The organism is Rubritalea tangerina, from assembly GCF_042683245.1.
GTDB lineage: Bacteria > Verrucomicrobiota > Verrucomicrobiia > Verrucomicrobiales > Akkermansiaceae > Rubritalea > Rubritalea tangerina.
In genome coordinates this window covers 1-57671 of record NZ_JBHUJB010000021.1, presented here as the reverse complement: position 1 = coordinate 57671, position 57671 = coordinate 1, and the positions used below count along the sequence as shown (strand labels likewise).

Sequence of the window (57671 nt, the reverse complement as noted above, 5' to 3'; positions counted from 1 at the left end):
CCGGCAGGTCAGCAATGGTCTCCATCGCCCCCCACGTCTTACCATTGTCCTTGGAACGCTTGAACGTGATATCAATCGAGCGTTGGTGAATCAAATCTGCTGCATTCTTCCGCCGCGCATCAATCACAGCCAACAAATCACCATTCTGAGCCGTGATGATCGCAGGAATGCGGTAAATCTTTGTATCATCCTCACCAGAAACAAACACATCATTGTGCTCAAGCAACTCCAATGGTTCGCTAGGCTTCACAAAGGGCTTCGGTGCCTTGCTCGGGTTTTCAGGAGCGCTCTTGAGCAACTTAAAATCGTCGATTAACACCCCTGACTTCTCCGGCGTGTTCGAACTGAAACGCAATGCACTCACCTCCCCACCTTCAGGAAAAGCCAAACGCACAGAACTCGGAAAACCACGCCCCACATTGACAAGCTGATCGAGCGGGGTCAACGCGACCCACTTACCACCTTGCTTCGCTTCCACCCTAAAAGTAAATGGACTCTTACTCGTCCACCGCTCCGCAACAAATGACACACCCTTCGCCTGTGACAAATCACCACGAAGGTGGAGTACCAACTCTGACTTGCCACCCAACAAATGAAGCGCCTGCTTCCCCGACTTCGCGTGATCACGGCTAATCCCAAATGGGGTGTCGGACTTCCACACCGCGTCCTCATTGTCCTGGTACTGCTTCACCTTGGCGTCAGAACGCCCTTCAAAAGAAGTCTCATAAAGCGCCGAGGCACTCAACACGCCTGACATTCCCACCATCATTGCTACGGATAATTGCTGCATAGACCTTACTCTACGCCACCCCCCACCAATTCCCAACACCCATTCAACTGGTAGAAACCCACAACCACTCATACCATTGAGCGAAACGGAATGGACGAATCGTCGGAATGAGCTTGCAGAATATCAAGGCGGAGTGAAGACCTCCCGCACGCGCGGGACAACTGAATGACAACGATGACATTCTGTAAGATAGTCCGACTTACTCTAAAATCGCGCAGCGCAAACTTCACAAGACTCCCCCACTCCATTCGTCTATTCCGAGTCGAGAGATGGTATTATTCCCTCTCCAAAAAACAAAAAGCAGAGGAGGGAGCCCATTACTGAACTCCCCCCATGTGTGTGTCGTTTTGCTTATATTGCCTCAAGGTGGCACACGAAAATTGCACACATTTCTCACCTGTAAACCCATCCCTCAAAAAAATACCCACATTCCTTTTCGGAGTGCTCAAGCTTGCTTGCGCTTTAGCGGTTCGCTGATGCTTGCTTCAGGCGGCAGCCACTACTCCCAATAAAAAAAGAGGCGCGGCACCGTGCCACGCCTCACTAAGGAATACCTTTCCCATATTTAATGGTTTAAGTTACGCCCTTAAATTCCTCCCCATTAGCTCATTACGCAAATAATCTGTTAGTTCAAATGATCGATTAGATAGCAAACTCCCTCCCTAACCGTCGCCTCACACAGCGACGCCGCCCACACGCAAACCGCCATAACACATGGCAAAAAGCAGCCCCATCACACAATCCAACCTCCCCCTAAACCTCCCTGAACGCACGAGAAATAATTCGACACTCAAACGATCGTCACACCCAACAACCACAAGAATCCCCACCTCCGATTTCCCGCACCCTCGCCCACCATATGTCTCACCCCGCGAACTACGGTTCACGTATGACAGAACAAGAACTCCACTCCATCATCAATCAACTCGGTGGCCCAGTAGGCTTCATAGACACACTCACCCAAATCACGCGCTTCTCCCACTGCCCCCTAACACGTAAATTAAGCAACAAACTCAAAAACTTCGAATCCATCTACCACTTCTTCACCGCCCCTAGCAAAACTTCCTTCTATCTTGAAATCAAACAACCTAACGATGCTTGGGCTACCCCATTCGATCGTATCGACATCCACTACGGCGCCATCTCCCAATGCGGAAAATCCCTCGAACACCACTTCCCATTCATCAAATGCGCCGACTCCCGCTACGTACTCCTCGCCACCCAATCACAAATCACAAATCACAAATCACAAATCACAAATCACCAACCACCCCTCTAACTCACTAACCTTATAAGCATTAGAGCAAAAAACAAAACACCCCAATATTCAAGCTTCACGCTTAACACAGAACTTGCTACACCCCCTCATCGTTAGTTTCTCCCATGTCGTTCCACACACTCCAAGATCACGCCCAGAAATCTGAAAACTCCCCCTCTCATTCATCACTCAACATTGAACATTCAACACTGAAGCCAACGGCTTCCCCACTCCTCAACCAAATCCCACTTGATCATTTAGAAACCTACGACTAATGTCCAACTATGGAAACAGCACAGAAACTCCGGGAATCTCGCTCCCAACACTTGTTGCACAGCTCAGAAACAGCTGTGAAGCAGCTGCGCGTTTTCAAGCAGGTTCTACCTGTTACGCAGAAGAAATCGGTATCTTCCGCCGCACCGCAGAAGAGCTCCGCCTCTTCCTCGACACCCCGCCGCCAGAGCTAGCACGTTCCCCTGACGACGAAGGTAACGAACACCAAGTCTGGTTCCGCCCTGACTCCGCCTCCTTCCTGAAAGCCACTTGGCCTGACCACTTCGGCATGCTCGTCGTCCACCGCGCCGACGAAGAACCTGCCGCTTCACCCATTGCCTACCTTGAGCGTTGGCTCTTGCACAACGAAATATTCGGCGACTCCGTCGAGTTCCTCGGTGCACTAGATACTGACCAAGGCATGCGCTTACTCATCAGCCAGCCCGCCATCCTCGGCCAACCCGCCACCGATGCGCAAATCAAAGATTTCTTCACCTCCTCTGGCTGGAAGCGCTTCCAGATTGCGAATGACATCGCCTACTTCGAACCACAGCGCCAGATTGTGGTCTCAGACACCCATCGAGGCAACCTCATCCTCATGGGCGATGGCCTACTCGCCCCCATCGACCTCCGCGTCCAGCCACTCACCCCCAGCCTCCTAGATATCGTCACCAAACTCACCCAATAAAACCAAAAGGCCTCACTTCACACTTAGACTTTATCCTTTTTACTTTATCCTTACTTCTTTCTTATGCACTGGACTGAACCTGCTGACACCTCTGACTCCTCCGCTGAACTCGAGCGCCGCCTATGGAGCACCGCGAACACCCTCTGGGCAGACGCTGACCTCAAACCATCCGAGTTCTCACCCATCGTCCTCGGCCTGATCTTCCTCCGCTTTGCCGATGTAAAATTCTCCGCAGCGCAGGCAGACATCCAGCCAGCAGAAGGCTCACGCCGCCGTCGTAGCATCGGCGCTACTGACTACCATGCGAAGGGCGTCCTCTTTCTCCCGGACAATGCACGCTTCCAGCTCCTGCTAGAAATGCCTGAGAGCGAAGCCATCGGTCAGGCAATCAATGAAGCCATGCGCGGTATCGAGGAGCACAACACCGACCTCGCAGACGTCCTCCCCAAGACCTACCACATCCTCGACAACCGTACCCTCGCCTCCCTGCTCAAGGACATCGGCTCCATCCCACTCAGCGAGGACGGCGAGCCAGGGTCTGGCGGTGATGTTTTCGGCCTCATCTACGAATACTTCCTCGGCAAGTTCGCCATGAGCGAGGGTCAGAAAGGTGGCGAGTTCTACACACCTACCTCCATGGTTAAGCTCATCGTCGAAATCTTAGAGCCCTACCACGGCCGCATCCTCGACCCCGCTTGTGGTTCCGGCGGTATGTTCGTTCAGTCCGCCCGCTTCGTTACTGAACACCAGAAGAACCCCACCTCTGAGATCTCGGTCTACGGTCAGGAGAAAACCACCGCCACCGCTAAGCTCTCCCGCCTCAACCTCACCGTCCACAATCTCTCTGGAGACATCCGCATCGGCAACACCTTCTACGAGGACCTGCACGACTGCCCCGGCCGCTTCGACTACGTCATGGCCAACCCTCCCTTCAACGTCTCTAACGTCGACAAGGAGCGCCTCGCTGACGACCCACGCTACCCCTTCGGTCTCCCCCGCACTGACAATGCGAACTACCTCTGGATCCAGCAGTTCTACTCTTCCTTAAACGAAAACGGCAGAGCTGGTTTCGTCATGGCGAACTCCGCCTCAGATGCCCGCTCCTCTGAGCAAGACATCCGCCAGAAGCTCATCGAGTCAGGTGCGGTCGACTGCATGCTCTCCGCTCCCTCGAACATGTTCTACACAGTCACCCTCCCAGCCACCCTCTGGTTCTTTGACAAAGGAAAAATAGGCACCCCGCGAGAAGACACTGTCCTCTTCATCGATGCCCGCCACATCTACCGCCAGATTGACCGCGCCCACCGCGACTTCACTCCAGCTCAGGTCGAATTCATCGCCAACATCGCCCGCCTCTACCGTGGCGAGACACTCGAACTCGTCCACGGCTCCGAAACCAAGCTCCTTGAGGTCTTCGGCGACGAAGGGTGCACAGACGTCCAGCAACTCAGCTTCAAGGACGTTCCGGGACTCTGTAAAGCGGCAGACCGCGCCGCGATCGAAGAACAAGGATGGTCGTTGAACCCAGGACGCTACGTTGGCGTCGCCCCCGGTGAAGAAATCAGCGACGAAGACTTCATCGAGAAACTCACTTCTCTCAACGAAGAACTCGAAGTGCTCAACGCCGAAGCGAGTGAACTCGAACAGACTATTGCCTCTAACATCACAGAGATTCTTGAAGCATGAGTGAGTGGAGAACAGTCCCAATAAAAGAGCTGTATCATGGCCTGTATGACGGTCCTCACGCTACACCTAAACCTGCAGAAGAAGGCCCCATCTTTTTGGGCATTAAAAATGTGACTGATGAAGGTTCACTGGACTTAAAGACCATACGTCACATTCACGACTCAGAGTTCGCGCGATGGACTAAAAGAGTCGAACCCACAGAAGGTGACATCGTGTTTACATATGAGGCTACTCTAAACCGTTACGCCATAATACCCAAGAACTTCAAAGGGTGCTTAGGTCGACGAATGGCTTTAATTCGGCCAAACACAGAGGTTGTAGATACGCGGTTCTTACATTTTTACTTTTTCAGCAAGCAATGGAGAGATGTGATCGAATCTAATAAGCTAACTGGTGCTACGGTCGACCGTATCCCTCTGACTACATTTCCTAATTACCCAGTCTCACTTCCCCCACTACCCGAACAAAAGCGCATCGCAGGCATCCTCTCCGCCTACGATGACCTCATCGAGAACAACCTGCGCCGTATCCAGATCCTTGAGGACATGGCTCAGTCCCTCTACCGCGAGTGGTTCGTCCACTTCCGCATCCCCGCAGACATCCTCACCAAAGCAGGTCTCCCCCCACAACTCACCCTAACAAACGACTCCCCCCTAGGCCCCATCCCCGAAGACTGGGAAGTGAAGAAGCTAGGAGAAATCGCCACCGTAAAATGGGGAGATACCTCCACTACAAAAAAAGCGTACACAGAAGAGGGATTTGTAGCATATAGCGCAGCTGGTCAAGATGGCCTCCTCGACCATTTTGATAATGAGCGTACAGGTATAGTGCTCAGTGCTATTGGAGCGAACTGTGGTCGCACATGGTTAGCTGCAGGTAAGTGGTCTTCAATTAAGAATACAATGCAGTTATGGTCCGATTCACCTCGGCTATCCACTGAGCTCCTCTATTTATCAACGCTTGGAAAGGATAAATGGCCTAAAAGAGGTGCGGCTCAACCGTTCATATCTCAAGGTGACGCAAAAGGTATGCAGACTGTTGTTCCTACCGCTCAAATCAATGGGATGGCGACATCGAGGATACGGCCTCTATTTGAATCAATACGCTTGTTAGAGAAAAAGAACAAAAACCTTCGCGAAACACGCGACCTCCTCCTCCCGAAACTCCTCACTCCAGCTAGCTAGATGTCTTCGCTCAACAGTATCGATAGAAAGCTGCTAGAAGACACTCTAGAGATGTCCAGCGGCTATGTACTTAACTTCAGTGCCCGCCGTGAATTTGCCGGATTCATGAGCGATATCGACGATTGCGACATTTATGCAAACATCTACGGTTTCAATGGAGACTCCATGGCTAAACGTATGCGAGCCTACTGGACTGTAGAAGAGGACCCAGTCGTCAGCCGCGCTATCACACACCTCCTCGACTATGCCGAAGCATTTGACCTAGCCAACGCTGAAAGCATCTCAAAGTGCCGTAAGATCATCACCCGGCTGAATGGCGAAACATCGCCTAACAATACAACTACAAGCAAGGAAGCCTTCCTCTCTCAAGAGTTCCCTCCACTCGACTTCCAGAAGCTCCCGATCGAAGGAGTACTCATTCCGATACTAGAACAACGTTGGGAAGAAGCGAAACGCTGTGCTGATAGCGAAGCTTATCTCTCAACCGTAATCCAGCTAGGAAGCATGCTAGAAGCTGTTCTCTTCGGAATGACACGAAACAACCCCAAGGAATTTAACCAAGCAAGATCGGCCCCTAGGAAAGAAGGGAAAGCACTCCCCTTCCACGATTGGTCACTAGCCAACCTCATCGACAGCGCACGAGAAGTTGGCCTCCTCAACGAGGACGTTAAACAATACAGTCACTCCCTGCGAGACTTCCGAAACTACGTTCACCCCTACAAGCAACTCGCCTCACAGTTTACACCAGACAAAGACACTGCAACTATTTCACTACACGTCTTCAGAGCTGCCATGAATCAGATAATAGGAAAATAGCTATGAAACTCACTTTATTTAAGACTCTTAAATAAACGTAAACACACCACATGTATTCAATCTCATAGAGCCAACTATTAATCATTTGACAAAAAGGTATTAATTCATACCTTAACTACATGTCATGCCAAAGCCCAAGCAAAACACTGAGCAACCAATCCCTCCCGAATGGCGCACGAAAGTCTGCTCTATTTTACGAACTGGACGTGATGATAAAGAAGTCATTTACGATCCAAGGGCTTCACGCGAGTGGTCTGCCACATTCCCTCTCGCTTGGTCATACAATCTAAAGGATGCTCAGCGACAGGCGCTTGAAGTCTCCGGAGATGTAATAGGAAAAAAAGTTCATCTCGACTGGCAACCTGAAGGCTCAGAAACATGGGCTTTCTGGTTTTATCACGATGGAAAGAAACTCTATGGGAAGGTCACCCTACTACCTGATAACAAAGTAATCGTCATCGTTTCCGCTCATCTACCTAACAAAGGTGATGATCACCTCTAAAAAATACATCGTTATGGAAAATACTACGTATCTCATCGACTACGACGTTCACGTCCCAAATCCACGAGATCCTGAAAAGGTAGAAGTTAGAACAATCAAAGTTCCAGCTCGACTCCTTTTCGAAGATGGCCCTGAAGTCCTCGCTGAAGGCGCTACTGAACTAATAGAAGCAACAAAAGCCCGTTTCATGGGTCTTATGCAGCCAGGGGAAATTAAGGCTCTACGCACTTCACTGCTGCAGGTAAAGCAAAGTCGCTTCTCTGAATTACTCGGCCTAGGAGCGAAGACTCCCAGCACATGGGAGAATGGCAGAGAACGCCCATCACGCTCACTCAACTTATTGCTTCGCCTCATTGAACATTATAAACCGTCTGAAGATATTCTGGAAGAACTGCACTGCGGATTTATCAAGCCTGCAGAAGAGAATGTCATCCCATTCATTACTGCTGACTCAGAAAACCGTTGGGTTGGTGATGACGTAGCATGCAATGAACTTGAATACTCACTTTAGACTGCCATGAAACTCTCAGCACTACAGCTTGACCATTATTTTATCCAATCACAGGGGTTTGAAATGGACCCCAACTTTAATCCCGAAGAGGACATAGTCCATTCAACCAAAAGCCTCGACGTTAATGTCATATTCGACACCTTCACTCAAGAAGACGACGGAGGCAATGACGTACAAGCTTGTTTCCTCGAAGTTCAACACGAGGCCCCTGATGACATCAATGCCCCCTACTTGTTTCACCTTCGCATTGTAGGCTATTTTTCATGGCTCCCAAATACAAAAGTAGAGAACAAAAATCGAGTTTTCCGGGTCAACGCCCCGTCCATGCTCTACGGCATGGCGAGAGACATGATCAAGACTGACACGTCCAAAGGTCCTTATTCTCCAGTCCATCTCCCATCTGTAAGTTTCCTTTACCTTGCTGACGAACTAGACGAGAAAGCAGATGGCGATTCGATCACGCCTACAGAGTAGTGACCTCCCACGCCAAGACCATCCAGATCTTCCTTCCTGACGGCAACCCTCGCGGTTTAAAGATCGCAGAGTTCACCAGCCGCACGATCAAGACGATCCTCGTGCCACGCACTCAGTTAGATCTCGCCCTCAAACGCGAGGAGTTGGGTAATGTGGGCGTCTACTTTCTCTTCGGCGACACGACTCCCGGCAAGCTCACTCAGCTCTATATCGGTGAAGCTGAGGACTGTAGCACACGCCTGAAGCAGCACAACAAGCAGAAGGACTGGTGGAACGTAGCTGTCGTTTGCATCTCCAAGACGCAAGAGTTCACCAAGGCGCACGTAAAGTACCTAGAGTGGTACTGTCATCAGCAAGCTGAAGCGAGCGGTCGCTACAAGTTAGAGAACGGCAATATCCCGCCGAAGGCACACGTCTCCGAACCTGTCATTGCCGACCTCATGGACCACTTCGAGTCTATCAGCACCCTGACCTCCACCCTCGGCTACCCACTCTTCGATAAACCAACGAAACCGAAGCGCAGCGAGAAGCTCACCTGCAAGGGCAAGAAAGCCCTCGCCCACGGCGAATACACCGACGATGGCCTCACCGTCTTCGCAGGCTCCACCACCAACAAGAACTTCACTAAGTCGAGCCACAACTACATCCAAGTCTACCGCGACGGTCTGCTAGAGGACGGCATCCTCATCCCCGGAGAAAATCCAGACACCTATCAGTTCACCAAGAACCACACCTTCAACTCTCCGAGTTTAGCGGCAGCAGTACTCCTTGCCAGCAACTCTAACGGCTGGGTAGAATGGAAATACCCAGACGGTAAGACCCTTGATGAAGTAAAACGTAAGAACAGCTAACAAAATAACTGTTTGACCCCTATTTTTTAAACTTTAGCTTGATCTTGTCGTACATCGTCTATGCCTTACACTCGCCCATGGTTAAACCGTTCTGATCAGCTCTCCCTCCTCAAGAGTAGAGGACTAGTCGTCACAGATGACCAAGCAGCGGAAGAGTACCTCGCGCGTATCGGCTACTACCGTCTCAGTGGCTATTGGTATCCCTATCGTCATAAAATATCCTCTGGAAACACAACGAAGACCTACGATCAATTCATACCAGACGCCCGCTTCATTGACGCAGTATACCTCTACGTCTTTGATAAGAAATTACGGCTACTAGCGATGGACGCGCTGGAGCGTATCGAAATTGCAATCCGCGTCGAGATCGCGCATGTCTTAGGTGAGCACGATAAGTTCGCTCACATCAATGGAACATTACTGGATAAAAGCTTTCTCAAGCCCACAAAGAGAAGAGTTCCCAGCCATAAAGGCTGGGTAGACCGCTACAACAAGCTGATCAAACGCTCTAAAGAAGACTTCATCCATCATTACAAGAAAAGGCACGGACTTCCCCTTCCGATATGGGTGGCTATCGAAATCTGGGATTTCGGAACTCTTTCATTCTTTTATGCTGGAATGAAAGGTCGCGACAGAGACGCCATTGCAAGGAAGTTCAACGCAGTCGATGGACGCTACCTCAGCTCTTGGCTTCGCTCTCTCAACTACCTACGGAACCTCTGTGCTCATCACTCACGCCTGTGGAATAGGAACATTATTGATCAGCCCATCTTCCCTACTGGTACTGCCGCAGGTGACCTCCAGCATGTCTCAGGAGCAGCCCACAAGGCGCGTCCATTTGCTCTCTTTTGTATTCTCCAGCGCCTCATGAAAGAGATCTGTCCGAACAGCAGCTGGCATACACGCTTCAAAGAACACATGAGCCATTTCCCCCAAGATCTCAACGGGCATTGTACAACAAAGCAAATGGGGTGCCCTCAAAACTGGGAAGGGTGGAGTCTATGGCAATAGCAGCTCCCCTGAAAAATGAAAACCCCCGCGTTTCCGAAGAAAGAGGCGGAGGCCGTGTTGAGTATTTATTCGCACAGATATCCCGCCCCGTCAACTTATTACTTCCGATCTGTCAAGCTTCCTTAGCGGGCCCCGGTCATATTTTTCCACAAACCTAAACTACTCCGCAACTTCCTATGTCCTCCTACACCGAAGATCATCTCGTAGAACAACCAGCCATTCAGATCCTGAAAGATCAGCTCGGCTGGGAGTACTTGAATTGCTACAGCGAAAGCTTCGGTGAGTCTGGCACCTTAGGACGCAAGTCTCGCCACGAGGTAGTTCTCACCTCCCGGCTCAAAGCAGCTCTGACTAGACTCAATCCTGACGTTCCTGCTGACGGCATCAATCAAGCGATCGATGATCTGGTACTCGACCGCTCAGCACTCAGCCTAGTCGAAGCGAATCGGGAGATCTACACGCTGCTGAAGAACGGGATCAAAGTGAAGGTAACGAACCTCAAGACTCAACAGCAGGAAGAGAAGATTGTCACCGTTATCGATTGGAAGAACCCAGATAACAACGACTTCTTCCTTACCTCTCAGTTCTGGGTGGAGGGCGAACACTACACACGCCGCACTGATTGCATAGGCTTCGTCAACGGACTCCCCCTGGCGCTCATGGAGTTCAAGAAACCAAGCGTCCACATCAAGGAGGCCTACGACAAGAACCTAAGCGATTACAAATCCACTATCCCTCGGCTCTTCCACTTCAACGCCCTCATCCTTGTTTCGAACGGCATAGAGAATAAGGTAGCCAGTGTCACTGCCCCATGGGAACACTACAACGACTGGAAGAAAGCAGCCAGTGAGAGCGAGACACCAGAAACTACTCTCGACAACCTCCTCCTAGGCACCTGCGAAGCCAGCCGCTTACTCGACCTCATAGAAAACTTCACTCTCTTCTCTGAGAACAAAGGTTCCGTCCACAAACTGGTAGCGCGTAACCACCAATTCCTCGGAATCAACAGAACTGTCGAAGCTCTAGAGAAAGCCGAGGATCACCGAGTCGGTGTCTTCTGGCACACCCAAGGTTCGGGCAAGAGTTACTCCATGGTCTTCTTTGCTGAGAAGGTCTTCCGCCGCATTCGTGGTAACTGGACATTTGTCGTCATCACTGACCGCACAGAGCTAGACACCCAACTCTACCGAACCTTCGCCACCTGTGGTGCAGCAAAGGGAAAAGAATGCCACGCGAGCAGCTCCACTCATCTACGAGAGCTGCTAAGCCAAGACCACCGCTACGTCTTCACCCTCATCCATAAGTTCCGTACGGAGCCAGGTACCACTCACCCGATCCTCTCAGAGCGCAATGATATCATCGTCCTGACCGACGAAGCCCACCGAAGCCAGTACGACACCATGGCGATGAACATGCGTACAGCATTGCCTAACGCGAAGTTTGTGGCCTTCACAGGGACGCCACTTATCTCTGGAGAAGAGCGCACGAAAGAAGTCTTCGGTGACTACGTGAGTATCTACGACTTCAAGCAATCCGTGGATGATGGAGCGACAGTTCCCCTCTTCTACGAGAACCGCACTCCAGAGCTTGGGATCACCAACCCAGACCTCAACGAAGAAATCTACGAGGTAATCGAGGATGCGAACCTTGACGATGATCAAGAGCAAAAGCTCGAGCGTGTGTTAGGGAAGAAATACCACCTCATCACTCGCGAGGATCGACTCGACACTATTGCCAAGGACATCGTTCACCACTACCTCAACCGTGGTTATCAAGGCAAAGCAATGGTCGTATCCATCGATAAGCCGACTACTCTAAAAATGTACGAAAAGGTACATAGCGAGTGGGTAACAGAACGTGAGCGCGTCCGCGAGAGGCTGATCAAGCTCAGCCCCCAGTCGAAGGACTACGCCCCGCTCCATGAACGCCTCTGCATCCTCAATGACACCGACATGGCTGTGGTGGTTTCCCCGGGTCAGAATGAAGTCGAGGAGATGAAGACCAAGCACGGCATCGACATTCTACCACACCGCGAGCGAATGAATAACGAGGATCTCGAGACCAAGTTCAAAGATCCAGATGACCCCTTCAGCCTCGCCTTCGTCTGCGCGATGTGGCTCACAGGTTTCGACTCACCTAACTGCTCCACCCTTTATCTCGATAAGCCGATGAAGGGGCACACGCTCATGCAGACGATTGCCCGGGCGAACCGGACATATGGTGACAAGGTCAATGGCCTGATCGTCGATTACGCCAACGTCTTCCAAGCTCTCGAACAAGCTCTAGCCATCTATGGCTCTGGTTCAACAGGTGGCGAACTTCCTGTGAAGGACAAGAGCGAACTCGTGGAAGCGCTTAAGATTGCGCTGACTCAGACAGACGACTACTGCAAGAAATACAGTATCGTACTCGATCACGTCATGGCTGATCCCCAGAAGCATTTCATGCCTGCTGTGAACGCTTTGCTAAAGAACGATGAGATCAAGGACAACTACCTAGCTCATGCAGCAGATGTTACCAAGCTCTATAAGGCGGTGATGCCTGACCCGATCATTCCTGATCTCGCACCCAAGTGCCAAGTCGCACGTGAAATCGCGAAAGCTATCCAAGCGACGAAAGCACCCGCTGACATCACACAGGTGCTTCAAGAGATCGGTAACAAGCTCGACACTAACATCGTGTCTGAAGCAGGCTTAGAGCCAGGTGAAGCGGCTCAAACCATTGACCTCAGCTCTATCGACTTCGAGGCGCTAGAGAAGAAGTTCGCCAAGACGAACACCAAGAACACCGAAGCCCAGAAACTCCGGACCCTTATCGAACAGAAGCTCAATAAGCTGATTCGCTTGAACAGCTCTCGCTATGACTATCTCGAACGCTTCGAGCGGATGATCGAAGAATACAACAGTGGAGCGCACAACATAGAGGAACTCTTCAAAGAACTGGTAGCTCTCTCCATGGAGCTCACAGAGGAAGAAGAACGCCACATCCGTGAAGGCCTATCCGAGGAAGAGCTCGCAGTCTTCGACATCCTCACTCGCCCGGGACCAGACCTAACCGACAAAGAAACAACCGAAATCAAGAGGGTGTGCCGTGACATGTTAGCTATCCTCAAAACTGAGAAGCTCGTTCTCTCATGGAGACAGAAGCGCACTGCTAGAGCCGCAGTACGTATTGCGATCGAAGAAATGCTCGATGCAGGACTGCCAGAGGCATACACCATCGACCTCTTCGAGGCGAAATGCGGAGCCCTCTATCAACACGTCCTTCAAAAATACCCTGACAACGGAGAGAGTATTTACAATGGGAGTGTAGCATAGCGGTCCCACCACAAACCAACAATAGATGCGGGGCCGACTCTAAATTATCATCGGAACGCCCCAACTATTGGCGAACACGATGCCCACTTCGTAAAGTGGACAACGCAGTGTGACACAGAAATATCCTCCAGAACTGATCTTCATCCCTCCCTGCAAAAAAGGCAGCCTCACAGGCTGCCACAATTTAGAAAATTAGAGGCGGGATGATTCTCGCTCCACTCGTGACCTACAGTGAGCAAAATGCACCTCAGCATTTCGTATAAGCCGCCGCGTGCCACACGCTCCGTAGTCGAACTGCGTTCTCACCCCGCACCGCCAACAAAAAAAAGGCCACCGATTGGTGACCATTATTTGAACAATTGGAGGCGGAGGCGGGATTCGAACCCGCGAATATCGGTTTTGCAAACTGACGCCTTAGACCACTTGGCCACTCCGCCTTCTGATTTGTTGACACCTTAAGCTGAACGCTTGCGGCGCGGGCAGTTGTTAACCTCTACCCCAGTCACTGTCAATCACTCAATTGCTTAAATCTGGCGACTCCTGGCCCAAAACAGCACTAATACCTTGAGCAATAGCCACCAAGGCCAAATCAATTTCTTCTTCTGTAATCGACAAAGGTGGCAAGAAAACAAGGGTGTCCAAGATAGGGCGCGTCAAAAGACCATAGCGCCTCGCCGCCACGCACACTTGCTCACCCACGCGGCGAGCTGGCGCGAAAGCCTTCCCCTCAGCATCGCGCAGTTCAATCCCAACAACCACACCACATTGCCTCACCTCCGAAACATAGGGGCTCTCTTCTGCCAGACGCTGCAATCTTCCAGCAAGATAGTCCACCTTGGCGGGCAACTTTTCCAATGTACTCTCAGATTCAAAAATATCTAAATTAGCCAATGCCGCAGCACACCCGAGCGGGTTAGCCGTATAACTATGGCCGTAGTAAAAGGCCTTGCTCGCATCCCCTAAAAACGCCTCATAAATCTCCTCGCGCACCAAAGTCGCCGCCATCGGCAAATATCCCCCAGTAAGCCCCTTCGCGAGACACAAAAAATCAGGAACCACATTTTCTCGCTGGCAAGCAAACATCGTTCCGGTCCGCCCAAAACCAGTCATGACTTCATCTAGGATAAGATGAATCCCCTGCGCCTCAGTAAAGGCGCGCAAGTCACGCAACATCCCCTCAGGCCAGACGTGAATCTGATTCACCCCCTGGACGAGAGGTTCAATCACCACACCAGCCACCGAATCAAGCCCCTCCAATTCCTGCAGTTCAGCCAAGGAACTGACGAAACGCACCGGAAAACCAAATTTACGAAAGCGCTCAAAAAAGGCATTCACTCCACCTAACGAAGCAGCCCCCATAGTGTCACCATGGTAGCCATTAGCAAATGCCACAAACTCTGTACGCCCCTCCTCCCCACTCTGTAAACGGTATTGAATCGCCATCTTCAAAGCACACTCAAGAGCCGTCGAGCCGTCGTCCGAAAAGAACACCCTCTGCAGAGTAGTCTCCGGAAAGAACCGCACCAAGCGCTCAGAGAGCTCCGCCGCCAATGGATGCGAATATCCAAGAAAAGACGTGTGCGCCACCCGCGAAAGTTGCTCCGAGATAGCAGCGTTAATAACGGGATGAGCGTGACCGTGAATATTTGTCCATATCGATGCATTACCATCAATGTAGCGCTGCCCCTTAGCATCTTCTAACCAAACTCCCTCCCCGCGCACCAACATCAACGGCTTGCTCTCTTCCGAAGTCCACTCAGCTTGCCGAGTGAATGGGTGCCAACAATGCGCTTTATCCAATGCAATCCAGTCCGTCATCTCACCCGAGAGGTACTGATCCTCCTGCCTCTAAGCAACCCCCAATCAGAATTAATTCAAGGTGACCGTGTATAGATTCACACGGCCCTTCTCACGCGGAGTAAGAATCACATAGGCTTTCTTTTGCGGCATATGAAACCAACGCCCCTGAGTAACCATCTTCCACTCACCATCAAGCTCTTGCTCAACCACCACAGGCATCGCTGCAAAATGAACCAATTTCCTCTCGAAGGTCGGCACTTTTAGCACCCCCACACTCTCACATTCCGCCAGAAAATTATCCTCCGCCCCACGCTCCATTGGCAACACCGGCGACAATTCTACCTGTATTTTGTTTGGTAATCTATTCACCACCATCCTCTCACCACCTTGTAAGTCATCTTTCTCAAGATCCCTCACCACGCTCACCATCATCTCTGCTGGTAATGGCACTAAGGCCACCATGAAATGCTTCCCTCCCTCAGGCAAACTCACTTCAGCAATAGGCTCACGCGCATCCTCAGATTCAAAAACCAAAAAGCTGGACTCCCCCTCATAATGAACTTCTCCTCCTAATCCCGACCTCTGGATCGGCACCTTCTGCTTCTGCTGCGCAGTGCCAATATACACCACACCATCAGTAAACCTCTGAGGGCTACTCAATTGAATGCGACATTCCATCGCACCCAAACGCATCACACTCATAGCTAACAAGATAATACCCAATAATCGCATCCCTAACCACTATCGTAGATGCATGACGAGTGAAAGCATCGATTCTACCTAACACAGTCACATCCCCCCAAATACTAAGACTAACAAAATTCTCGACGTAAACCTCCGCACTTTCGTAGTTTAACATCATGATCCTACGTGTCCTCGCCTCACTCTCATTGCTCACAGCACACTCACTCCGTGCTGAATTCCAGACACCCATTGATGAACAATGGATTCTTAGCGAAGACAAAAAAACGTTCCTCCAATCACTCACTCCAGGAACCGACGACTACCACTTCTTTCACGCACTTTATTTCCAACAAAATGGCGAAACTGAGAACTTCCTCAAAACGATGCAGATGTGGAAACGCATCTACAAAAACTCCCCGCCAACCCGCGCCACCCAATTGCTCAATCGACAAACCATCCTCGATTATGAAGCCAATAAAGCAGGATCCGCTGAGGCTCTCATGAGAATCCTGGAACTAGATCAGGTGCACCTCAAACAAAACCCCAATAACCAAATGGACAAAACTCCAAGCACTCTGGATCCCAATAAAGTAAATCGAAAAGCCTTCCTTGATTCACTAGGCACACTCACCCCAAACAAATTACTTAACGCAACCACAAAGGACTATTGGAGAGAGCTCATTTCAAATGGTCACAACTGGACCAAACAAGAACGCATCACCATCCTCAAGAAAATCACAAGGCCTGACACCCCTGGCATCCTCCCCCTCATCGTCGAAAACTTCAAAGAACCCGGAGGGATCGAGCTCAATCAAATCGCCTGCGCAAATCAACTCTCGCTCAAACAACTTGATACGATTGCCACACAAATCCCAAAAATCCGCCATTCAAACCACTTCATCGCACTACGCATCTCCGCGATGCGCCCGATAGACACAAAAAACTTTGCCCGATTCCCCGAAAGAGAACTCGAATGGCTCGAACAACTCGACTCCTACGTCTCCAAACTACCCGCCGCGTATGATTCACTAAAAGCAAACGTTCTTTACCACCGCCTCCAAGCATCCGCCAACCAGGACACCTACACAAAGGACCTCTTTCTTCGCTACCTCAACCTCCCTCGCACTCATTCCCCAGTATGGCGAAAAAGAACCTCCAAATTCGCCCCCATCAACACCAGCAAATCATTCCATGACTGGACAAAGCTCACTCCCATCGGACCCGAACTCCCACTCATTGAGCGCTACCTAGATCACCTACTCGCGGACTCTAACAATCATGAATCCATCGCCCCCTTCTTTAACGACAAATATTTTAAGAAACGCGCCACTATTGCCCAACTTCTGTCAGGTGAACCTAGCAACAAAACCCAACAAGGCCTGAGCGCCGAAGAGTTTGAAACTCTCAGAGACAGCCGTGAGCTAAACATCGCTGATTCCACCCCCAACCATTGGAAGCAAGACGATACTGTTAAGCTTAAACTCGACCTCAAAAACATTCAGCAAATAACTGTCTCGATCTACGCTCTCGATAGCCTCCATTACACTAAAGAAACCAACAAGGAAATAACCAACTCGTTAGACCTAAGCAGCCTATCACCCAATTCCACACAAGTTATTGAAATTGATAAGCCTAAGTTTTTGCGCCATCGCACCGACTTAGAACTCCCAGAGTTGAAAGGCATAGGTAGCTGGATGGTTGAAATTTTTGCCAATGGCAAACGCTGCAGCGCACTCATCCATAAAGGTGAAGTCCACCACGCAATAAGAGACACGGGCAATGGCCTCGAGATGCTACTTAGTGATTACGACGGCACCCCACTCAAGGGTGCTGAAGTAATCCTCAGAAATAAGACCTACCTCAGTGATGAACGTGGGCAAATCAAACTCCCCTACTCGCCCATCCACACCAACACCCCAGCTATTCTCCACCTTCCTAGTAAAGACCGGAAAAATGGAATCACAAAAATCATCAACATCGAACGTAGTAAGCTCAATCAGTCGCTCCAAGTCTCAACAATCAGCCACCCAGAGCAATGGCTCGCAGACCACCCAGCCAGCTTACACTTCAAACCTAACTTTTTAGTCAATGGCAAATTGGGCGACCTCTCACGCATCAATTCTAGCCACGCCACCATCACCGGAGAACTCATCGACGGCCAAACGATTGAACTCGCCCGCTCTGAAATCAAAATTTCACCTAACGACTTCCTTAAACTTGGATTCACTGTCCCCAAAGGGCTCAAGACACTCACGCTAGAGCTTCGCTGCGTGCTCAAACCGAGTTCACCACGTACTCAAGCTCTTACCCTAAAGACAAAGAAGAACATCCCCGTCACTGCTGAGCCGAATACTGAAGAAATTGCTCACCATTATTTTTACAAAAATCAAAATAACGATTGGCTACTCCAATGTCTTGGCCGCAACGGCGAACCCTGGCCTAACCAAAACCTTGCAATCTCATTCACTCATAATCAATTCCACTCCCCCATCACCCTCTACTTAAAGACCGATCAAGATGGCCAAATTAATCTAGGACAACTCCATCAAATAAAATCACTCAAAGTCTCCACCTCAGAGGGAATTGCTGCATCCACTCTCACACTCACCCCTCAAAAATCCCTCACGCCACTTTCTTCTCATTTCTTAACTGACACACCAATCAAACTCCAACTCAGATCCCCACATAAGCTCTCTAACACAACCTTCTCTCTGCGCCAAATCGATGGAGCAAAAACCAACCACTTCAACAAACTCTCACTCACCAACAAGCAGCTAGAAATTGCACAGCTACCCGCAGGAAATTACTCCCTCATAGTTCCAGGCTACCTCCCTCATAAGTTTGAAGTCCTTCAGGCAACCCCACAAAATCAATGGTGGACACAAGCTGGTCGAGCACTTGCCACCCCCCTCCCAAACTCCCCACAAATCATCGATCTCAACACCACGGAGTCCAAATTAACTGTCCAACTCAGTGACTCAAATCAACACACTCGTATCCATCTACTCGCCTACCATTATTCCACTAATACAACACCCTACCTCCCAGAGCCCCCACGCATCAGCTCACCAACAGATTTCCACTTTGGATTCACCCCATCCATCTATAACAATGGCGGCAACCTCTCCGAAGAATACCAATACATCCTCAATCGTAGATCACACGGAGATAAACTCGGTAATATGCTCGAACGTCCAGCCTGGCACATTTACCCATGGCAAACCCAAAATTCAGCATCCTACTTAAGTGAGTTAGAAGAAGGGGGCTTCGGATCTGGAGGTAGACGCGGTTTTGGATCAGTCGCCAAAAAATCAGCAAAAAAATATGCCCCCCATAGCCACCCCAGAACGAGCAGCCCAATCCACTTCCTCTCTGAACCTGCAAAGGTGATCGCAAACCTAACACCAAACCAACAAGGAAAACTTGAGATCAATTTAGACAAATTCCAAGGCTTCCAGCGTATCGATGCCATCCTAACACAAGGCCCTCAGTTCGACGCACAACAGCTTACTCTAGGCTCGCAAGATATCAAAAAAATCGATCTCAGACTTGCAAAATCCCTCGAACCAAAAACCTCCTTCAAGGCGACCGAGACATACGCTATACTCAAACCCAAAGCGTCGGTCACAATCGAAAACATCGTCGATGCCGAGTGGAAATCATACACAACCCTCGATAACCTCTTTAGTTACTTCCATACCCACGCCTCAACATCCGAGTTCAGAGACAAGCTCAACCAGTTCGCGCCACTTCTGCAGTGGCCAACACTCAATCAACAAGAACGCCTCCAACTTGTTTCAAAAATTCATTCCCATGAATGCCACCTCTTCATTCATCAACACGATAATGATTGGTTCAACACCCACATCAAACCCACACTAGTCAATAAACGTCGCAAAGACTTCATCGACCACTACCTCCTTGGCCACGACCTCAGCCATTACGCCAAACCACGCTACTTCCACAACCTAAACACAATCGAAAAGGCCATACTCGCACAACAGCTCAAGTCTAACGCGATCAAAGCACACTTGGAGGCCGAATATGAACGTGTAAAGCCTGACTCAGAAGCTGAGACTATACTTTTCACCTCCCTCCTCAAACAAGGCTTCGAGAGCGACTTGGACTTCATGAAACTCAGCCTAGCCCCAGACGCCTCATCCATCTACATTAGAAGAAAACTCCAGAACATCATACTCCCATCGGTTAATTTTCAAAATATCTCACTCGCCCAAGCCATCGACATCCTATATTCACGCGCGCGAGAACTAGACACCCTGGAGTTAGATCCACAAAAGAAAGGCGTCCACTTCTCATTAAGCACCACATTATCTCCCCATTCAAACAACAGTGAGTTCGGTGGCTCCAAGCCCCCCCTCATTCGCTCACTGCAGCTTAAAAACGTTCCTCTGGAAATAGTCCTCCAGCAGCTGTGCGATATGACTCAGACCCGCTACAAAGTCGAAAATGGCGCCATCTCTATTCTGCCTGCCACGGACTTCGACAACACTGACTTCTACACCAGAAACGTCCAAGTCCCACCGGATTTCATGACCCTACTGAACGACGGCAGTGGCAGCATGGATGACCCATTCGCCGACGACACCCCAAACCGTCTAACTGCCCAACCTCCTCTAAAAGAACTCCTAGAGTCTGCAGGCATCACATTCCCAGAGGGTGCCAGCGCCAGCTTCAACCGAGCAACCAACACAATAACCATCAGAAACACCGCAAACAATCTCGATATGATAGAGATGCTGACGACAGAACTTCGTAGCCCATCAACAAGTAAGCTAGAAGACACCATTACACTAAGATCCCGCTCTAATATTACGACCCCTGAAGAAAAAATTGCCTCAGACGCATTTAGCGATGACCCATTCGCTGAGAGTGTAGATAACTCTTCAGCATTGATCATTGATGAGGCAGCTCTCCCCCATGAAACTAAAGCCTACGAAGACGCCTACTATTTTAAACATAAACAACTAAATGGCTCCCTCGATATCCAAGCAAATCGCTTCTGGATACAATTCGCACAATCTCCCGCGAACCAACCATTCCTGAGTCCACATTTCGCAGAGTGCAAAAACACCCCGCATGAGGCGCTAATCACTCTCGCTCTATCTGACCTCCCATTCAAAAGTGAAAAACCAAAGGTGAAGATAGAGAGAAACTCGATGCAGATAACCGCTAACAAAGCAATGCTGCTCTTTTACAGAGACCTACAGCCCTCCAAAACTGTTGGCGACAAACTTCTCGCAAACCTTCGTTACTTCCGCCAAGGCGACAGAATTTCAGAAGACCAGTACGGCAGAGAACGTGAAAACACCATCACCGGCTCTTTTCAAACCCTCACCCCCTACGAGGCACACCTTGTCATAACCAACCCATCCGGCATCGCTCGTGAAATTGATATCCTACGTCAAATCCCCTCAGGCGCGATCCCACTCGACACCCCAGACACACTGCTCTCGCTCAGCACTACCCTGAGCCCACACAGTAGCTGGCAACACGTCATCCGCTTCTATTTTCCTAAAAAGGGAGAACACCAGCACTACCCACCACAAGTTCACGAAAATGGAGCTCAAGTAGCTGACATCCAAACTCAAACAATGAATGTCGTCGACCACCTACCAGTCGAATTGAAAGACACTTGGTTGCAACTCGTCTTTGGTAATGACGAAAACGCCATCCTTGATGCTCTCAAGAAGAGGCCCGCTCACACAATCAATGTCGAAGCTCTAAGCTCACGCATGGCTCAACCCCAGTTCTATCAGCAAGCCATGCCAATCCTAAAAGAGCGCCTGATGCCGACAGCCCACTTCACCTCGCATGCTATTGCTCTCAGAGATCTTGACACACTTGCTGACTACTTGAGTAACCCAACAGTAAGCTCTAACTATTTTGGCACCTACTTCACCTCTGAGACCTGCGACATCAACCCTTATGCTAACTACCAATTTACTGACACAGAATGGCGCCCACTTATAACCGCGAGAAGTTACCCACTCATCCACAGTAACCGCATCAGCAATGAGAAAGTCTTCGTTGACTACCTCAACCTCCTCCAACAACTCATCTGGCTACCCGAGTTAGATAACGATGCCAAACTCACCCTCGTCTACCACCTCTTCCTCCACCAAAGAAATTCCCTAGCACAGGAAATTCTACAAACCTGCTCGAAGGAAGATAGTGACGCAAAAATGCAATTCGACTACCTCACCTGCTACACCCATTTCCTCAATGGCTCACCAAACTTGGCAGCCCCCATCGCCCAAAAGTGGGTAAAGTCATCTACAGAACCATGGACCTCTAGGTTTCAGCAAGTACTCGATCAATCACAGCAAATCGCAGAGAAATCCATTATGCAGATTGCCGAAAATGGAGACAGCGATACCCAACAGAAATTTTGGGCAGCCCACCTCAAGAAAAACAACACCCTGCAGATTGAACATAAAGGAATAGATCAAATATCTATCCAAGTCTACCCAGTGGACCTTGAAGTCCTCTTCTCTAACGCCCCATTCCTTGACTCAAAAAGTACAAACTATAAAGCAATACGCCCACTCCAAGAACTGCAAGTCAAATTGCCCGCAGACAAGTCACTTACAGAGGTAAAGCTTCCTGAAACCTACCAGACTGGCAGCCGACTCCTTGTGATCAACAAAGAGGGCAAAGAATGGATCCACCCACTCCAGAGCTCGAAGCTCAATATGCTTATTGATAAGCACAATGGGATACTCCAGGCCGTCCACAACAAGACCCCCACACCCAAATGTTACGTTAAAGTCTACGCCCTCCTGAATGACGGCACCACTGAGTTCTTCAAAGATGGACACACCGACCTACGCGGTATGTTCGACTTCAGAAGCCATAATACTCACGCTCCAGATGCTGTCTCCAGCTACGCATTCTTTATCAGCCACCCAGAGCTCGGTAGCATCACCCGCATTCTCGGCGATAGACGCCCGAATAATGGCGATTTCCTGCCCCCGCTCGATTGACTATCAACCGCAACATCTGAAATAATACAACGATGTTGAGAACTTAGCTGACACCACAATAGATTCCCCTATTTTTTTCTAACGTGATCTAGCAATTCATGCTATTGGTAATAGTTCATGCCATCTCCCGCTGACACCCTCACTTCAGATGAACCTGTTGGTCCACAATTAGCAACACCTCCAGCCATCTCCATCCAAGACCTTAGAATCGACTATGGATCACACCTCGCTGTCGATAATATGTCCGTCGATATTGAGCGTGGTGTCATTTACGGCCTCGTCGGCCCGAATGGTGCCGGTAAAACCTCCACATTCAAGGCCCTTGCATCACTCCTCAAACCAACACTCGGGAAGATCTACCTCAATGGCCACGACATCGTCACCCACCAAAGACTCGCTCAGGCAAACATCGGTTACATGCCAGACATGGCCCCAGTTGCTTCCGACCTAAAAGTCTGGGAGTTCCTCGATATGTTCGCTGGAGCCCACGGCCTCAGCGGCAAAGAAAAAAGCACGCGTATCGATGAATGCATTGCCCTCGTCGACCTCCATTCCGAATACCATGCCATGTGCACATCCCTCTCCCGCGGCATGATGCAACGACTCGTCCTCGCCAAAACTCTACTCCACCGCCCAAGCCTCCTCATCCTGGATGAACCCGCCAGTGGTATGGATATCAAATCACGTGTCGGCTTGCGAAACATCCTCAGAAATATCTGTAAATCTCACGGCGCCACCGTGCTCATAAGCTCACACATCTTGCCTGAACTCACTGAGATGTGCGATGAAATTGGCATCCTGCACAAAGGGCACCTCCTAGATTCAGGTCCAGTCCATGACGTCCTCCACCGCATGACCGGCCTCTTGCCTGAAATCAAAATCCGACTCGCAGAACCACCCGACATGCACTGGAAAGAATGGCTACTAGCTCAAGAGTATGTATCTAACATCCTTGGGGAGGACGCCACCCACTTTAGCTTCCACTTCGAGGGCGAAGAATCAGACCTCGCTGAGCTTCTCCGTAGGATGATTACCCAAGGCTACCTCGCATGTCGCGTAAGTGAACGCCAACGCAGCCTCGAGGAAATATTGTTAGACCTCGAATACGACGGCCATTAGCAACCACCTTTCTCACTTCCATGTCTGACAAAGAACAAGCCGAAGCTCTAAAAGACCTGCCACAATGCTGGCAAATCTGGCGTAACCCCATCTTTATTAGATACCGCCGATCACGACTAAGACTCAGCTCGTTAGTCACAGGTGTACTCCTCTATGGAGGCACTTCATTTCTCTTTTTCCTGATAGCTCTTGGCTATACCCAATCATACACAGACAAACCATTCACCGAGACTGCGGTCTGGCCATTTGGCTTCATCGTACTCCTGCAGCTCTTCATCATGAACTTCGTCGGCACTGGCGAGGTCGCTTCTGGCATGGCGCGCGAGTCTATTGATGAAGTACTCACCTACCAGCGTCTCACCCCACTCAGCCCAGCGACAAAAATCATCGGCTACCTCTTCGGGCTCCCTGTGAGACAGTTCTATCATTTCTTTGCCACCCTCCCAGTCACCATCATCATTATCAGACTTGGTGATATTCCAAGCGAAGTCTGGCTCCCCATATACGTTGTCCTCTTCACCTCTACACTCATGTTCTACCTCCTCGCCATGACGGTAGGCTTCATCATGGGCAAACGTTTCTCAGCTCTCATTTCACAAGGTCTCGTAGCCCTTCTCTATTTCGCTCTCCCACAACTCTCTAATTTTGGCTTTGTCATTTTTGAATACCTGACCATCAGACCCGCCTTGTTTGCTTCAGCCCAAATCATGGCACCCAATATCGAAATGTTCGACACAAGCCGAGTCGCTTTGTTCTACTACTGGGAAATTTCACACACCGTATACTGCATCGTCCTCCAGTGCCTCATCGCATGGATTTTCTACAGCATCCTGCTCAGACGATGGAGACTAGAAAGCTCACATCTCCTCTCGAAACTCCAATGCATCGTCATCGCCGTACTCATGCATGCCATCGTCCTCGGCGGCATCTGGGCCAATACCACTAACGGCTCAATGTTTGATATCGATCTCAAGGCTAACTCACCTGAAGTCGAGTTAGCCCAACAAACTATCGAGGAAAACACAGAACTCATTGCCGCCACAGTCCTTTCCCTCTACGGCATCATTGGTTTCGCCACGGCCATTTTGCTGCAATACATCTACACCCCCGATAAATTTCGCTACCTTGCCGGCCTCCGTGAACGTGACAAACGTGGTGGCCACCCATACGCACTCTGGAAAGATTCTGCCAGCGGCATCCCCACCAGCCTCATTATCTCAAGCATTACCATCGCTGGTTGGATCATCTATACCGAGCATTTCACAACCTGTACTGAAATCACCCAGTTTCTCGACGGCACACCTATCACCCCCGTGGAGCACATGATCATCGCAATTTCCTTAAGCACTCTCCTCTCACACGCCCTCAGCCTAGAATATCTCGGTCGCAAGCTCGCCGCTACCATCTCATGCTTCGTCTGGGTCATCCCACTTGCTGTCGCTCTCCTCTTCTCAGCATGGAAATTTGGCGACCAAGTCTCATCCTTCATCTACGGTTTCTCACCTCTCTCTATGCACTTCTCCCCAGGCTACATCCTCGCTACTATCAAAGTTTCAGAGGACCCCACCCAGTTCATTTTCGGCTGTAAATTAGGAATCACCATCTTCACCTGCATCACAGCAGCCACCCTCTACCTCCTCATAAAACGTCACAAACGCTACCTCCAACTCAGAGACCAAGTCTAGCCCCCATACACAATGTGACTTTCCCATCACAAATATTCTATTGCTATTTTTTTAACATTTAGTGTAATTTACAGCATTGTTTGAAACGTACGTATTGTTTGAACGAACCACCCTTGTGTCATGAAGTCCCTTGCCCTAACCACCCTGGTATTTGCGCCCATCCTTTGCGCGCAACCAACGCTCAAAGTCAGCACCTCCCAACTCGCTCCAGAGTCAGAATTTACCATCACTTTCGATCAAGCCGTCGTGCCAGAAACACAGCTGAACGAGTTGACTAACAATACGATCCTTAAGATCAAACCAAAGTGGGAAGGGCAAATCCAATGGCAGGCTCGCAACATCGCAACCTTCTACCCGAGTGTCCCACCCAAACTTGGTACGAAATACACCTTCAACATCTCCGACACACTCACTTACCAAGATGGAACTAAGGTACCTAACTTCAAAACAAGAACGATCGAAGCCCCAGCCTTCGGTTCGACTTATCACAGACGCTACAATAAAGGAAATAACCGAAAGCCCATTAGCTACTTCCGCTTCAACGACGCCGTCAACCCAACTAAACTAGACAAAAAATTCTACTACATCAGTAAGGAAGGAAGCACAGTCCCAGCAGTTGTTAGACAAGCGCTCTGGTCCGACCTCGAAAGCACATATTATATCAAACCCACATGGGATGAACGCTTCACAATTCAACTCAAGCGACGCGCTGGTGAGACCATCCCCGCTGAAACTCAATGGGAGAAGAATGCACCTATTCCTAACGGCATCATCGCCACTCCCCAATACCCACTTTCAGTCGGCTCTGACTGGAAGCTCGTCCTGAAAAAAGGAATCACCAATAGCGCAGGCACAAGCAAAACCAAATCAGAATCTCAAAAACTCATCTGGAGTATCGACCCCCTCAAAGTTGAAAAAATCATCCCTGCTGTCTTCGCTGACCGTCCTCGCTCGATCTATGTGACCTTTAACTCAGACATCCCCGACCCATTAGTCACTGAAGGCCTCCGTGAACTTATCAAAGTCACACCAACACCCAAAAATTTAAACTTCAATAGACGCTACGACGACACAGTGCAAATCACCGGTGACTTCTACACTCAAGACACTTGGGCAGTCACCGTCGATTCGGACTTCGCCGCAAAAAATGGCCTCATGTTAGGAAAGTCAGCAACGTCAGAAGTGAAGTTCGATTACGTCGAGTCCGGCATTGCTCTAGCCAGTTATGATTCTGCACAATATGCCAAAGGTTCACGTAGCTTTAAAATTGATACCGTCAATATGCGTGAGATCCGAGTGCGCATCAAACTATTGAAAGGAGCTGAGTCCATCCGAGCCCTTCAAGGCTATCGCCACTACACTGGCAACGGCAACGACTATGACACCATCAAAGATAATGCCCCACTCCCATTCGAACTCATCTCAGGCAGCCCGATCTATGATAAAGTCATCACACTCGACAATGCCATCGATACCTCCAAGCAAATTGAGATAGAATGGGACGACGTCCTCCCACCTAACACCACATTTGCTTCCGCATTCATCTCTGTTACCGGCCAACCGAAAAAACGAATGTCTTCAAAATCAGGCCTCAAGCGCTGTGTACAATCAGTCGTCCAACTCACCGATATTGGCCTGGCTTGGAAACTCAGTGATAAAAAAACTTGGGTCTACGCCTACTCACTCGAAACTGGTAAGCCCCTCGAAAATGTCACACTCAGCATGTATGGAGAAGACGCCACGCTCCTACACACTCGCAAGACCAACCCTCAAGGTATCGCCGAGATTCCTAACACCAAACTCGACCGTCACCTTATCGCTACCCGTGCCGCTGACCAATTCGCTATCACCTACGACAATTCACTCTCCACCGTCTCCATGTGGAGGTTTCCAGTCGACTTCAGTTGGGATGAACAAATAAATTGGCAACACAAAGTCCAACTCATCACCGACCGCAACCTCTACCGCCCCGGTGAAACAGTCCGGCTCAAAGGCGTCGTCCGCCAGCACCTCGACAACCAACTACAACTATCCCCAAGCAAAAAAATCCAGCTCTCCATCAGAGACCCGCGCAACCGTGAAATCAAAACCGAAGAACTCGACCTCAGTGACCGCAATAGCTTCGACTATACCTACACATTGCCGGAAAATACAGTCGGAGCATACCAGTTTAAAGTCACCGTCCTAGGCAAGGACCTCGATGACGACCAAACATTCTCTCGCTACTTCCACGTCCAAGAATTTCGACGAAACGCCTTCGAAATCACTTCAAAAATCCACCCGCTAGATATCGCCCAACGCGACCTTCAACTAGACATAAATGCCCAATATTACCAGGGCACCCCCGTCGCCGAGGGTAGAGTCCAGTGGTTCAGCACAGTCGCCCAAATTGGATTCTATCCAGATAACTTCCGTGACTTCCAATTCGGCGATCACCGAAGCTACGACCCCTACTACTGGAGCCACTACTTTGGTTATGGAAGCTCTAGCAGATACCGTGATACCGAACACAATAACGGAAATGCTCAGCTCAGCGAAAATGGTACTACCACCATCAACACCACCATCCCAGAGCCAGACTTCCCAACACCCCAACACATCAGCATTGAAACCGAGGTCACGGATTCACGCGACCAAACATTAACCACAAAAAACTCCACCACTTTCTTCCCTAGTGCTCTGTATTTCGGCATCGCTCGAAACGACTCACTCGTCCGCGTCGGTGACACGCACAAGATCCGCTTTGTAGCCGTTAACACCAATGGCAAACAAAGCCAAAAGCAACACGACGCCCAACTCACAATCGAGCGCGAATTCCACCAAACCGTGAAAATTCTCGGCGCTGATGGAACCACACGCACCCATAATAAAAAGGAAGTCGAAGAAATTGGCACCCATTCGCTCGCGTTCCAACCAGGCACCCCTACAACTTTCGACTTCATCCCCAAAACATCTGGACGCTATACCTTCACCGTCACCGGAAAAGATTCCTCCGGCCACCCCACTCGAACCGCAAGCACACTCTACGTCTACGGTGAAGGTGTCTACCCATGGGCTAGCGAGCAAGGAATGCGCATCAAGCTCGTCAGCGAGAAAAAAAGATATCAAGTCGGCGATACTGCCAAATTGTTAGTCATGACCCCCATCGAGGGTACAGCCCTCGTTACGGTGGAGAGACAAAACGTCATCGAACACTTCCAAGTAGAACTTAAATCAAATAACCCAGTCATCGAGTTCCCAATCTCAGAGGCTCTTGCACCAAATGCCTTCGTATCAGTGTTACTTATTAGAGGCGCTGATATGAGCCCCAGAAAGTACAAGCAACCAGCCCTCAAACTCGGCTATTGTGAAATCACTGTCGATGACCCAAGCAAACAACTCACCGTCTCATTGGACACCCCATCAGAGAGTGTGCTACCTGGTGCCGACACCACCCTCCAAGGCGTAGTCCTCGACAATCAAGGGAAACCAGTAAGTAACGCAGAAGTTCTCCTCTATGCGGAAGATGAAGGCACCCTCGCAGTGATGGGATACCAAACTCCATCCCCCCTTCATTTCTTCCATTCCCCAATCGCTCTGACCCTGAAGACCGGCACTGCCCTTGGCGAGCTGCTCGATGACAACCCCGACCATCGCTACATGGCAAATAAAGGCTTCACCATCGGTGGCGGAGGTGCCCCAGTACCCGTCCTGGCAATGGGTGATGAAGATGAAGTCCAAAACCGCACCAATTTCGACCCCTGTGCAGCTTGGTTTCCCACACTCACCACCGATGCTTCTGGGAAGTTTGTTGCCAACTTCTCAGTGCCCGACACCCTCACAAGGTACAGAGTAATAGCCCTCGCCTACCATGAAGCAGACTGTTTTGGTTCTAACACTGGAGCTTTCACGGTGAAGAAAGACCTGATGTTGGTGCCCAAACCACCAAGATTTGCAAATGAAGGAGATCACTTGGAAACCAAAGTCCTAGTAGAAAACACAAGCACCTTTGAGGGAACCTGGGAAGTTAGCCTCAAAGCCGACAGCCTCTGCAAACTCCCAGATAGCACTAACAATACACTGGTAAAAACTATCAACCTCAAAGCAAATGGTTCCGCCACTCTGAGCTTCCCAGCAAAGTTCATCAACACTGGTGACACTACTTGGACTTGGTCAGCAACTCCTGTCGCCCTCAATAACGCACAGCTGAACACTCAGCTAAGCAAACAGTTGAGCGACAAGGTAGAAAACACCTTCACCGTGGCCTACCCTAGACCCCTCCTCAGTCAGTCGCGCTTCCACAGGCTTAATGCACAATCCCCAACTACAAATCTTGTAGCCAACATGAACCCCATCATCATGAATGGCCGCGGTCATATGGAGCTAGAGTTCTCTAACTCACTCCTTTTGGAAGCATCTGGCGCCTATGACTACTTACTAAAATACCCATACGGTTGCGTCGAACAAACCACTTCAAGCCTCATGCCTTGGTTCGCAGTCAATGACCTTAAAGGCATTATCCCTAGCTTCGCAGAGAAATCCGATGCCGAGGTCGCTAAAGCACTGCAAAAAGGAGTTGATCGCCTCCTTAGCATGCAGACCCCCAGCGGAGGACTCGCATACTGGCCAGGTGGCCAGACCCCCGAAGATTGGGCCACTGTTTACGGTGGAATGGGGATAGTTCTAGCACTCCAACAAGGAGCTGAAGCTCCAGAAGACTCGATTGAAAAACTCGCACAATATCTCACCAAAATTGCTAATGGTACTACCAAAGAGCCTAAATATCGCTCTTGGCATACCGACACCCGCGCCCGCGCCCTCTATGTTCTAGCCCTGGCTGGCAACCCTAATGTCGCAGCTCAAAATGCCTTCTATACAAAGAGAAACAGCCTCACAAACTCAGCCAGAGCATTCCTAGCCCTTGCTATGCACCTCAGTGGTGATGATAAAAAATTCGCAATCGAACTCCTAACCAACGATGGAGCGCAGCCCGATCGTAACCACTGGATGCTCTACCGCTCTGACATTCCCGTACAGCTCCTCGCCTGGTCAACCATTGACCCAACCAATGCCGAAACTGATAAGACCATGCTCAAACTCCTCCAATACAGAAACCCAATGGGACATTGGAGAACCACTTGGGTCAATGGATGGGCAATGAACGCAATGGCTGCCTACGGCCGCTTTGTCGAAGCAAAGCGCCCTAACAGCACTATTACCCTCGCCACCACACAAGGAAACCAAACCATCACCTTGACCAACAAACAACCAAGTAAATCACTTAGACTCCCACTCGCTGAAGCCCAAACTCTCATGGCCAATGCTGACGAAAAAGTCTACATCCGTGCCAAAGCAAGTGCGAAGCCGGAAGTTGCCCCTTCTGGTCCAGTTGCTGCCAATGGCTTATCCATCCAGCGTAAATACGAACGCATCAATGCCAAAGGCCAAACCATCCCTCTCGAACAACCACAGGTGGGTGACCTCATCAAAGTCAGCCTCACTGTCGGCATGCCAGCTGGCATGCGATACATCGCTATCGATGACGCGCTGCCAAGTATCCTCGAGTCCGTAAACGACCAATTCGCCTCACAAGCCAGCATCCATAGCTCAAAAATTCAAAAAAACTACCGGATCTCTAACCAAGAATTTAGAGCTGAACGGACACTCTTCTTCCTGAATCGCTCCTGGGGGTCTCAGAAACAAACCATCTCTTACCTTGCTCGAGTCACTGCAGCAGGGACGGTTCACGCTCCACCAGCAAAAGCTGAAGCGATGTATAATCCAGAAGAATACGCGCTCTCTGAAGCGCACACATTCACCACAGTAAACCCGCATGCTACTGCTGGGGAGTAGGAGTAACCCACCCGCATGATCCCATTACACCAACACCTCGGAAGGTCAAAAATCCGCCAGCTCTCCCGAACTTGGCGACTTACCTTCCGCGTGTTGGCTATCTTCGCTTTCCTTAGCCTCATTGCTTGGTACCTCGTACCGCTCGCTTTCCCACTTAATCATGCCGCGATGCAGGGACCACCCCCATCTATCCTTATCCTTGATAGACAGGGAAAGCCACTCCATCAGCTCGCTCGTAGCGACCACTACCAGGCCCAAACCTCCGAGCTAGAAGGCATCCCCCAAACCCTGATCGATGCGACCCTAGCAGCCGAAGATAAACGCTTCTACCAACATTCCGGCATCGACCCGCTAGCCAACCTACGAGCCATCAAAGACTCTATTGAAGCCGGACGCTTCGTAAGTGGCGCCTCCACCATCTCCCAGCAAACTATCAAACTCACGTCTGGCTCACCTAGCAGAACTCTTAAAAATAAAATGGTCGAAGCCTTGAGCGCACGCCACCTAGAAATGACCTATGACAAGGACACCATCCTTGCTGCCTATTTTAACCACCTCGACTACGGGAACCACTGCCAAGGGCCTCGCCAATCGGCCCTCCATTACTTCGACAAAAGCCTCGAGGACTTATCCCTAGCCCAGACCGCTCTTCTCGCGGGACTCCCACAAGCCCCGTCAAGACACAACCCAAGACGGAATCCTAATAATGCAAAAAAGCGACGTGATTGGGTCCTCGATCGCATGCAGCAGGTATTTGACTACCCTGATGAACGAATAGCCCGCGCTAAAGCGGAACCCATTCATCTAGTACCCATCCGTCCTGAACGCCCTCCCCATCATCTCAGCCAGCTCATCCTTCCCTCACGCCAAATCGGCTCTCACACGATCACCTCGAGTATTGATGCCACACTCCAGAGTTTCTGCGAGACCCTTCTATCAGATGAACTCGCTAAACTTAAACCATACAACGCCCATAATGGCGCTATTGTCATCATTGACAACAAAACCAGAGAAGTCAGAGCCATCGTAGGCACCGCTGATTTCAACTCTCAAAAAGCAGGACAACTTAACGCAGCTCTAACTCCTCGTTCTCCAGGTTCAGCCCTTAAACCCTTCACCTATCTCCTTGCGATCGATAAAATCGGCTATGAACCCTCAACCATCCTTGCCGATATCCCCACCCAGTATGCCGGCGTCAGAGGGCCTGAAGCATTTGTGAACTATTCTAGAGACTATCAAGGCCCCGTGTGCCTGCAACACGCTCTGGGTAACTCCCTAAACACCCCCGCTGTGCGGGCATTGAATTCCCTCGGTGGTGCCAAACCCATGCTCACTTTGCTCAAGTCACTGGGCATTTCAACACTCACCCAATCCCACCACCATTATGGATTGGGCCTCACCCTCGGGAGTGGAGAAGTCACTCTCATCGAACTCACCAATGCCTACGCCACCCTCGCCAACCTCGGCGTCCACCAAAATTACCAATTCACCCCACATACACACCCTAACAAGCAAACGCGAATTGCCAGCCCCAATGCCTGCTTCCTCATCAATAGCATCTTGGCTAACAACCTTGCCCGCTCAGCTAACTTTGGCGCCAACTCTTCTCTCCGACTCCCCTTCAACTGCGCAGTAAAAACTGGGACATCCACTGACTTTAGAGATAATTTCTGTATCGGATTCACTGCCTCATTCACTGTAGGTGTCTGGATAGGCAACCTCGACAACACCCCAATGAAAGGAGTCTCAGGAGTCACTGGAGCAGGCCCCATCTTCCACCACTGCATGCTCAAACTCCATGAAAACGAGCGAGATCACTGGTTTTCTAAACCCGACATAATCACCCAAGTCACAACCGACCCTCACACCGGCAAGATCCTTCACCCAAACCACCCGCGCTACAAACACGCTGTCACAACCTACGCCCTTCAAACTCCTACACACGCCTCCCCAGAAGATTACACCAATGACGGTAAAGTATTACTCGATGACCGCTTCACCGAGTGGCTCACTCAATCACCCGACAATCGATTTGTAGCAAGCAAGACGCGCAGCACTGACCTCCACCTGCGCATCCTCTCACCTGCTCGAGATGCCACCTACCTGCTCGACCCGGACCTCCCCAACCAAGGGGGATATCTCAGCTTGATTTCCAATGCCCCAGAGAGAACCCGCTGGGAATGCCACACGCTCGATATTGAAAATACCCCGCACCACCCCACATTGATTCTTGAAGAGGGCTCACATGAAGTCACAGCCATACACACTGGCACGGGCAAAAGCTCAACAGTGCGCTTCACGGTTAGGCAACTCTAGGCGGTGTGGACAATTTGATTTGCTGGTCGATGGGAGATGCTTTACTGACTGGCAAGGCGGTGATTTAGGATCCCCGCTCCTAGGCATGACTGAAGAGAAACGCTGGCTTAGAAACAAGGTTCTCGCTCCTACCTTTCTTTCCTGTAGCGCAATGTATCATGCCCCCCAAAAAATAGCATTTGTCAGTTTTGAAGTGCGATTGCACATAAGCCCTGCATACTTAATCAATAATGCCATTTCACCCTCTCCCCCCTTTGCTAGGGCTTGCATATTTCCATGCTCCATAGCACATTCTTTGTGATGACACATTCCACAGCCAGCATCATTGAACAATGTCGAGCATCAGGCTTACGCCGAACCAAAGCACTAGAGCTTCTCGTCGACACATTGTTAGCGACCCCCCGCCCCATGACTTTGGCTGAACTCTCTGAACATGATAATCTCAACACTCAATGTGACAGAGCTACTGTCTTCCGCTTACTACAGCGCCTAACGGACAAAGGCATCGTCCGCCGACTTGGCCTGCACGAGCGGGCAGCCTACTTCACCCTACTCCTTGAAGGACGACACCAAGACTTCTTGATCTGCTCAGAATGCGGAAAAATTGAAGCTATCAAAGCTCCCTGCCCAGTGCATGCACTGGAAAAAGAAATTGCCGAATCCACAGGATTCTCCGGGCTCTACCATGAATTAGAATTCTTCGGCACCTGCCCAGATTGCGCTTCCAAATAGCACCCCCATATGACCAAAGACGATCAGCTCGCCGACGCATTCATCCAATTCCAACGCGTCGAAAAATCGGCATCTGATCGCACCCTCAGAAACTATTCCCAAGCATTGCACGCCTTCCAAAGCTTTATGGAGGAGTCGACTTTCCCCGGCTGGCTAGAATGCGAACTCGAGGACTTTAGAAGCTACCTCTACCATTGCATGCAGAGTGACATGGCCCGCTCTACCATCCGATTGAAGTTCTCAGCCCTGCGTTCCTTCTACAAATACCTAGTTCACCGACAAGGGCTCGCAAAATCCCCATTGGTCGAACTCCAATTACCAAAACAAGAACGCAAACTCCCCACAGTACTCAACCAATCACAGATCATCGAGCTCCTCGAGGCTCCCCTCCACGCTGAACTTTCTAAACAAGCTCCTGAGTGGCTTCCTCTCCGTGACACAGCCATCCTCGAACTCTTCTATTCCACCGGACTGAGACTCTCGGAATTAGCTGCCCTGAAAGTCGATGACCTCGACCACACCCAAGGCATCGCTCGCGTCTTGGGAAAAGGGGCAAAAGAGCGCATGGTTCCAATCGGCAGCTACGCACTCAACGCCGTCCAGAAATACCGCCAAGCCGCATCCGTCCACGAAGGCCCACTTTTTATCAATAAAAGCCGCAGACAAATCTCTACCACCTCGATTGGCACCATGCTAAAAAAATACCTCAGCATGACAAATATCCCAATTCACATCACCCCTCACAAATTGCGCCATTCCTTCGCTACCCATCTACTCGATAACGGTGCTGACCTCCGATCTGTTCAAGAACTCCTAGGACACGCCTCGCTTTCAACCACCCAAATCTACACCCATGTCAGCACCAAGCGCATGAAAGAAGCATACGATAAAGCACACCCAAGAGCGAAATAGCGCTCACCTATCTGCTATCGCATCAAGTTCTTAATGCTCTCTAACTGAGCCTTCCACGCTCCCTTGGAATAACCTCCAGCCAAAGTCATAACATACGGGACATTGTGTTGCTTACAATACGCGTAAATCATCGCATCACGCTTTGCGATCCCCGCAGCGGTCATTCCTCCATTCGCTAAAGGATCACCAGCCAAGGCATCACAACCCGCTACGTGAAATACAATATCAGGCTTCGCCTCAGAAAATATCTTAGGCAATTCCTTCCTTAACACCTCACAAAATGCCTCATCACTCACACCTTCAGGCACGATAACATCTCTATCACCCTCTGGCTTGTGCAGCGGATAAAGATGCCTCTCGTGCATTGAAAAAGTATAGCAGCTATCGTCATCCCCCAAACAAACAACGCTGCCATTTCCGTGGTGAATATCCGTATCCACAATCAAGGCCCTAACTACAACCCCCTCAGCCTGTAGTTTTCTAATCGCAATTGGAACATCCGCAATCAAACAAAACCCCTCACCGTGACCAGGCATCGCATGGTGGTACCCACCACCCAAGTTAATCGCTGCACCATGCTCTACCGCTAATCTGCCCGCCTTCACTGTACCTCCAGAAGCTATCATGAAAGGCTCCACAACCTGACGCCGAATGTCCACACCTGGAACCTTAGCCAAAATTGGCGCCTCCAGATAGCCAGCAACCAAGCGCTTATCACCTAAATCCTCTAAATACGCTTCCGTATGAATTAATAATAAATCCTCTCTCCCTAACATCTCAGCCTGATGAACCATGGATCGATCAAGAAACCCGTCCCTCACCAAGCCATTATAAATCTTGTCATATTTCTTAATATCAAAAGGATGCAAGCGCTCAAATCCAAATAGATCAATGCTCGACCTCTCCGAATACACCACCGGTATTGGGTTTTGTGCCACCTCCGCTCGCCGCTGGTTTTGACAACTCATTTGCCCTAACATAAGTAGCCCTAAACTAAAGAAAAGACCTTTGCGCATCCAAAGATAGCAACATACCCTAGACTCTGACAAAAATTGATCCTATCGATGCTATCATTTAAAATTTCAATTTTCCCATGAAACCAAAGCTTCTCATCTTCGTCACCTTTGCAAGCCTCATACTAGCGACCCTCTTCTGGTGGTTCTCCTCAGCGCAAGTGCTCAAAAGGCGCACTACTGAACTGCTTGAATGTGTCGAAATGGAAAAAGGAACCGGACGCATTGAGCGCGCCTACAAAGCAGAAAAGCTCCGTGACCTCATTGATGACACCATCACAATCAGCTACCCAACGATGAGTGATGCATTCTCCCACACCTATGCAACAAACGAACCTATCACCCTCCCCGAACAACGCGCCAAAACAGCTCTGCTCTACCTCACCGAGACTGCCGACTGGATTTCTGTGAACAACCAAACCATCCAAGTCGTCAACCACAATAAAACTACCGCCAAAGTACGCGCACATTTCGATCTGAGCACAAAGCTAAAAAACCGCAGCCAATCAGATGTCTCGCTGGAAGCCACATTACACTTCGCCCGCGTAAAAAACCGTTGGTTACTCCGTGAAGCTTCCTTTACACAGTAGTCCGCAAATTCACTGGACTTAGCACATCGACTCATTAAGGATCCGCCCCAATGTCTAGCGCCAACAAACTCTGCACCAGTGCCCTCAACCACTACTTTGAGTTAGCACCACCACCGAGCGGAAAAACCCTCATACTCCAGGGTACGCCGGGCAAATGGAACCACGACCATCCCGACCTCACAGCAGTCAACTACCTCGCTAACGAACACAAACTTTGGGCGCAACAAGGGATGACCTCCCACCCCAACACCAAAGAAAATTTCGACACCATCGTCCACTTTGCGACAAAAAATGCCACTGAAAACCTCGTCCAACTAGGTACCTATTCCCAACTTCTCAATCAAGGCGGTCGCTGGATCAGCGTAGTCCCCAACCGCATGGGCGCCTCTCGCCTCAAAAAAGACATTCTTAAACTCTTCCCCGAATCTGAAAACTCGAGCAAATCTAAATGCCGCATATTCGATGCCTCCTGCGCACCAGACACAGCACTCGCACGAAAATGGGCCAGCCTCGCAAAACCCAAAGCCATCAAGGGCACTTCCTTGCTAACCACCCCCGGCGTATTTTCTGCTGACAAACTCGATACAGGATCTCAGCTCCTTGCCAGAATCCTCGAGAAAGAATCCTTCTTCGGCTCTGGCGCCGACCTTGGCTCAGCCTACGGTTACCTCAGTAAAACCATCCTCGACACCCCAAGAAACCGCATCCGAGAACTCGTCCTCTACGAACTCGACTCCCGCGCCCTCGATTGTGCCAAACGCAACCTGCAAGATCACCAAAATACCGAATTCATCTGGGCCGACGTCACAGCGGGCGTCCACCACTGTCGCCAATTCGATTGGGTCGTCATGAACCCACCATTCCACGAAGCCCAAGACCAAAGCTTCGAACTCGGTAAAACATTCATTCGTGAAGCCGCACGCATCCTAAAGCCCGGTGGCTCACTCTACCTCGTCGCAAACCTTCACCTCCCCTACGAGGAACTTATACGCACTACTTTCCGCTCTCACCGCACCTTAGTCGAAGACAAAGGCTTTAAGTGTATCTTCGCACGCGCCTAATCCCCACCAGCTCCCCCAGCCAACCTCCTTATAAAAACAAAAAAGCGAAGCCCATTGGCTTCGCCTATTTTCATTCCAGAAAATACACCCGAAGGGAGTCGAACCCCTAACCTTCTGATTCGTAGTCAGATGCTCTATCCAATTGAGCTACGGGTGCTTTTTCTGAATACCGCAACTGTTTGTGTAACTCCTCTGCAAGAGAGAAAATACACCCGAAGGGAGTCGAACCCCTAACCTTCTGATTCGTAGTCAGATGCTCTATCCAATTGAGCTACGGGTGCTTTTGAAACACGTGGTGTTGCGCTGCGGGCGGAGAAAACCACAATACCCCACATCCGTCAAGGAAACGCTGCACTTTTTTTGTAAGCATATCCTAATAATTCAACACAAGCTATTAGATGAGAATCAACTAGAACAAATGAAAAAAATCACGCTCTCGCCCGCCACATGTAACAACCACTAGAAAGTCTACGCATTCCTTAGACCTAACGACCTCATCTCACGAAGATTTTGCCATCAAGTCTCTAATTTTGAGTTGTAAATCAGTGTAATTCACGGCAAGTCTCCCACCATGTTAACGATCCGCAACCTCACTAAGACAATTGGTGGGAGAACTCTTTTCGAAGAAGCTAAAATGACCATCAACTGGGGCGAACGCGTCGCTCTTGTTGGTCCCAACGGCGCAGGCAAATCCACACTCTTCCGTATCATTCTCGGCCAAGACGAACCAGATGCAGGGGAAGCTGATATCGATGAATACGCCATCACTGGCTATCTCGCCCAGGAAGCTGGCGACCCAGGTGAGGAAACCGTGCTCGAACTCGCCATCGGTATCACCCCAGAAATGGCTCACGCCATCAAAACCATGCGTGAACTCGAAGCCGCAGGCAAAACCGATGACCCTGCATTCGCCGAAGCTCAAGACACCTTCGACGCCAATAACGGCTACTCACTTGAACCTAAAGCCAAAAAAATCCTCGCAGGCCTCGGCTTCAAACCAGAACAAATCGATCAACCAGCAAGCTCCTTCTCTGGTGGTTGGATTATGCGTGCCAACCTCGCCCGCCTCCTCGTCCAAGAGCCTGACCTCCTCATGCTCGATGAGCCCACCAACCACTTGGACCTCATCTCACTTATCTGGCTCCAACGCTACCTCCAGAATTACCCAGGTGCCCTCCTCGTGATTTCTCACGACCGCGACTTCATGGATGAAATCATCGAAACCGTCTACGAAATCGATGAACAAAAATTCATCTCCTACACAGGTAACTACTCGACCTACGAAAAAGAACGCGAAAAGCGCTACGACCAAAAAGTCCAAAAGTACCGCAACCAACAAAAGGAAATCGAACGCATCCAAGAATTTGTAGATAAATTCCGCAACGTCGGATCAAAAGCTTCTCAAGTCAATGAGCGTATGAAGATGATCCAGAAACTTAAAGGTGAGTTGGTCAAACCCATCGCACCACGTAAAGTTTTCCGCTTCAACATCCCAGATCCACCACGCTCTAACCAAATCCTCGCGGAACTCAAGAAAGTCCACAAAGCATACGGCGACAAAATCATCTACGACAAAACCGACTTCATCGTCGAACGTGGTGACCGTATCGCCCTCGTCGGCCCCAACGGTGCTGGTAAATCTACATTGATGAAAATCATCGCAGGCTTCGAAGATGTCCAGGAAGGTGATGTCGAAATTGGCTACGCTACTAAAATTGGCTACTTCTCTCAGCACCGTGCTCTCACCCTCAATGAGTCTAACACCGTGCTCGACGAAGTCTTGGCGTCCAACCCAGAACTTCGCGAAGATGAAGCTCGCTCCATTCTCGGCTCCTTCCTCTTCCGTAAAAATGATGTCCTCAAGCGTGTGCGCGTACTCTCTGGTGGCGAGAAATCCCGCCTGAACCTCGTTAAATTCCTCGTCGATCCGCCTAACTTACTGCTGATGGATGAGCCTACCACTCACCTTGACCTCCTCTCCATCGAGGCTCTAGTTCAAGCACTGCGCTCCTATAAGGGCACACTCCTCTTCATCTCTCACGATGTCCACTTCATCCGTAACCTCGCGGAAACCACCGTACACGTCAATAATGGCACACTCACAAAGTACAGTGGTGGATACGATTACTTCCTTGAGAAGTCCGGCCTCAACGATGATAGATCAGCCGTGACATCCTAAGCGCTCACAACCTAACATTCATCCTCTCTAAAGCGCGACACGCCACCGGGCTGTCGCGCTTTTTCTGTCTTTCACAGATCAAATATCCCGGTAGTCCACCTTCTGTTTCTTACCTTGAGCTTCACTACGCTCTTTTTCGCGCCGCTGAAGCTCTTCTATCTGATCCCGCAAATGCGCCGCTCTCTCAAATTCTAACTTGCCAGCAGCCTCACGCATTTCCTCTTCAAGCTCAGAAATAACTTCCATGGCATTGTATGTCACCTCATCTTCAGCAACCCTAATCTGAGCTTCACCACCACTATTCTCTTCAGAGTACTGCTGCAAACTTTGCTGCACAGAACGAACCACACTCCTAGGCTCAATGCCATGCTTCTCATTGTAGGCAATCTGCATCTCCCTGCGGTACTGTGTGATATCGAGCAGTTGCTGGATAGAGTCAGTAACCGTATCGCAAAATAGTACACACTCACCATGAACGTGCCTTGCAGCCCTGCCCGCTGTCTGCACCAAACTGGTCTCGTTTCTCAAGAACCCTTCCTTATCTGCATCTAAGATACATACCAATGAAACTTCAGGTAAATCCAACCCCTCCCTCAACAAGTTGATTCCTATCAAAATATCAAACTCCGCAGCCCTCAATGCTCGTAAAATCTCTACCCGCTCAATCGCATCAATGTCAGCGTGTAAATAGCGCGCCTTTAACCCCACCTTTTCTAAATAATCCGCCAAATCTTCAGCAGTCTTCTTAGTCAAGGTCGTCACCAATACACGCTCATGATTCTTAATGCGTTCATGACACAATTCTATCGTCTTGTCGATTTGCCCCTCCAAGGGTAGCAAGGTCAAGACTGGATCTAACAAACCTGTCGGTCGAATAATCTGCTCAGCGATTAATGTCGCTCCACGTTTAGCCACCTCAAATTCTTCCAAAGGCTCAGATGACGGACTTGGATGGATCTGCTTCCGAATCTTTTTGATAGCCTGATTCGCTGACATATCCCCCTTACTCCATGGAATAAACTTCTTATTCTCAGGCCTAGAATTAATCATTTCGAAGGGACCAGGTGTGGCCGAAACATACACCCGCTGATGCGTCATTTCCATAAACTCATTAAATCGTAATGGCCTATTATCCAACGCACTCGGCAAACGAAAACCGTGGTTCACCAGCATCGTTTTCCGACTCTTATCCCCTTCAAACATCCCACCCACTTGCGGGATTGTCGCATGACTCTCATCTACTAACAAAAGGTAATCCTCTGGGAAAAAGTCTAATAAAGTATATGGCCTCGCCCCCTTCTCTCTTCCCGTGATGTGCCGAGAATAATTCTCAATCCCCTGACAGAACCCCATCTCTTGCATCATCTCGATATCATACTCCGTCCGCATCCTAATACGCTGAGCCTCGATTAATTTCCCTTCTGCCTCAAATGCAGTAATCGTTTCCTTCATCTCCTTGCGAATCGCCTTGATCGCCTCCTTCATCTTTGGCCCCGATGACACGAATTGCTTGGCCGGGAAGAACAAATAATGCTCCATGTCACCACGCTTGCTCCCACTGGTGGCCGTCACTTCAGAAATACGATCAACTTCATCACCAAAAAACTCCACCCTGATCGCGGTATCCTCTAGGTAGGCTGGACGAATCTCTACCACATCACCTCGCACCCGAAAATGACCACGCTGAAATGCGATGTCATTGCGCTCAAACAACAACTCAACCAACTTCGCTAAAAACTCATCCCTCCCGATCTCCATCCCCACACTCACTGGCAACATCATCTCTTTGTAGTCATCGGGAGATCCTAAACCATAGATACAACTCACAGATGCTATCACGATCACATCCTCACGCGTGATCAAACTTCCCATCGTACTGAGTCGCAGTCGCTCGATCTCATCATTCACCGCCGAGTCTTTTTCAATATAGGTGTCAGATGCCGGTATGTACGCCTCTGGTTGGTAGTAATCGAAGTAACTAACAAAATATTCTACCGCATTATTGGGAAAGAAGGTCTTAAATTCCGAATAAAGCTGAGCCGCCAATGTCTTGTTATGACTCATTATCAAAGTCGGTTTATTCACCTCCTTGATGATATTGGCCATCGTGAAGGTCTTTCCTGAACCTGTCACCCCAAGCACAGATTGGTGACCATTGCCCGCTTGCAATGACTTCACCATCTTAGCTATCGCCTGCCCCTGATCCCCCTGTGGACTAAAATCACTCGCTAGTTCAAACATCGCACTCATCCCATTTCTACATTAAAAAATAAATCCACCTAACACACCCGCACTCAATACTGCCATCCAGGCGGGCATTTTGCGAAACCCATGCAAAAGGAACAATGCCAAGACCACAGCAATGTTGATGGCACATCGCTTGGGATCAGCATCTACCACATAACCAAACATGTGAATCAAGGCTGCTCCGAGCAAACCAACCACAGCAGCATTCGCCCCCACCACAGCTCCTTTGGCCCTAGGCATTGCCTTCAGCCAATTCCACAACGGAATGCCAAAAGCTAATAAAAACATTCCCGGCGCGAAGATTGCCACCGTCCCAATGAGCCCGCCTAACCATGCATTGCCACCAATCTGGACCGCACTCCCCAAGTAGGAAGCCAAGGTAAACATCGGTCCTGGAACTGCCTGCGCTGCCCCATAACCTGCCAAGAAAGTGTCCTGGTCCATCAAACCACCACCGACATAACTAGACTCCAACAAGGGCAGCACCACGTGACCACCTCCAAAAACTAATGCCCCAGCCCGTAACAAGCCAGCGGTAGCTTCGGCCCCAGCCCCAATCCGTGACAACCAAGGAATCGCACACACCCCAGCGATAAACAAACCGATGCCCAGCACACTGACCACCGGCCACTTCCTTTTCACCTGATTCTTTTCCTTCTGATAATCTTTATAATCAGCAAAGAATAACGCCCCGACTATCCCCCCTAATAGAATGACCATAGGCTGTATCCACGCCTGACTCGTAAATACCAAAATCAACAAGGCCACCACTGCCACCGCATAATGTGCCGGTAGAGTACATAGCTTCTTTTTCATCCCCAGCACCGCCAAGGCCACTATCGCCACTGCTGCTAATTTCAAACCCTGAATCCAACCCGTTCCCAATGCTTCTGAAATCGGCTGTAAGCCCACAGCCAACAATATCATTAAGATTGCAGAGGGTAGCGTAAAACCAATCCATGAACCTAAAGCCCCTAACCATCCACCTTTATCATAGCCAATCGCAGCCCCAAACTGACTGCTCGCCGGCCCCGGTAAAAACTGACAAAGCGCCAACAACTCTGCAAACCGCTCCTCACTCACCCATCCTTTCTTCACCACATAAGTATCTCTGAAATAACCCAAATGTGCGACCGGCCCACCAAACGACGTCAGTCCAAGCTTGAGCGATGTCAGAAAGCAGCTAAAAAATTGCATGCCGCAACGGTACCCAGCCATGACTCAGCCGCAACCAAAAATCTGCCTCTTCGGTGGCACCTTTGACCCAATTCACCTGGGCCATACCTATATCGCTCAACAAGCAAAAAAACGCCTCAATCTCGATAAAGTCATCTTCCTCCCGTGCCGCCAGTCCCCTCATAAGTCGAAGCAAAATAGCCTCAGCGATGACACCCGCCTCCACCTGTGCCACCTCGCGACCAATGCCCTACCTTGGGCTGAAGTCAGTGACTACGACCTCATCGCCCCGCCGCCATCCTATTCCTTCCGCACCGCCCAGCACTTCCACAACCTCTACCCAAATGCCAAACTCTATTGGCTGATGGGTACCGACCAATGGCAAGCCCTACCGCGTTGGAAAAACGCCACCGAATTTGCCGAATTGTTAGAAGTCATTGTCTACTCAAGAACAACACCTCCTTCCCCCATCACTGGCTTTACCTGCCACACACTCAATCTCATCCAACACCCAGCTTCAGCCACACAAATCCGCCAGCAACTCTCTACAGGCAAAACTACCCCCTGGCTCCACCCAGCAGTCGCTGAAACATTAAAAGAAAATCACCACTTCCTCAAGTAGCCACTTGCTAAACCTAAGTGGTCGTATTTAATTTCATGAAAGGATAACTATGGAAATGAAAAAACTCGCCCTCATCACCTCACTAGCTCTGCTCAGCCCACAACTTATGGCTCAAGAAGCCAAGCCTGCTGACACCGCGGCTCCTAAAAAAGCGAACGAACCTACAGAACGCTATAAAAAAGCAATCAACGCCTTCAGTAACCTTCCCGAAGAAACACGCGTCGAGTTCCTCAAAAAGCGCAATGAAGCTGGCGTGCTCTTCCAAAATAAAAGAATCTTTGAAGCCCTCGAAGCCACCCGTGAGTTGAACGAAATCTTCCCTGACGACCCACAAGTCATCAACCTTCGTGGGGCCTGCTATGTCGAATTGAGAGATTTCCCCAAAGCCATGGAGCAATTCATCCTATCAAAAGAAATCACCGGCCCCTCACTCAATGTCGTCTTCAACATCGGTGAAGTCGCTTTCGTCTCAGGAGATTGGAAAAAATCCTTAGAAATCTTCACTGAAGCCCTCTCACTTGCTCCTGAAAAAGCAATGCAGATGAAGCGACTCGTGGAGTTCAAAATCATGCTCTCCCACATCGGCCTCTCGAAAGATGAATCTCTCAGCGCCGATCAGCGCCAACAACATGCTAAAAAAGCCAAAGAATTAGCTGCGCTCTACGATTTCCGTGACGACTCCCCCTACTATTACTACGCAAACGCAGCCCTCCAGTACTCGCTCGACAACAAAGATAAAGGACTCGAGTACCTTAACAAAGGTCGCAGAGTCTATTCAGGTAGCGCTCAAACAATTGCCTCCTGGGAAGACACAATGACCGAGTTCGGCTACATCAAAAGCTATTACGGCAACGAACAAAAAAATACCTCGCCCGAACAGTAATACACACATAACCATCACAATAAAACGCCCGAGCTGGACCCTCCAACTCGGGCGTTTGCTTTAGACCGATGAACTTCAAATGCGAAATTTCCTCAGTCGCATCAGGCCTTCTCAAAAACCACTCTCTGATGGTCTTCCAATTGCGCCTCTATCGTATCCCCTTCGACGAATTTTCCATCTAGAACATCCAAACTCAGCGGGTCTAACAAATAGCGTTGAATCGCACGCTTCAACGGCCTTGCCCCATAGGTCGGATCATACCCCTGCTCAGCAATATAATCCCTCACCTCATCGTCGAGCTTGAGCGTCAACCCTTGTTGAGCAAGACGTGCACTCACCCTGTCGAGTTGAAGACCAATGATGCTTCCCAACTCCTCCTTATCTAGGCGATCAAATATAATCGTCTCATCAATCCTGTTGAGGAACTCGGGACGGAAATGAGCACGTAGAGCCTCGTTGACTTTGGCCTCTCGTTGTTCAGCATTGCTTTCATCCATGATGTACTGGCTGCCAATGTTGGAAGTCATAATCAAAACCGTGTTGCGGAAATCCACAGTACGCCCCTGACCATCAGTGATACGCCCATCATCTAACACTTGAAGGAGCACGTTAAAGACATCCGGGTGCGCCTTCTCGACTTCATCAAATAACACCACACTGTATGGCTTGCGACGTACGTGCTCACTCAGCTGCCCACCTTCATCATAACCAACATATCCAGGAGGTGCACCAATCAGACGTGAGACCGCGTGTTTCTCCATGTACTCAGACATATCAATGCGCACCATCGCTCCTTCATCATCGAACAGAAACTCAGCCAAAGCCTTCGACAGCTCAGTCTTACCCACACCCGTAGGCCCTAAAAATAAGAAGGAACCAATCGGGCGATCCTCATCCTGTAAGCCTGCACGTGCTCGCCGCACCGCATTCGACACCGCATCAATGGCTTGCCGCTGGCCAATGACACGCTCGCCAAGCCGCTCCTCCATCTTCACAAGCTTCGAACGCTCACCTTCTTGAAGACGACTCACAGGTATACCCGTCCAGCTCGCTACCACACGTGCTATATCCTCTTCACTGACCTCTTCATTGAGAATGCGACCAGCCTTTTGAATTTCATCTAACTTCAACTTCGCTTCCTCAGCCTGCCTCTCTGCTTCAGGAATCTGACCATAGGTAATCTCTGAAGCACGACTGAGATCACCCTCACGCTTTGCTTGCTCGGCTTCAGTCTTGAGAGATTCTATGCGCTCCTGCGCACCATTCACTACCTCAATCACCTCTTTCTCATTGCGCCACTGAGCCATCAGTCCGTCTGAATTCTCCTTGATATTGGCCATTTCCTCTTTCACTTTCTCCAAACGCTTCGCAGACGCTGGGTCAGACTCTTTTTCGAGCGCCTGACGCTCCATTTCTAACTGCATCACCTGACGCTCCATCTGGTCAATCTCAGTAGGCACAGAATCGAGCTCTATCTTGAGACGCGATGCCGCCTCATCAACCAGGTCCACCGCCTTATCAGGTAAGAAACGATCTGAAATGTAGCGATCACTTAAAGACGCTGCTGCCACAATAGCACTGTCCTGAATGCGCACCCCATGGTGCACTTCATACCGCTCTTTAAGACCCCGCAATATCGCAATCGTATCCTCGACACTAGGCTCCCCAACATTTACCGGCTGGAAACGCCTCTCAAGTGCTGCATCTTTTTCAATATACTTACGGTATTCATCGAGTGTCGTCGCCCCAATCGTACGCAACTCACCACGGGCAAGTTGAGGCTTCAACAAGTTAGAGGCATCCACAGCACCCTCACTTGCACCAGCACCAACAATCGTGTGCAGCTCGTCAATAAAGAGAATTATCTCACCCTCTGACTCACTTACTTCCTTCAAAAAAGCCTTCAAACGATCTTCGAACTCACCACGGTATTTCGCCCCCGCAATCATCGACCCAATGTCTAACGAAATTAATCGTTTCCCTTGCATCGAACTGGGTACATCTCCACTCACAATCCTCCGAGCTAAACCTTCTACGATAGCAGTCTTACCGACACCAGGCTCACCAATCAAAACAGGGTTATTCTTGGTCCTACGACTCAATACCTGCATCACACGGCGAATTTCATCGTCTCGACCAATCACTGGGTCAATCTTCCCAGAGCGCGCACGCGCAGTCAGATCCGTGCCATACTTCTCTAACGCCTGGTACTTACCTTCCGGATCTTCGTCCGTCACACGCTGATTACCACGTACCGATTTGAGTGCCAACTCCAGCTTCTCCAGATCTAAACCTGACTCACTCAATAACTTCCCAGCCGGACTCCCAGACTGCAGCGCCCCAATCAAAAAATGTTCCACACTCAGGTAGTCATCCCCCATTTTCTCTCTCGCACGATCGGCCTCATCCAAGGTAGACCTCAAACCATAACTCGCCTGTGGCTGGGTATTCCCCCCCTTCACACTCGTCTCCCCCGCTAAACTCGACACCACACTCGCTTTCAATCGTACAATATCAATGCCCGCCGATTCTAAAATAGGCGTCACAATACCCCCATCTTGCTGAAGAAGCTCCAGTAATACGTGGGTCGCTTTCAACTCGGGATGGGATGACCGAGTCGCCGTCTGCTGTGCCTGCTGCAATGCTTCCTGCAGCTTGATTGTCATCTTTTGCATTTTCTTATTATCTTAAATTTTTCGCCCCTTTCGAGGGCATTTCTCTGATTTAAAAAGCTTATATCATAGCAACTACTTGAACACAATTGTTTTTATCACAAAATCCTACTATGATGTAAAAGTGACGCTAACACATCCGCCGATCACTCCACCGACTAAAATCAAGGCAAAGCGATGGTTGCCAGCACCCAAGCACCACTCTAAACTCTCAATTAATGTACGGAGCATTCAAAGCAAACCCAGATAGATATGACGGCCGCATGCCATACAAACGTTGCGGAAACAGTGGACTCAAACTCCCCGCCATCTCACTCGGTTTGTGGCACAACTTCGGTAAGGTAGATAGCCGCGACATGGCACAAGCCATTGTTCGACACGCATTCGACTCAGGAATCACCCACTTTGATCTAGCCAACAACTACGGCCCACCTCCAGGCTCCGCAGAAACCAATTTCGGCAAATTCTACCGAGACGACCTCAAACCTCACCGTCACGAACTTGTAATCTCCACAAAGGCTGGATACCTCATGTGGGATGGCCCCTACGGAGATTGGGGATCGCGTAAGTATATCCTAAACTCCCTCGACCAATCACTCGAGAGAATGCAGCTCGACTACGTGGACATCTTCTACCACCACCGCCCAGATCCAGATACTCCACTAGAAGAATCAATGGGAGCACTCGCCAGCGCCGTCCAACAAGGGAAAGCACTCTACGCAGGCATCTCCAACTACCCAGCCGATAAAGCCGTTGAAGCCTTTAAGCTCCTTAAAGAACTCAACACCCCCTGCATTATCCATCAACCTCGCTACTCGATGTTAGACCGCTGGATTGAAAATGGACTCACTGAAGCCCTCGACACCCACGGCGTTGGCTGCATCACCTTCTCCCCACTGGCCCAAGGCCAACTCACAAACCGCTACCTAGAAGGCATCCCCGAAAATTCCCGAGCAGGTAAAGAACATGGTTACCTCCAACAAGCTGAAGTGGAGAAAAATATCGCCATCGTACGACAACTCGCCCCCATCGCCGAACAACGTGGACAAACACTCGCCCAAATGGCCCTCGCTTGGACTCTGGCTAATCCCACAGTCACTTCCACACTCATCGGTGCCAGCAGTGTGAGACAACTTCAGGAAAATCTCGCCTGCCTAGAAAACCTCTCATTCAGCGATCAAGAACTCCAGACAATCCGCTCGATTCTCCACACAGGATCTTAGCAAGCTCGCCTAAAACATCTCTAACTGCTTCTCATCCTCCTCATCAGCGAGACGCACCCCCACACCTAACAAGCGGACGGCCTTGCCCTTTCCTCGCGCATAACCATCATGCAAAAGCTGCTCCGCTAAGGCTATATCGACATCTCCACTCCCTTTCTCAATCGTTGTTTGTGTGAAATCCGCAAATTTCAATTTCACCACCACACTCTTAATCTCGCGATCGGTATAGCGACTTTGATAACTCTCCCCCACTTCCTCTAACATGGATCGTAAGGTGGGGACTAGTGATAGCACGCCAACTACATCTTCCCGAAAAGTCGTTTCTTTGCTAATCGACTTTCGCATTCGGTGCACTTTCACCGCACGCGAATCAATTCCACGACAAAGCTCATACAACTCCACCCCCCACTTTCCATAACGCTGTGCCATAGCTATCTTATCATAGCGCTGTAAGTCCCCACAGGTCTCCACCCCCTGAGCTGAAAATTTGGCCTGCATCTTCTTACCCACTCCCCACAACTTTGACACTGGCAGCTGCTTCATAAACTCTGGCACCTCGTCAGGGCGAACCACATATTGCCCATTCGGCTTGTTTAAATCACTCGCCACCTTTGCGATCAACTTGTTAGGCGCGATCCCCGCCGATGCCCTCAGCTGAGTCTCTTCATAAATCTGCGCTCTGATCTCACGCGCAATCGCTGCTGGATCACTCCTCCAGTGACTCACATCCAAATACGCTTCATCTAGAGAAAGAGGTTCAATCAGATCTGTGAAACGGCCAAAAATTGCCCTGACCTGCGCCGACACCGCTTGGTAAAGCTCGAAACGCACCGGTACGAGTACGATCTGTGGGCACAGCTCAAGCGCCTTGAAACCCGGCATCGCAGAGCGCACACCAAATTGCCGCGCCTCGTAGCTCGCAGTACATAAAACTCCACGCCGGCCAGCACCACCCACACCGATGGGCTTTCCACGCAACTCAGGCTGCTCGCGTTGTTCAATCGCAGCATAAAAGCAATCCATGTCGATATGGATAAGCTTGCGCTCGTCTGTTTCTCCTTCACTCACTCTGTATGCTTGCAGCAAAGCCTAGCTTCGGTTATTTGTCCACCCGATGAAAAGAATTGCCCTGACATTGCTCGCTACTCTCTGCAGCTTCATGACCGCCTGTGGTCAGCAAACAGAAAAAGCTCCGAAAAAAGACGTACGCATTATAATCAAAACTGATGTCGGTGATATTGAAGCCACCATCTTTGCTTCAAAAACCCCAGTCACTGCCGCAAACTTCCTCAACCTTGCCAACCGCGGATACTACGATGGTGTGAAATTCCACCGCGTTATCCCTAACTTTATGGTCCAGGGAGGCGACCCAACCGAAACTGGCCGCGGCGGCCCAGGCTATCGCTTTGAAGATGAATTCCACCCCAAGCTCAAGCATTCAAAAGCAGGCATTCTCTCCATGGCAAATGCTGGACCTGGCACCAATGGCTCCCAGTTCTTCATCACCCACCAGGCTACACCCCACCTCAATAACCGACACACCGTCTTCGGCGAAGTCACTAAAGGCCAAAATGTCGTCGATAAAATCACCGGCAAGCTCTCCGGCCCAGGCTGGAAAACCAATGGCGTTGGTAATAAAATCATCTCCATCACCATCCTCGATAATTGTGACGACCTCTACCGCATGCAATCCCAGCGCATCGCTGACTGGAACCAAGAGCTCGATAAACGCTACCCCAGAAAAGAGAAGAAAAAGTAATCTCAGAACACCCCCCAAAGCACCGCAACAAAGCGGTGCTTTTTTTATGCCCCATCCCTGCATTTATTAGCTAAAAAGAAATGACATTTGCCCAAGCTCTCCTAGACTGTGCCGCGCAATGCCTATTTGGATACCACCTATCGTCGCTTTCTTACTTGGTTCGATCCCCTTCGGACTCCTGATCGCCAAGTCACAAGGCATCAATATTCGCGAGCACGGTTCCGGCAACATCGGCGCCACTAACGTCCTCCGTGTCGTTGGAAAAAAATATGGCATCACTTGCTTCATCTTAGACTTTTTTAAAGGGCTCGTCCCAAGCTTGTTAGGCATATCCCTTATCCAATACTCGGGCCAAGATCAAACCATGGTCATCAGCTCACTCAGCAACTGGGCCACTACTCTGGATGATCGCACCACAGCCCAATCCCTCCAGCTCGTCACCGGACTCTGCGCTATCTTGGGCCACAATTACTCACCTTGGGTCGGCTTCAAAGGTGGTAAAGGAATTGCCACCTCAGCGGGGGTATTCACCGCATTCGCACCATTTGCCATCCCGGTCCTTATCGTTCTTTGGTGCATCCTATTTTTCACCACTCGCTACGTTTCCGTCGCCAGCATTGCTGTCTCACTCGCCCTCCCTCTAACTGTCCTCTTTGGTTCCTGGCACCATGGCAAAATTGAAAATGGCACCTGGAACAAACCACTCTTCTTTTTCTCCATCTTCATTGGTGCCATGGCGGTTTGGAAACACCGCAGCAATATCGTCAAACTCCTCAACGGCACTGAAAACCGTTTCACTCCCAAAAGTAAAAAATCCTAACCATGCTATTTAATTCCTCACAACATGCCGTTGTACTCGGCGCCGGCTCATGGGGCACAGCCCTCGGAATGGTGCTCTCAGAATTTTTCGACAAAGTCACGCTCATCGGCCGTTGCCCAGAGCAGTGTGCTGAAATTAATAGCTTTCACACTAACAACAACTACCTACCCCGCGTCCAGCTTCCCAAAAATATTGCGGCCTCAGTCGTCTACCAAGAAACCAAAGACGCAGCACTCATCCTCTTCGTCCTGCCTACTTCTGCTACCCGAGAAGCAGCCACTGAACTCGCCACTATTGGCATCCCCGCCACAACCCCACTCGTTTCATGCTCGAAGGGCATCGAACGTGGCAGCGGCATCCGCATGAGTGAAATCATCAGCGAACTCCTCCCCAATAACCCAATCGCTGTCCATTCTGGCCCCACTCATGCCGAGGAAGTTTCCGCCCACCTCGCCTCCGCCGCGGTAGTCGGTTCACAAAATCTAGAACTCGCCGCCTCACTCCAAACCGTCTTCACCACAAGCTACTTCCGCACATACACCAGCGATGATGTCGCAGGCATAGAACTCGGCGGTGCCCTGAAAAATGTCTTCGCCATTGCAGCAGGTATCATCTCAGGAATTGGACTCGGCGATAACGCCATCGCGGCTCTCGTCACCCGTGGACTTGCCGAAATGACGCGCCTTGGCATCGCCCTGGGTGGCCGCCCAGAAACATTCTCCGGCCTCTCGGGAATTGGTGATCTCATGGTCACTTGTTACTCATCCCACTCACGCAATAACCGCGTAGGTAAAGCTCTTGGCTCGGGTGAAACCCTCGAAGAAGTTACTGAGCGACTCGGAATGGTCGCAGAAGGCGTTCCCAACACACTCTCTATCTACGAGGCTGCAAGAAAACACGATATTGAAACCCCTATCATCAATGCCGTGTACCAGATCCTCTACGAAGAAAAACCCGCGCAAGAAGCTCTCGTTGAATTACTCACCCGAGATCTCAAACCTGAGATCAGCCAGTAATAGCCATCGGGATGGCTCTCAGACTGGAGCTCCATACAAGTTTCAGCTTGCCAAGCCCCATACCTACAGCTATCAACGCGCCGCCGATTCGGTAACCAACCAAATCTGCCAATAAATTTTATCACAGTGCTCCCTTAGCTCAGCTGGATAGAGCAACGGATTTCTAATCCGTGGGTCACAGGTTCGAATCCTGTAGGGAGTGCCATGATAAAACCTTTGTTCCTCTGGTACCTTGCTGTGCTTCTCACAGTAATCTTTGTTGTGTTGTTTGTCTCAAAATCATGCTGACGATCGGCTAACTATTAACCAACAGCCTGCCATAACAAATCGAGGGCTCCTGCTGCAGGAACCTCCCCTTTCAAAGTCACATCACAAGTCTCATCATAAGTGACCAGGCCTTCAGTCTCCCCCTGTTTAGTAAGCACAGGCTTCTCCTTAAGCTTATAATCGTAGTCGATAGACTAGATAATCAATGAGGTCTCATCATTAGCCCCTCCTCTTCGCTGCTTTTCCTATCAAATTCGCTGACATGAAGGCCATCGAGCTTCAAAAAACCATAGATCCACCCTCTGTAAAAAAAGTACCCGGTTACCTGAATGGAGGGAGTTTTGCACCCATCTTTCGTTACCGATTAGCCTCGATTAAATGACACATGTTCAATTGAGCATTAAAACTTACACGCCAGCTCGTTATCATCAAGGTGTGACGGCTGAGGATCTAGATGCATTTAAGAAAAGCGTTGGAGGAGAGGTGGCTTATAGAAGCATCCTCTTGCAGATCGTCTTTGCTGATAAATCCAAGATTGTCGACCCACTCAGACTCACGCTCACTGGCGCCAAATGCCTCTACACCTTCTTCAGAGACAAAGGAAAAACGCCCCTATGGTTTCTTCATCTACCTTGAGCGCAATATTCCGCTCTATGAACACCTGGAATTTGAAGTAGTCCACATCAACTATGGCTACTGCTGGAAAGATGGAAAATCCATGGAGACAGCCTATCCGTTTGTAAGGACACATCGAGGTGAGCTAACTCTCATTCAGTTGAGTGTATATCCGACGCTCAAGCATTCCCCCACTTCGTCAGCACCTTAAGCATAAACCATTCCTAATAAAAACACTAAGCAGCAAGGACGCCTTGACAGCCTGAGTGTGGTAATTAGGTTTTTAACTAACTGTGGGGATTGGAGCGTATTGCAACAAACACCCTGCAGGGTGAAACATACTATGCTAAATTACACACGGTTACTGAAACTTCTCGTCGTTATTCAAACATTACTCTGTATCGGCTGTACTCCAGATTATAACACTCTTGGTAACCCTCATACATATATCACTAAGAGTGTTAAGATGTGCGCGCTTCACCATGAACCACTTGTGACCGTTGAAGGGTACAGCCTCGATCCGTTAGTAAGGGTCACATTATCAGATGACTATTATAAGTACGCAGCCAAATACCCAAATCCAGCAGATCCAACATTTTCTAGAAACAAAACAGAACTTCATTCCAACTCTGATAAGGACACATTCTGTATGTCATGTGAACGCAGCTTACAGAAAAAACTTCGTTAATCCACCAAATTGCCTCTGCATAACAAGACGCTGACCGCAGTTGACTTCCGCTCACCCTTCCCCTTCTTCAAACCATAAACAATAAATCGAAGTGCACTGCCCGTCAGCGGTGTGATGTGCTTTGCATTCTACTAAAAATGAAATCTCTAATCATCGTTCTTATCGGTTTGGTTACCTCTAGCCATATTGCCCTAGCCGAAAAAACTAACACGAATCCTATAGATAATTTACCCAAGGAATGGGTGAATTCTAAGGGGCAGTACGTCATAAAGTATGCGAACTATATTGAGTCACTGGGCTTAAAAAATATTACTCCATATATGGTTCTTCAACCTCATTTCAAAGTGAGGAATGAGGTTTCCAACAGTCTACCACCAAAACACTTGTGGAAGAATATCGCAGAAACACTCAAGGTTATCGATAAACTATCAGATACATTAGGTGCAGAGGTCGAACCTTTTGAGTTAGCCTACAAAAGTCCAGCATACAACAGAGCCGTCAAAGGTCGTTCAAGATCGCAGCACTTAACGAATCATGCCGTTCGCGTCACATTTGTAGATGTGCCACCAAGTAAAGTCGCGGCGACTGCAAGGGATCTACGTTCCACTGGTTTTTTCAAAGGTGGGGTTGGGAATTATAGGACATACACTCACATCGACACTCGTGGGCATAATGTTGATTGGTAGATCAAAGCACTACTGAATCAACTTTGTAGAACAAGACGCTGCCCCCATCCACTTATCGCGGTTGAGCTCCGCTCACCATTTCCAATCCACCATCCGTAAACAATAAACCATAGTACATCCCCGTCATCGGTGTGGTGTGCTTTACGTTCTACTAAAAATGAAAAAGCTAATTCCATTCTCAATATGCTTATCATTTCTTACTGTGAGTACTCTTCTAGCTAAAGAAATTCACAAAGATACGGACGCCCAGGCCAAAAAACTCTCAACTAAAACAGTTCTTCCAGCTCTAAAAAAGAAACTCGAAAATGAACCTAATATTACGAATGTTGTTTATGTTTTGGGAGCTGACTGTATTGAGATAAATAAGGCTCATCCAGTGTTCATCTACAAATTAGACGATGATTCTCACATACACGTTGGCGTGTCAGCGAGTTACTCAAAACTTCTTTATGTTGATCATATTATGTCCATTGCACCGCTCAAAGTCAGTCGATTATACCCAAAATCTGAAAATTGAATTTCGTAGAACAAGACGTGCACCCAACCACATACCGCGGTTGAGCTCCGCTCACCATTTCCAACCCTCTATCCGTAAACAATAAATCACAGTACATCCCCGTTAGCGGTGTGGTGTGCTTTACGTGAAAACAATGAAAGCTGCCACCTTATCCATCCTCCTACTCGGAGTTGTATCGTGTGCTACGACAAAGCATGCCGACGACAACAAGGAGCATAGTGATCTGACGACCACTCAAGCTGAAAAGTGCAAATCCTGTGGAACTATCCACAGATATTCGGCTACCTTCGATAGAATGGATTACTCGTTAATCGCGGATTTCTGTGATGCTTTTAGTCTGAAGAGGCAAGCCTTCTGGAAAGCTCCACACGGTCCTACCCCCGCATGCTCATCTAATTATGATTCTGATTTGTGTTGGGACTATTTGCATGAGCAGATGCCAGAACTCAGACGAGACACCTACGATAGCTTCAAACGACGTAACAGCCCAATCCCGACACACCTGGGCAATGAGGACTTGGCTGCTGAATATGGTATTACTATTGTTCAAGGCTCTACCTACGCCTATCGACTAAGTAGGGCGGGATTTAGCGGCAAACAGCAACAAGCCCTAATTTATAGTGGGAGCGGAGTCATTCACCTGTTTCAGCGAAAAGACAATAAATGGCAACAGATCGATAGTTGTGTGTTATGGATAAGCTAAACAAAAACAGTGCACAACAAGGCGTCGCTCTCAACACCTACCCCACAGGGAGTGCAACAATACAAGACAATTCAACTTTTAACCCACAGTCGACGCCTCGCCCTCGGGTAGGTGTGAGAGGGCTGCGACGTTAGCTTAAAAAATGAACCGAAACATAGCATTCCTAGTAATCGGACTGTTGAACCTGACTCTTACAGCGGAGGCAGATAGACCTGTTGACACGTTTACGGCAACACTGCCGTCTAAGAAGACCACTGATTCATTTAAGGCCCCCACTCCTAATCATTATGTGGCATTTATGTCTCATACATCCTTGGATACAAAAGCTACCATAGGAGGTTCACGGTCTGCTGCGATAAACATCAAAAAGGGGAGCTCAATCAGCGGCTTGCTAAACATCAAGTCAGGGACATACATAGTTACGTATGCTAAGGGTTCAGGAGGATGGGCTTTTCTATCCTACAGCGGCCATAGAGGAGAAAAGCGCAAGCTTGGTGCAAATTTTAATAGTGCCGATTATGAGAGCATCGGTGTCACTTTGAAGTCTGCACCACCCGAGGGCAAGTTGACGATCACCTTGCACTCCGCAGGGAAGTTCAAGCAGCATTCCTTAGCTATCACTGGTCCACATAGCTATAAATTTCCGTTATCAGCATTCGAGGGCGTTGATTTGTCTAACATTGAGTCAATCGGAGTTGAGCTTCATGTTGTTGATGCCAAGGAAGAGCTTGAATTCGAATTTTCTTCGATATCGGTTCACTCGATAAGGAAGAGCTAATGACGTCAGGCTGATGACAAAACTCACCCCTGTGCGATCAGGCGCAATTGGCAGCGCTGGATAAAACGCCCTCATCCACATCCGTACTATCGGTAGAGCTCAGCGCCAGGTGCACAGGCAACCAGTCGACCGCACGAACCTCAAGAGCCGCCTTGAAGCTCGGGTCCATGAAATACTGAGTCAGATCGCGGCCATACTGGACAGCAACCGCATCATCCAAATCATCAGCAGAAGTCGACAAGAGCACTTGCACATTCACATCCGCCATCACAACCACGCATCGAAATCTAACTCCCATCCTTTCTCAGTCGCTCCCATCAGCCGTCGCGCTCCCCCAATACTACCCACCGAAATTGCCAATTCCATCACATAAAGTGTAGGCATCCCATTTCCACTAACTGAGCACTTTACAGCTCGGTGACTGATGGACAGCTTGTGCCTGCATGCAGCACATTCTCACCACCTTCACCATCCTATTTAGCTTTTTCAGCAACACCCTACTAGCCAAAGAGCTAAGTGGAAAAGTAACCTCCATTGCAGATGGTGACACACTCACTCTTCTCGTTCATCAAGCGTCTGCAGCACCTACTCAGCACAAGATCCGCCTTCTGGGCATCGACGCTCCTGAATCCCAACAAGCATTTGGCCATGCGCGTTCACTTAAGCATAACTGATTGAAAATAAGTAAATAAAAAGCTTGCAAAGGTGAGT

General features: G+C 49.6%; 44 protein-coding genes and 4 tRNA genes (1 of these 48 running past the window's edge). 35 read left to right on the top strand and 13 right to left on the bottom strand.

Translation table 11 applies throughout. The annotated features are described in order from the left end of the window. Nucleotides 1–790, bottom strand: partial view of a sialidase family protein gene (locus ACFSW8_RS04495; RefSeq protein WP_377177560.1) — the 5' end (the start) only. Its footprint begins 809 nt before the window's first position; only the first 790 of its 1599 coding nucleotides appear in the window; it begins with the start codon at nt 788–790; its stop codon lies off the left edge, out of view. A gap of 889 nt (nt 791–1679) precedes the next feature. On the opposite strand from ACFSW8_RS04495, the gene ACFSW8_RS04490 reads away from it, so the two are divergent. The 12 genes from ACFSW8_RS04490 (at nt 1680) to ACFSW8_RS04435 (ending at nt 13361) form a co-directional block, all read left to right on the top strand. After that, on the top strand, nt 1680–2069 hold the full coding sequence (locus ACFSW8_RS04490) for a hypothetical protein (RefSeq protein ID WP_377090293.1): 390 nt from the start codon (nt 1680–1682) through the stop codon (nt 2067–2069). Nucleotides 2070–2173: 104 nt separating this feature from the next. Further along, nucleotides 2174–2323, top strand: a complete 150-nt coding sequence (locus ACFSW8_RS04485; protein ID WP_377090292.1) for a hypothetical protein — start codon at nt 2174–2176, stop codon at nt 2321–2323. Then, entirely contained in the window at nt 2323–3009 is a 687-nt protein-coding gene (locus ACFSW8_RS04480; protein WP_377090291.1) for a putative polyvalent protein kinase domain-containing protein, read from the top strand. The genes ACFSW8_RS04485 and ACFSW8_RS04480 overlap by 1 nt, the downstream gene beginning before the upstream one ends. 63 nt (nt 3010–3072) lie before the next feature. Next, nucleotides 3073–4695 carry a class I SAM-dependent DNA methyltransferase gene (locus tag ACFSW8_RS04475; protein ID WP_377090290.1) on the top strand — a complete coding sequence of 541 codons (1623 nt, stop codon included), beginning with the start codon at nt 3073–3075 and terminating at the stop codon, nt 4693–4695. Beyond that, a complete protein-coding gene (locus tag ACFSW8_RS04470; RefSeq protein ID WP_377090289.1) occupies nt 4692–5879 on the top strand; it encodes a restriction endonuclease subunit S in 1188 nt (395 codons plus the stop codon). The genes ACFSW8_RS04475 and ACFSW8_RS04470 overlap by 4 nt, the downstream gene beginning before the upstream one ends. Then, nucleotides 5880–6695 carry a hypothetical protein gene (locus tag ACFSW8_RS04465; protein ID WP_377090288.1) on the top strand — a complete coding sequence of 272 codons (816 nt, stop codon included), beginning with the start codon at nt 5880–5882 and terminating at the stop codon, nt 6693–6695. A 124-nt stretch (nt 6696–6819) separates the two neighbouring features. Next, entirely contained in the window at nt 6820–7197 is a 378-nt protein-coding gene (locus tag ACFSW8_RS04460) for a hypothetical protein (RefSeq protein ID WP_377090287.1), read from the top strand. 13 nt (nt 7198–7210) lie between these two features. Continuing rightward, the gene (locus tag ACFSW8_RS04455; protein WP_377090286.1) at nt 7211–7708 is read left to right on the top strand and encodes a helix-turn-helix domain-containing protein; all 498 of its coding nucleotides are present in this window, start codon (nt 7211–7213) and stop codon (nt 7706–7708) included. Nucleotides 7709–7714: 6 nt separating this feature from the next. After that, nucleotides 7715–8182, top strand: coding sequence for a protein-export chaperone SecB (locus ACFSW8_RS04450; protein ID WP_377090285.1), 468 nt, complete (start codon nt 7715–7717; stop codon nt 8180–8182). After that, nucleotides 8182–9033, top strand: a complete 852-nt coding sequence (locus ACFSW8_RS04445) for a GIY-YIG nuclease family protein (protein WP_377090284.1) — start codon at nt 8182–8184, stop codon at nt 9031–9033. Before ACFSW8_RS04450 ends, ACFSW8_RS04445 begins: the two co-directional genes overlap by 1 nt. A gap of 60 nt (nt 9034–9093) precedes the next feature. Next, the gene (locus tag ACFSW8_RS04440) at nt 9094–10044 is read left to right on the top strand and encodes an Abi family protein (protein WP_377090282.1); all 951 of its coding nucleotides are present in this window, start codon (nt 9094–9096) and stop codon (nt 10042–10044) included. Between the two features lie 176 nt (nt 10045–10220). After that, nucleotides 10221–13361 (top strand): type I restriction endonuclease subunit R, encoded by a 3141-nt coding sequence (locus ACFSW8_RS04435; RefSeq protein ID WP_377090281.1) that lies wholly within the window; start codon nt 10221–10223, stop codon nt 13359–13361. A gap of 360 nt (nt 13362–13721) precedes the next feature. Here the strand turns inward: ACFSW8_RS04435 and ACFSW8_RS04430 are convergent. The 3 genes from ACFSW8_RS04430 to ACFSW8_RS04420 all read right to left on the bottom strand — a co-directional run bounded on the left by ACFSW8_RS04430 (nt 13722) and on the right by ACFSW8_RS04420 (nt 15863). Continuing rightward, nucleotides 13722–13798, bottom strand: a tRNA-Cys gene (locus ACFSW8_RS04430). Between the two features lie 79 nt (nt 13799–13877). Beyond that, entirely contained in the window at nt 13878–15179 is a 1302-nt protein-coding gene (bioA, locus tag ACFSW8_RS04425) for an adenosylmethionine--8-amino-7-oxononanoate transaminase (RefSeq protein ID WP_377090276.1), read from the bottom strand. Nucleotides 15180–15230: 51 nt separating this feature from the next. Further along, on the bottom strand, nt 15231–15863 hold the full coding sequence (locus ACFSW8_RS04420) for a hypothetical protein (protein WP_377177558.1): 633 nt from the start codon (nt 15861–15863) through the stop codon (nt 15231–15233). 158 nt (nt 15864–16021) lie between these two features. On the opposite strand from ACFSW8_RS04420, the gene ACFSW8_RS04415 reads away from it, so the two are divergent. The 7 genes from ACFSW8_RS04415 (at nt 16022) to xerA (ending at nt 35445) form a co-directional block, all read left to right on the top strand. Beyond that, a complete protein-coding gene (locus ACFSW8_RS04415; protein WP_377090274.1) occupies nt 16022–22849 on the top strand; it encodes a hypothetical protein in 6828 nt (2275 codons plus the stop codon). A 117-nt stretch (nt 22850–22966) separates the two neighbouring features. After that, entirely contained in the window at nt 22967–23968 is a 1002-nt protein-coding gene (locus ACFSW8_RS04410; protein ID WP_377085673.1) for an ABC transporter ATP-binding protein, read from the top strand. 20 nt (nt 23969–23988) lie between these two features. Then, the gene (locus ACFSW8_RS04405; protein WP_377090273.1) at nt 23989–25653 is read left to right on the top strand and encodes a hypothetical protein; all 1665 of its coding nucleotides are present in this window, start codon (nt 23989–23991) and stop codon (nt 25651–25653) included. 120 nt (nt 25654–25773) lie between these two features. Then, a complete protein-coding gene (locus ACFSW8_RS04400; protein WP_377090272.1) occupies nt 25774–31485 on the top strand; it encodes an alpha-2-macroglobulin family protein in 5712 nt (1903 codons plus the stop codon). A 15-nt stretch (nt 31486–31500) separates the two neighbouring features. Then, nucleotides 31501–33801, top strand: a complete 2301-nt coding sequence (gene pbpC / locus ACFSW8_RS04395; RefSeq protein WP_377090271.1) for a penicillin-binding protein 1C — start codon at nt 31501–31503, stop codon at nt 33799–33801. A 300-nt stretch (nt 33802–34101) separates the two neighbouring features. Beyond that, nucleotides 34102–34533 (top strand): Fur family transcriptional regulator, encoded by a 432-nt coding sequence (locus ACFSW8_RS04390; RefSeq protein WP_377177556.1) that lies wholly within the window; start codon nt 34102–34104, stop codon nt 34531–34533. A gap of 9 nt (nt 34534–34542) precedes the next feature. Then, nucleotides 34543–35445, top strand: a complete 903-nt coding sequence (gene xerA, locus ACFSW8_RS04385) for a site-specific tyrosine recombinase/integron integrase (RefSeq protein WP_377090268.1) — start codon at nt 34543–34545, stop codon at nt 35443–35445. Nucleotides 35446–35459: 14 nt separating this feature from the next. On the opposite strand, the gene ACFSW8_RS04380 is transcribed toward xerA, so the two are convergent. Continuing rightward, entirely contained in the window at nt 35460–36461 is a 1002-nt protein-coding gene (locus ACFSW8_RS04380) for a histone deacetylase family protein (protein WP_377090267.1), read from the bottom strand. A 77-nt stretch (nt 36462–36538) separates the two neighbouring features. On the opposite strand from ACFSW8_RS04380, the gene ACFSW8_RS04375 reads away from it, so the two are divergent. Beyond that, on the top strand, nt 36539–37048 hold the full coding sequence (locus ACFSW8_RS04375; protein WP_377090266.1) for a hypothetical protein: 510 nt from the start codon (nt 36539–36541) through the stop codon (nt 37046–37048). Between the two features lie 50 nt (nt 37049–37098). Further along, complete coding sequence (locus tag ACFSW8_RS04370) at nt 37099–38109, top strand: class I SAM-dependent methyltransferase (protein ID WP_377090265.1); 1011 nt, start codon at nt 37099–37101, stop codon at nt 38107–38109. Nucleotides 38110–38192: 83 nt separating this feature from the next. On the opposite strand, the gene ACFSW8_RS04365 is transcribed toward ACFSW8_RS04370, so the two are convergent. Beyond that, nucleotides 38193–38266: transfer RNA gene (locus ACFSW8_RS04365), tRNA-Arg, on the bottom strand. A gap of 50 nt (nt 38267–38316) precedes the next feature. Further along, nucleotides 38317–38390: transfer RNA gene (locus tag ACFSW8_RS04360), tRNA-Arg, on the bottom strand. Between the two features lie 290 nt (nt 38391–38680). Here ACFSW8_RS04360 and ACFSW8_RS04355 point away from each other — a divergent pair. Next, a complete protein-coding gene (locus ACFSW8_RS04355; RefSeq protein ID WP_377090262.1) occupies nt 38681–40288 on the top strand; it encodes an ABC-F family ATP-binding cassette domain-containing protein in 1608 nt (535 codons plus the stop codon). Nucleotides 40289–40366: 78 nt separating this feature from the next. Here the strand turns inward: ACFSW8_RS04355 and uvrB are convergent, their stop codons facing one another. Next, nucleotides 40367–42538, bottom strand: a complete 2172-nt coding sequence (gene uvrB, locus ACFSW8_RS04350) for an excinuclease ABC subunit UvrB (RefSeq protein WP_377090261.1) — start codon at nt 42536–42538, stop codon at nt 40367–40369. 12 nt (nt 42539–42550) lie between these two features. Then, a complete protein-coding gene (chrA, locus tag ACFSW8_RS04345) occupies nt 42551–43732 on the bottom strand; it encodes a chromate efflux transporter (protein ID WP_377177554.1) in 1182 nt (393 codons plus the stop codon). A gap of 19 nt (nt 43733–43751) precedes the next feature. On the opposite strand from chrA, the gene nadD reads away from it, so the two are divergent. Next, nucleotides 43752–44333, top strand: coding sequence for a nicotinate (nicotinamide) nucleotide adenylyltransferase (gene nadD, locus ACFSW8_RS04340; protein ID WP_377177553.1), 582 nt, complete (start codon nt 43752–43754; stop codon nt 44331–44333). A 49-nt stretch (nt 44334–44382) separates the two neighbouring features. Then, a complete protein-coding gene (locus ACFSW8_RS04335) occupies nt 44383–45216 on the top strand; it encodes a tetratricopeptide repeat protein (protein WP_377090258.1) in 834 nt (277 codons plus the stop codon). A gap of 101 nt (nt 45217–45317) precedes the next feature. On the opposite strand, the gene clpB is transcribed toward ACFSW8_RS04335, so the two are convergent. Beyond that, the gene (gene clpB / locus ACFSW8_RS04330) at nt 45318–47891 is read right to left on the bottom strand and encodes an ATP-dependent chaperone ClpB (RefSeq protein WP_377090256.1); all 2574 of its coding nucleotides are present in this window, start codon (nt 47889–47891) and stop codon (nt 45318–45320) included. A 260-nt stretch (nt 47892–48151) separates the two neighbouring features. Here clpB and ACFSW8_RS04325 point away from each other — a divergent pair, with 260 nt between their 5' ends. Next, complete coding sequence (locus tag ACFSW8_RS04325; protein WP_377177552.1) at nt 48152–49111, top strand: aldo/keto reductase; 960 nt, start codon at nt 48152–48154, stop codon at nt 49109–49111. A gap of 9 nt (nt 49112–49120) precedes the next feature. Here ACFSW8_RS04325 and dinB read toward each other — a convergent pair whose 3' ends face one another. Next, nucleotides 49121–50179 carry a DNA polymerase IV gene (dinB, locus tag ACFSW8_RS04320; RefSeq protein WP_377177551.1) on the bottom strand — a complete coding sequence of 353 codons (1059 nt, stop codon included), beginning with the start codon at nt 50177–50179 and terminating at the stop codon, nt 49121–49123. Nucleotides 50180–50225: 46 nt separating this feature from the next. Between dinB and ACFSW8_RS04315 the strand changes: the two genes are divergently transcribed. From ACFSW8_RS04315 to ACFSW8_RS04300, 4 genes are all read left to right on the top strand, one after another. Then, nucleotides 50226–50870: a peptidylprolyl isomerase gene (locus ACFSW8_RS04315; protein ID WP_377090249.1), complete on the top strand. Its 645-nt coding sequence runs from the start codon at nt 50226–50228 to the stop codon at nt 50868–50870. A gap of 118 nt (nt 50871–50988) precedes the next feature. Beyond that, complete coding sequence (plsY, locus tag ACFSW8_RS04310) at nt 50989–51690, top strand: glycerol-3-phosphate 1-O-acyltransferase PlsY (RefSeq protein WP_377090248.1); 702 nt, start codon at nt 50989–50991, stop codon at nt 51688–51690. Nucleotides 51691–51692: 2 nt separating this feature from the next. Beyond that, a complete protein-coding gene (locus ACFSW8_RS04305) occupies nt 51693–52706 on the top strand; it encodes an NAD(P)H-dependent glycerol-3-phosphate dehydrogenase (RefSeq protein WP_377090246.1) in 1014 nt (337 codons plus the stop codon). A gap of 128 nt (nt 52707–52834) precedes the next feature. Continuing rightward, nucleotides 52835–52911 (top strand) — tRNA-Arg (locus ACFSW8_RS04300). A 97-nt stretch (nt 52912–53008) separates the two neighbouring features. On the opposite strand, the gene ACFSW8_RS04295 is transcribed toward ACFSW8_RS04300, so the two are convergent. Further along, nucleotides 53009–53131, bottom strand: coding sequence for a hypothetical protein (locus ACFSW8_RS04295; protein ID WP_377090244.1), 123 nt, complete (start codon nt 53129–53131; stop codon nt 53009–53011). 220 nt (nt 53132–53351) lie between these two features. On the opposite strand from ACFSW8_RS04295, the gene ACFSW8_RS04290 reads away from it, so the two are divergent. From ACFSW8_RS04290 to ACFSW8_RS04270, 5 genes are all read left to right on the top strand, one after another. After that, on the top strand, nt 53352–53609 hold the full coding sequence (locus ACFSW8_RS04290; RefSeq protein ID WP_377090243.1) for a hypothetical protein: 258 nt from the start codon (nt 53352–53354) through the stop codon (nt 53607–53609). An 804-nt stretch (nt 53610–54413) separates the two neighbouring features. Then, entirely contained in the window at nt 54414–54962 is a 549-nt protein-coding gene (locus tag ACFSW8_RS04285; RefSeq protein ID WP_377090240.1) for a D-Ala-D-Ala carboxypeptidase family metallohydrolase, read from the top strand. Nucleotides 54963–55164: 202 nt separating this feature from the next. Then, on the top strand, nt 55165–55479 hold the full coding sequence (locus ACFSW8_RS04280; protein ID WP_377177550.1) for a hypothetical protein: 315 nt from the start codon (nt 55165–55167) through the stop codon (nt 55477–55479). Between the two features lie 133 nt (nt 55480–55612). Then, the gene (locus ACFSW8_RS04275) at nt 55613–56182 is read left to right on the top strand and encodes a hypothetical protein (RefSeq protein WP_377177549.1); all 570 of its coding nucleotides are present in this window, start codon (nt 55613–55615) and stop codon (nt 56180–56182) included. Nucleotides 56183–56324: 142 nt separating this feature from the next. Further along, entirely contained in the window at nt 56325–56960 is a 636-nt protein-coding gene (locus tag ACFSW8_RS04270; RefSeq protein ID WP_377177548.1) for a hypothetical protein, read from the top strand. A gap of 37 nt (nt 56961–56997) precedes the next feature. Here ACFSW8_RS04270 and ACFSW8_RS04265 read toward each other — a convergent pair whose 3' ends face one another. Beyond that, nucleotides 56998–57228, bottom strand: a complete 231-nt coding sequence (locus ACFSW8_RS04265; RefSeq protein WP_377177546.1) for a hypothetical protein — start codon at nt 57226–57228, stop codon at nt 56998–57000. Between the two features lie 175 nt (nt 57229–57403). Between ACFSW8_RS04265 and ACFSW8_RS04260 the strand changes: the two genes are divergently transcribed. Further along, a complete protein-coding gene (locus ACFSW8_RS04260) occupies nt 57404–57634 on the top strand; it encodes a thermonuclease family protein (RefSeq protein ID WP_377090232.1) in 231 nt (76 codons plus the stop codon). The last annotated feature ends 37 nt before the right edge of the window (nt 57635–57671 follow it).

What these genes read in the sequence shown, in the direction of transcription:
- ACFSW8_RS04490 (WP_377090293.1), top strand. Translation starts at nt 1,680, where the DNA reads ATGACAGAACAAGAACTCCACTCCATCATCAATCAACTCGGTGGCCCA.
- ACFSW8_RS04485 (WP_377090292.1), top strand. Translation starts at nt 2,174, where the DNA reads ATGTCGTTCCACACACTCCAAGATCACGCCCAGAAATCTGAAAACTCC.
- ACFSW8_RS04480 (WP_377090291.1), top strand. Translation starts at nt 2,323, where the DNA reads ATGTCCAACTATGGAAACAGCACAGAAACTCCGGGAATCTCGCTCCCA.
- ACFSW8_RS04475 (WP_377090290.1), top strand. Translation starts at nt 3,073, where the DNA reads ATGCACTGGACTGAACCTGCTGACACCTCTGACTCCTCCGCTGAACTC.
- ACFSW8_RS04470 (WP_377090289.1), top strand. Translation starts at nt 4,692, where the DNA reads ATGAGTGAGTGGAGAACAGTCCCAATAAAAGAGCTGTATCATGGCCTG.
- ACFSW8_RS04465 (WP_377090288.1), top strand. Translation starts at nt 5,880, where the DNA reads ATGTCTTCGCTCAACAGTATCGATAGAAAGCTGCTAGAAGACACTCTA.
- ACFSW8_RS04460 (WP_377090287.1), top strand. Translation starts at nt 6,820, where the DNA reads ATGCCAAAGCCCAAGCAAAACACTGAGCAACCAATCCCTCCCGAATGG.
- ACFSW8_RS04455 (WP_377090286.1), top strand. Translation starts at nt 7,211, where the DNA reads ATGGAAAATACTACGTATCTCATCGACTACGACGTTCACGTCCCAAAT.
- ACFSW8_RS04450 (WP_377090285.1), top strand. Translation starts at nt 7,715, where the DNA reads ATGAAACTCTCAGCACTACAGCTTGACCATTATTTTATCCAATCACAG.
- ACFSW8_RS04440 (WP_377090282.1), top strand. Translation starts at nt 9,094, where the DNA reads ATGCCTTACACTCGCCCATGGTTAAACCGTTCTGATCAGCTCTCCCTC.
- ACFSW8_RS04435 (WP_377090281.1), top strand. Translation starts at nt 10,221, where the DNA reads ATGTCCTCCTACACCGAAGATCATCTCGTAGAACAACCAGCCATTCAG.
- bioA (WP_377090276.1), bottom strand. Translation starts at nt 15,179, where the DNA reads ATGACGGACTGGATTGCATTGGATAAAGCGCATTGTTGGCACCCATTC.
- ACFSW8_RS04420 (WP_377177558.1), bottom strand. Translation starts at nt 15,863, where the DNA reads ATGAGTGTGATGCGTTTGGGTGCGATGGAATGTCGCATTCAATTGAGT.
- ACFSW8_RS04415 (WP_377090274.1), top strand. Translation starts at nt 16,022, where the DNA reads ATGATCCTACGTGTCCTCGCCTCACTCTCATTGCTCACAGCACACTCA.
- ACFSW8_RS04410 (WP_377085673.1), top strand. Translation starts at nt 22,967, where the DNA reads ATGCCATCTCCCGCTGACACCCTCACTTCAGATGAACCTGTTGGTCCA.
- ACFSW8_RS04405 (WP_377090273.1), top strand. Translation starts at nt 23,989, where the DNA reads ATGTCTGACAAAGAACAAGCCGAAGCTCTAAAAGACCTGCCACAATGC.
- ACFSW8_RS04400 (WP_377090272.1), top strand. Translation starts at nt 25,774, where the DNA reads ATGAAGTCCCTTGCCCTAACCACCCTGGTATTTGCGCCCATCCTTTGC.
- pbpC (WP_377090271.1), top strand. Translation starts at nt 31,501, where the DNA reads ATGATCCCATTACACCAACACCTCGGAAGGTCAAAAATCCGCCAGCTC.
- ACFSW8_RS04390 (WP_377177556.1), top strand. Translation starts at nt 34,102, where the DNA reads ATGACACATTCCACAGCCAGCATCATTGAACAATGTCGAGCATCAGGC.
- xerA (WP_377090268.1), top strand. Translation starts at nt 34,543, where the DNA reads ATGACCAAAGACGATCAGCTCGCCGACGCATTCATCCAATTCCAACGC.
- ACFSW8_RS04380 (WP_377090267.1), bottom strand. Translation starts at nt 36,461, where the DNA reads ATGCGCAAAGGTCTTTTCTTTAGTTTAGGGCTACTTATGTTAGGGCAA.
- ACFSW8_RS04375 (WP_377090266.1), top strand. Translation starts at nt 36,539, where the DNA reads ATGAAACCAAAGCTTCTCATCTTCGTCACCTTTGCAAGCCTCATACTA.
- ACFSW8_RS04370 (WP_377090265.1), top strand. Translation starts at nt 37,099, where the DNA reads ATGTCTAGCGCCAACAAACTCTGCACCAGTGCCCTCAACCACTACTTT.
- ACFSW8_RS04355 (WP_377090262.1), top strand. Translation starts at nt 38,681, where the DNA reads ATGTTAACGATCCGCAACCTCACTAAGACAATTGGTGGGAGAACTCTT.
- uvrB (WP_377090261.1), bottom strand. Translation starts at nt 42,538, where the DNA reads ATGAGTGCGATGTTTGAACTAGCGAGTGATTTTAGTCCACAGGGGGAT.
- chrA (WP_377177554.1), bottom strand. Translation starts at nt 43,732, where the DNA reads ATGCAATTTTTTAGCTGCTTTCTGACATCGCTCAAGCTTGGACTGACG.
- nadD (WP_377177553.1), top strand. Translation starts at nt 43,752, where the DNA reads ATGACTCAGCCGCAACCAAAAATCTGCCTCTTCGGTGGCACCTTTGAC.
- ACFSW8_RS04335 (WP_377090258.1), top strand. Translation starts at nt 44,383, where the DNA reads ATGGAAATGAAAAAACTCGCCCTCATCACCTCACTAGCTCTGCTCAGC.
- clpB (WP_377090256.1), bottom strand. Translation starts at nt 47,891, where the DNA reads ATGCAAAAGATGACAATCAAGCTGCAGGAAGCATTGCAGCAGGCACAG.
- ACFSW8_RS04325 (WP_377177552.1), top strand. Translation starts at nt 48,152, where the DNA reads ATGCCATACAAACGTTGCGGAAACAGTGGACTCAAACTCCCCGCCATC.
- ACFSW8_RS04315 (WP_377090249.1), top strand. Translation starts at nt 50,226, where the DNA reads ATGAAAAGAATTGCCCTGACATTGCTCGCTACTCTCTGCAGCTTCATG.
- plsY (WP_377090248.1), top strand. Translation starts at nt 50,989, where the DNA reads ATGCCTATTTGGATACCACCTATCGTCGCTTTCTTACTTGGTTCGATC.
- ACFSW8_RS04305 (WP_377090246.1), top strand. Translation starts at nt 51,693, where the DNA reads ATGCTATTTAATTCCTCACAACATGCCGTTGTACTCGGCGCCGGCTCA.
- ACFSW8_RS04290 (WP_377090243.1), top strand. Translation starts at nt 53,352, where the DNA reads ATGACACATGTTCAATTGAGCATTAAAACTTACACGCCAGCTCGTTAT.
- ACFSW8_RS04285 (WP_377090240.1), top strand. Translation starts at nt 54,414, where the DNA reads ATGAAATCTCTAATCATCGTTCTTATCGGTTTGGTTACCTCTAGCCAT.
- ACFSW8_RS04275 (WP_377177549.1), top strand. Translation starts at nt 55,613, where the DNA reads ATGAAAGCTGCCACCTTATCCATCCTCCTACTCGGAGTTGTATCGTGT.
- ACFSW8_RS04270 (WP_377177548.1), top strand. Translation starts at nt 56,325, where the DNA reads ATGAACCGAAACATAGCATTCCTAGTAATCGGACTGTTGAACCTGACT.
- ACFSW8_RS04265 (WP_377177546.1), bottom strand. Translation starts at nt 57,228, where the DNA reads ATGGCGGATGTGAATGTGCAAGTGCTCTTGTCGACTTCTGCTGATGAT.
- ACFSW8_RS04260 (WP_377090232.1), top strand. Translation starts at nt 57,404, where the DNA reads ATGCAGCACATTCTCACCACCTTCACCATCCTATTTAGCTTTTTCAGC.